The organism is Streptomyces sp. NPDC046866, from assembly GCF_040704625.1.
In the GTDB taxonomy this organism is placed as follows: Bacteria; Actinomycetota; Actinomycetes; order Streptomycetales; family Streptomycetaceae; genus Streptomyces.
Genome location: NZ_JBEYXN010000039.1, coordinates 1 through 41,085 on the forward strand (window position 1 = coordinate 1; position 41,085 = coordinate 41,085).

Genomic DNA, 41,085 nt, shown 5'->3' on the forward strand with positions numbered 1-41,085 from the left:
TGCAGGGGGGACCCTGTGGGAGAGTAGGACGCCGCCGAACAATCATTGTGGGAAAGCCCCGCACCTTCTGGTGCGGGGCTTTTCTGCGTTTACGGCCCAACCGGCCTTACCATTCGACTGTGCACCGTGACGGTCTTCTTGTCCCTGCGCGGGTCCACCACGACGTACAGCGGGATGTATCCAGAGGGCCGGGTGGAGTTTAGGTTTGCGGCATGGGATACGAGCTGGTCATCTTCGACAACGACGGCGTCCTGGTGGACAGTGAGCCGATATCCAACGCCATCCTGGCCGAGTACCTGACCGAGCTGGGGCACCCCACCACCTACGAGGAGTCCGTGCGGGACTACATGGGGGCCGCACTGCACCGGGTGCACGACACCGTGCTGGCGCGGAGTGGGCAGCGGCTGCCCGCGGACTTCGACCGGGCCTTCCAGGCGCGGGTGTTCGCCGCCTTCGAGAGGGAGTTGAATGCCGTGAGCGGCGCGCGGGAGGTGTTGGAGGGGCTGCGCGGCCGCGGTGTGCGGTACTGCGTGGCCTCTTCCGGGAGCCATGAGCGGATCCGGGTCGGGCACCGGGTGGCCGGGCTGGATTCGTTCTTCGACGACGCCACCCTCTTCAGTGCCGAGGACGTCCGGAAGGGGAAGCCCGCCCCGGATCTCTTCCACCACGCGGGCCGGGTGATGGCGGCCCCGCCGGAGCGGTGTGTCGTCATCGAGGACAGCGGCCTCGGGGTGCAGGCCGCGCTCGCCGCCGGGATGACCGTGCTCGGGTACACGGCGATGACGCCGCCCGAGCGGCTGGCCGGGGCCACGGCGCTGTTCGACGACATGAAGGAACTTCCCGGCCTGCTCGCCGAATTGGGGTTGTGATCCATCTACCCACCGGTAGATGGCGGCCCTACGCTGTGCCGCCATGACAGACGATCTGCGGCTGCGGCGCGGGCGGGGCGCACTGGGGTTCGGCTTCTTCGTGCAGGGCGTGACCTTCGCGCTGCTCGTGACGCGGATCCCCGCCATCCAGGACCGGTACGGGATATCCGACGGGCTGCTGCCCGCCTTCCTCGCGGCCGTGCCGGTACTGGCGGGGGCGGCCAGCGTCGCCACCGAGCACCTCGTCAGGCGGGTCCCGCCCGCGGTCGTCCTGCGGTGGGCGCAGCCGGTGGTGCTGCTCGCGCTGCTCGGCGTGGGCGCCGGCACGCGGATGTGGCACGTGGCCGCGGCGCTCGGGGTGTTCGGGCTGGCCGTGGGGGCGTTGGACGCCTCCATGAACATGCTCGGCGTCAGCCTGCAGCAGGCGTACGGGCGGTCCATCATGCTGGGCTTCCACGCCGCGTACAGCCTCGGCGGGATCGTCGGTGCCTCCGCCGCCTGGGCCGGGGCCCACTGGCGCCTGGAGTTGTTCGCCTCCTACCTGCCCGCCGTGGCCCTGCTGCTGCCGCTCGCCCTCGCAGGGAGTCGGTTCTACGTCTCCTCCCGCGGGGAGGAGGGTGCTCCCGCCGACGCCGCCGGCCTCGGCGCCGGCGGGTTCCGGATGCTGCTGCCGCTGTGCCTGGTGATGGCGTGTGCGTACATCGGGGACTCGACCGTCTCCAACTGGAGCGCCAAGTACCTCCAGGACGTGCTCGGCAGTTCCGAGCAGCTGGCGACCGTCCCCTACAACCTGTACATGGTGACCACGCTGATCGGGCGGGCCGTGGGCGACCTCGGGGTGCGGCGGTTCGGTGCCGTGGCCGTGGTGCGCGCGGGGGCGGTCCTGGCGGCCGGCGGGTTCGGGGTCGTGGCCGTCGCGCCCGGGGCGTGGGCCGGCATGGCCGGGTTCACGCTGCTCGGGCTCGGGCTGTGCGTGATCGTGCCGCAGACCTTCGCGGCCGCGGGCCGGCTGTTCCCGGGATCCTCCGACACGGCCGTCGCCCGGCTCAACATCTTCAACTACGTCGGCTTCCTGGTCGGTTCGCCGCTCGTCGGCGGGCTCGGCGACGCCTGGAGCTACCGGGGGGCCATGCTGGTGCCGATGGCGCTGGTCCTGGTGACCCTGGTCCATGCCCGTTCGTTCGGGGGCGACGGCGCCCGCTACCGTGTGCGGCATGAGCCGCCGCGCGTTGTTGATGTGGGACGAGGCAGTAACGGGCTATGACTTCGGACCGGGTCACCCCATGGACCCGGTGCGCCTGGCGCTGACCATGGGCCTGGTGCGCGCCTTCGGGCTGGACCGGGAGGTCGAGCTGCGGGCGGCCCCGCCGGCGGGGGACTCGACCCTGCGGCTCGTCCACCGGGAGGACTACGTGGCCGCGGTCCGCGCGGTCTCCGCGGACCCCGGGACCGCCGACGGCTCGTACGGGCTGGGGACCATGGACGATCCGGCGTTCCACGGCATGCACGAGGCGTCCGCGCTGATCGCCGGGCAGTCGGTGGCGGCGGCCGAGGCGATCTGGCGGGGCGAGGCCGAGCACGCGGTGAACTTCGCGGGCGGCCTGCACCACGCGATGCCGGGCGGGGCCTCCGGGTTCTGCGTGTACAACGACGCTGCCCTCGCGGTGGCCCGGCTGTTGGAGCTGGGCGCCGAGCGGGTCGCGTACGTGGACGTGGACGTGCACCACGGCGACGGTGTGCAGGCGGCGTTCTGGGACGACCCGAGGGTGCTGACGGTCTCGCTGCACGAGCACCCCAGCACCCTGTTCCCGCAGACCGGCTGGCCGCAGGAGACGGGCGGGCCGGCTGCCGAGGGCTCGGCGGTGAACGTGGCGCTGCCCGCCGGGACCGGAGACGAGGGCTGGCTGCGCGCGTTCCACGCCACGGTGCCCGAGCTGCTGGAGGAGTTCCGGCCGCAGGTGCTGGTGACCCAGCACGGGGCGGACACGCACTTCGAGGACCCGCTCGCGCACCTGGCGGTCTCGCTGGACGCTCAGCGGGCGGTGCAGGAGTCCTGCCACCGCCTGGCCCACACGTACGCGGACGGCAGGTGGCTGGCGCTCGGCGGCGGCGGGTACGCGGTCGTGGACGTGGTCCCGCGCTCGTGGAGCCACCTGGTGGGCATCGCCGCGCACCGGCCCGTGGACCCGGAGTCGGCGCTGCCGGCGTCCTGGCGGGACGAGGTGTACGCGCGGACGCGGCAGCTGGCGCCGGCGCGGATGACGGACGGCCGGGAGGTCTCCTGGCGGGACTGGGAGGCGGGTTACGACCCGGCCGACCGGATCGACCAGGCCGTGCTCGCGACCCGGCGGGCGGTGTTCCCGCTGCGCGGCATGCTCACGTAGCGGTTAGAGCGGGTGGGGCGAAGTCGCCCCGGAGGTGCGGGCGCGGTGCAGCATCGTTACGCCAACGGTGGGGCCGTTCCCCGTAATCGGTGATCCGGCACAAGCGTTGCGGCAGCATCGAAGGCGTGTTGAGCACCGGCGCGCTGCGTGCGCATCTGCTGGCCGCCCGCCTCGCCGGGCCGATCGCGACGACCCGGGAGGAGAGCCTGCGCAGCTACCGGCTGTTCGCGGCGCGCGACCCGCGGGTGCTGCTGGGGCTCGAGCCGGAGGGGGCATGGGACGAGCGTGGCCTGCTGGGGCTGATGGCGGACAAGTGCGGGGTCTCGGGGGATCCCGGGCAGGTCAGCGGCTCGGACGTGATCGATCCGGAGCGGACGGTGGCCGCCCTTCAGGCCTTCGCGGAGCGGCTGCGCGCGGCGGCCGGAGCGCGTTCGCCCGTGTTGTTCGGCACGGGGCACCCCCACCGTCTCCTGCAGTTCTACGCCAGTTTGGCCCGGGCCCTGTCAGCGGCCGGCTGTGTCGTCCTCACTCCGGCGCAGGGGGCAAGAGTCGACATGGCGACCCGGTTCGGGGTACGCACGCACTGCCTCGATTACGTACGGGGGGTCGCGCTGGTGCGGGAACCCGGCGCGTGGCCTGAAGGGAGTGCCACCGGCGCGCACTCCCATTCACCGCTGCCGGTTCGGATGGCGCTCGGGGCCCTCGCGGACGCCGGAGGCCCGCTGCCGGAATTGGTGGTGGGGGACCATGGCTGGGTCTGCGGCGCAGGTCAGCTTGGTGTGGAGGCGATCGGCCTCGGGGATACGGACGACCCGGCCCTGTTCGTCGGGGAGGCCGAAGGGAGAATCGCGGTCGCCGTTCCGCTTGATGATGCGGTGTCGGCGGACTACTACCGACCGCTCGCACGGTATGTACTGGACCGGGCGAGCCTGCCGGGCGCGCAGGAGTGGCCGTAGCTCCTCTTCCCCACTCGTATCACACGCCCCTAATCTGGTGAGTGAGCGTGCGACGACGAGGAGTAACCGGAGGGGAAGCCGGTGCCCGTCATGCACGGAAGGTCAAGGTGTGTCATGGCTGCTGGCGAGAGGCCTCTCAGTGAGGTTCAGTTCCTGACCGTGGCGGAGGTCGCCTCGGTGATGCGAGTGTCGAAGATGACCGTGTACCGCCTGGTGCACAACGGTCATCTGCCCGCGATCCGGGTGGGCCGGTCCTTCCGGGTCCCCGAGAACGCGGTCCACGAGTACCTCCGAGAGTCGTATGTGGGGGTGGAGTCGGCCTGAGACTGACGCCCGCGACACCTTTGGGTCACGTTCGATCCACTCGGATTACAAGCTCGGAGCTCGGGCGGGTAGGCTAGGCCGACGTAGGTCGTGTGGGCCCAGACGCCCCGCACCGATCCCCGCTGGCGCGGGGATGTTCCGAGAAGTGAGCGAGGGTAGTCGTGGGCTCTGTTATCAAGAAGCGGCGCAAGCGGATGGCTAAGAAGAAGCACCGCAAGCTGCTCAAGCGCACCCGCGTCCAGCGTCGTAACAAGAAGTAAACGGCAGCTGTACGTGTTCTCCGCAGCCCCTCCACCATTCTGGTGGAGGGGCTGCGGTGTAGCCGGACCAGGCGGGGGACGACGAGGAAGGCGCTGAGCTCGTGGGGAAGGTCGTGCTCGTGACCGGGGCAGCCCGGCAGCTGGGGGGCCGCTTCGTGCGGCGCGTGCAGCGGGACCCGGACGTCGAACGGGTGATTGCGGTGGACGCGGTGGAGCCCACGCGCCCCCTCGGATCGGCCGAGTTCGTGCGGACCGACATCAGGCAGGTCTCCATCGCCCGCGTGCTCGCCGAGCACGCCGTGGACACGGTCGTCCACCTGGCCGTCACCGGAGGCAGCGCCGGGACGGGCGGCATGGGCAGCGCCGTGAAGGAGACCAACGTCATCGGGACGATGCAGCTCCTCGGCGCCTGCCAGAAGTCGCCGACGGTCCAGCGGCTGGTGGTGAAGTCCAGTACGAGCGTGTACGGGGGCGCCCCGCGGGATCCGGCCGTCTTCACCGAGACCACCCAGCCGAAGTCCCTGCCGCCGGGCGGCTTCGGCAAGGACGCCGCCGAGGTCGAGTCGTACGTACGGGGGTTCGCGCGCCGGCGGCCCGACGTGGCCGTGTGCGTGCTGCGCTTCGCGAACATCCTGGGCCCGTACGCGGACTCCGCGCTCGCCGAGTACTTCTCGATGCCGGTCCTGCCGACGGTGATCGGCTTCGACCCGCGGCTGCAGTTCGTCCACGAGGAGGACGTCCTCGAAGTGCTGCGCCTGGCCGCGCAGGAGCCGCGCCGCGGCACCCTCAACAGCGGCACCTTCAACATCGCCGGGGACGGCGTGCTGCTGCTCTCGCAGTGCGCGCGCCGACTGGGCCGGCCGACGGTGCCGCTGGTGCTGCCCGCGGTGACGTGGGTGGGGGCGGCGCTGCGGGCGGTGGGGGTGACGGAGTTCTCACCCGAGCAGATCAGACTTCTCACGCACGGGCGGGTCGTGGAGACCACGCAGATGCGGGAAGTGCTGGGATTCAAGCCGATGTACACCACCGCGGAGACCTTCGCCGATTTCGCGCGCGGCCGGGGCGGCGGGCTGCTGCCTCCGGAGCGGGCGGCGCGGGCCGTGGACCGGGTGGCGGGGCTGTTGGACGTCGGGGTTGCCGGAGCCGAAGAGGGAGCGCAGCGATAGTGGCGGACGCCAAGGTCATTCCGTTCGACGAGGACCGGCCGCGCCGGCGGGTCCCGGGGGTGCGCAGGGTGCGGGCGGTGCCCGCGCCGGCGCCTGCTCCGGACGCGGAGGAGCAGGCCGCCGAGGCGGACCGGGAGGCGGCCGCGGACGGCGCGGACGGCGGCCGCGCCGCGGGCGCCGGCAGGCCCGCCTGGGACCGGCGGATCGCGGGCGGTCTGGCGTTCCTGCGGCGCCGCATCACCGGGGAGTACGAGGTCGACGAGTTCGGCTACGACAAGGAGCTCACGGACCAGGTCCTGATGTCCTTGCTGCGGCCGCTGTTCGACAAGTACTTCCGGGTCGAGGTCAAGGGCATCGAGAACATCCCGGCCGAGGGCGGGGCGCTGATCGTGGCGAACCACTCCGGGACGCTGCCCCTGGACGGGCTGATGATGCAGGTGGCGGTCCACGACCACCACCCGGCGCAGCGGCACCTGCGGCTGCTGGCCGCGGACCTGGTGTTCATGCTGCCGGTGGTCAACGAGCTGGCCCGCAAGGCCGGGCACACGCTGGCCTGTTCGGAGGACGCGCAGCGGCTGCTGGAGGCCGGCGAGCTGGTCGGGGTCATGCCGGAGGGCTTCAAGGGGATAGGGAAGCCGTTCGGAGACCGGTACAAGCTCCAGCGGTTCGGGCGCGGCGGCTTCGTGTCGACGGCGCTGCGGGCGGGCACGCCGATCGTGCCGTGCTCGATCGTCGGCGCGGAGGAGATCTACCCGATGGTCGGCAACGCGAAGACGCTCGCTCGGCTGCTGGGGATCCCCTACTTCCCGCTGACGCCGACGTTCCCCTGGCTCGGCCCGCTGGGGGCCGTACCGCTGCCGACGAAGTGGACGATCCAGTTCGGGGAGCCGATCGCGACGGACGGGTATCCGCCGGAGGCCGCGGAGGACCCGATGCTGATGTTCAACCTGACGGACGAGGTGCGCGAGCAGATCCAGCACACCCTCTACAAGCTGCTGGTGCAGCGCAGGTCCGTCTTCTTCTGACGGGCTTCTTCTGACGGGCCGACCGGATACGACGAGGTGCCCGGCCCCCGCGGGGGCCGGGCACCTCCTCTGCGCCCTGCCCTAGTCGGCGTCCTCCGCCTTGAGGCCGAGGCCCGGGAGGAGGCCCGGGAGCAGGGGCGGCAGGGTGATCTCCGGCTCCGGCAGGCCCGGGGAAGCCGCCGGCGCCGTGGTGTCCTGGCCCGCGGGCGGGTGCAGGAGGTCGCCGGTGCCGCCGAGGAGGCCGCCCGGGGCCTGCGAGGGCTTGCCGCCGGACGTGGACGGTGCGGCCGGGGGCTGGCTGGCCGCGGGCGCGGGCGCGCCCTGGCCCGGTGCGGACTGCTGCGTCCCGGAGGGCGCGCTCGGCTTGGCCGGCGTGCCCGATCCGCGGCTCTGCTCCGGGGCCTTGGGGAGCAGGGCCTGCAGGGGCGCCACGTCATCGTCTATGGCCTGGAACACCGACTCGACCTGTCCGCCCACGTCGGTGAGCTGGGCGGGCAGCTTCTGGCGGAGCTGTCCCCAGGCGTCGCGGTGGGAGCGGGAGAACGTGGACAGCGCCTGGATCGGGCCGAGCGAGCCGTCCTTCTCGTACGCCGCCTGGAGCAGCCGGTGGCCTTCGGCGGCGTCGTGCCGCATGCCGTCGAGGGCGCGGCGGATCGCGGTGAGCGATTCGTGGTCCAGGTGGCCGGTGCGGCCGCGCTCCATCAGCCGGCGCGCCTCGAACAGGCGGTTGGACGCCTGGTCGAGGTAGAGCTCGCCGCGGTCGGCGTCCTCGTCGGCCAGCCCGAGCTTGAGGTCCTCCATGCCCCGTTTGACGGGGTAGAGGGTGTCACCGGGCAGGGCGTCGGTGCTGGCAGCGGCCACTCCGCTGAAGGCCCCGGCGGCCACACCCACGGTGAGGCCGCCCGCTGCGATGCCCTTGGACCAGCGGGAGCGGGGCCGCAATTTCCGGAGCGGGGTCGCCCGGTGGGCGCCGCGGCCGGCCCGCTGCTCGGGCACCTGAGGGTCCGAGGCGGCACCGCCTCCGGCCCTCTCCTCCATCACCATGGCCTCCATGGCGGCCACGAGCTGGGCTCGTTGCACCACTTTGACCTCGGGGTCCAGCTCCGGGCGCGGCAGCTCGCCGAGCACGCTCGCCAGGGCCAACAACCGTTCGTGGTCGGCAGGTTCGGCAGGTGCCTCGGACTGCTCGGCCGCCGGGTCCGGTTCGGAAAGGTCGGATGGGTTCCGATCCTCCAGGGCCTGGGCGAAGGCGTTCGCCCGCCGGTGCGGAGTCACGTTCGCGATCACTGGCGGCACCTCCTCTCGTCATGACGATCGACTCCCCAAGGTGTCCGGAAGGTTGCCTTCCTTGAGCACATCCACCCTTTCGAGTGAGCGGCTTCGGGCAGGGCTTGTCCACAGGGAGCCTGCATCCCGCACAACGAGCGGCGCGGCAGTTGGGTTACGGACGAAGGATGATCGGACCACAGCGTCATCGAGGGGTCACCGGTTGTGTGGATGGTGAGCGGTCGGGAGGGGTGGGGGGAGGGGGCACCAGGGAGGCGGGAGGAGGCGGGCGGGGACGGGGGCCGCGGCGGGGGAGGTGCGCAGGGGGCGGGGTTCAGCGGGCGTCTTCCGGCAGCAGGCGGGCCAGGGTGCGGACCGCCCGGTACTGGAGGGTCTTGATGGCGCCCTCGTTCTTGCCCATCACCCGGGCCGTCTCGGCGACCGACAGCCCCTGCAGGAAGCGCAGGGTCACGCACTCCTGCTGCTGGGGGTTCAGCTTGCGCACGGCCTCCAGCAGGGCCGCGTTGGAGAGCGACTCCAGGACCGAGTCCTCGGGGGACCGTTCCACCTCGTTGGCGTCCAGCATCTCGCCCGTGGTCACCTCCAGGCGGAAGCGGCTGGACTTGAAGTGGTCGGCGACCAGGTTGCGGGCGATCGTCACGAGCCAGGCGCCGAAGTCGCGGCCCTGCCAGGTGAAGGTGGAGATGCGGCGCAGGGCGCGCAGGAAGGTCTCGCTGGTGAGGTCCTCCGCGGTCGCCTTGCCGCCGACGCGGTAGTAGATGTAGCGGTAGACCGTGTCGCTGTACTGGTCGTAGAGCCGGCCGAAGGCCTCGGCCTCGCCGGCCTGCGCCCGTTCGACCAGGTCCATCATGCGGGCCTGGTCGCTGTCCGCGGTGGGGCGGCGCGCGGCCGGTGCGCTCGTGCCGGTGGCGGTTCCGCCGCCTGCGCGACCGCGTCTGCCCACCGTCGCCCCGCCGTCGGTCAGGGCATAGCAAGGACCGGCCGGGCCGAGGCCGGCGGCGAGGGCGGGGACGGCGTACGCGGTGGGGACGAAGCCGCGCAGGTGGTCGAGGACCGTTGCGCGCAGCGTAGCCAGGCCCGAGGCGTCAACCCCGACAGGTGGGTACACGGGACTCCCAGAGGCAGAGCTTCCATCACGTGCAGTGCGAGACCGTTCACCCGTCGTGGCGACAGATGGGCGGCGGCATGCGTCTGAGGAGAATAACGCTTCGTACAGGCAGCACTACACCCAGTTGCTCAAATCACCGATTCCGACACTTCTGTTGCGCCTCGAAGGCATATTCGGTCGCAATTGGTGATCGCTTACTGATCGGTTGGCGACGCGGAATGGGCGCTTCCACGGTGGCTCGCGACCGAGTCGCGCAGGCGTGCGTGCCCTCCCGCGCCGGCGGGTAAGGCTGAGGGAATGTCCGCCGCGGGGCGGCCGCGGAACGGCGCGCAGCGCGCCGCCGGGGCCCCGGCCTGCTGCGATGCAGGCGGCGGCCCGACTGCCGTACGGCGGGAGCTACTTGCGGCGGCGGTGCAGGGCGATGGCGGCGGCCGCGCCGCCCGCGATCGCGCCGACCCCGGCGGCCGCCGGGACGCCCACCTTCACGGCCTTGCGCCCGGTCCGATAGTCGCGCAGCCGCCAGTCGTGCTCCCGGGCATGCCTGCGCAGTTTTGTGTCGGGATTGATCGCGTAGGGATGCCCGACCAGTGACAGCATCGGAATGTCGTTGTGCGAATCGGAGTACGCCGCGCAGCGCTCCAGGTCGAGGTTCTCGGCCGCCGCCAGCGCGCGCACCGCCTCGGCCTTCGCGGGGCCGTGGAGCGGCTCGCCGACGAGGCGGCCGGTGTAGACGCCGTCGACGGACTCGGCGACCGTGCCCAGCGCCCCGGTCAGGCCGAGCCGGCGCGCGATGATCGTGGCCGTCTCCACGGGCGCGGCCGTGACGAGCCAGACCTTCTGGCCGGCATCGAGGTGGGCCTGGGCCAGGGCGCGGGTGCCGGGCCAGATCCGCTCGGCCATGTACTCGTCGTAGATCTCCTCGCCGATGGCCATCAGTTCGCTGACCTTGTGGCCCTTGACGATGGACAGGGCGCTGTCGCGGGCGTCCTGCATGTGCTCGGGGTCCTCGACCCCGGCGAGCCGGAACCAGGCCTGCTGCCAGGCGAAGCGGGCGAGCTCGCGGCGGCGGAAGAACTCCCGCTTGTACAGGCCGCGGCCGAAGTGGAAGATCGCCGCGCCCTGCATGACGGTGTTGTCGAGGTCGAAGAAGGCGGCGGCGAGGTCGTCGCCGGCCACCGGGAACTCCGGCTCGGCGGGTGCGGCGGGCTCCGCCGGTGCGGCTGCCGCGGCCGGCTCGGCCGGTGCGGCCGGGGAGGTGGGCGCAGCCGGAGGCGCGGCCTGTGCCTCGAGGCGCTGCGCGGTCTTGCGGGCGGCCTCGGCCGAGGCCTCGCCTGCCAGCACGCTCCGCGCGGTCGCGGAGCGCCTACGGGGGGTGAGCCATCCCAGAGCGGCCATGACGCGAGCATAGCCACTGTGTTCGGGACTTCCCGAACCGAAGGGATGCCGGGGGCGTGAACTCTGCGGTGCCTGGGTGTTACGGGGCGGCGCGCGAGAATGGTGGGCATGAGCCCTTTGCTGCGTCGTAAGGAAAAGAAGCTGCCCGGCGAGCGGATGGTCACGCTGGTCGGCAAGCCGGGGTGCCACCTGTGCGAGGAGGCCGAGGCGGTCGTCGCGGAGGTCTGCGCCGAGCTCGGGACACCGTGGGAGAAGAAGGACATCACGCAGGACGAGGAGCTCTACCGGCGGCACTGGGAGCAGATCCCGGTGGTGCTGATCGACGGCGAGCAGCACACCTTCTGGAGGGTGAACCCGGACCGGCTGCGGCGGGCATTGGAGGGCTGACCGCCGACCGGTTACCATCATGGGCGTTTTGTGCGGTCTCGGGGGCGTATCGATGAGGAGTGTGTACCGTTTTGCCCCCGACGGGATTTGAACGGGTTCGGCGTGTTGTGCGTTCCCGTCCCCACCACCCGGGCCGCGTGACCCCCATCACTTTGCGCGGACAAAGCGGACACAATCTTTGTGCACGCGTTCACAAAGACATAGCCTGCTGTCGACGGGGCGGTCCAGGGACAAGTGGCCGCCCACAGCCCCGCTCATCCCGCAGGAGCATCGTGGCAACTGGCCGAACTCACCGACCGGCGACCCGCAGCCGAGGTATCCCCGAGGCCACCGTCGCCAGGCTTCCGCTGTACTTGCGCGCCCTGACCGCGCTCTCCGAGCGCTCGGTCCCCACGGTGTCCTCCGAGGAGCTCGCGGCGGCGGCCGGAGTGAACTCCGCCAAGCTCCGCAAGGACTTCTCCTACCTGGGCTCCTACGGCACCCGCGGCGTCGGCTACGACGTCGAGTACCTCGTCTACCAGATCTCCCGCGAGCTCGGCCTGACCCAGGACTGGCCCGTCGTCATTGTCGGCATCGGCAACCTCGGCGCGGCCCTCGCCAACTACGGCGGCTTCGCCTCCCGCGGCTTCCGCGTCGCGGCCCTCATCGACGCCGACCCGGCCATGGCCGGCAAGCCCGTCGCCGGCATGCCCGTCCAGCACACCGACGACCTCGAGAAGATCATCGAGGAGAACGGCGTCTCCATCGGCGTCATCGCCACCCCGGCCGGCGCCGCCCAGCAGGTCAGCGAGCGGCTGATCGCCGCGGGCGTCACCTCCATCCTGAACTTCGCGCCGACCGTGCTGTCCGTCCCGGACGGCGTCGACGTGCGCAAGGTCGACCTGTCGATCGAGCTGCAGATCCTGGCCTTCCACGAGCAGCGCAAGGCCGGCGAGGAGACCGGCGCGCCCGCGGGCTCCGGCGAGGCCGCCGCCCCCGAGGGCTCCGCCTCCGGCTCCGGTGCGGGCGCGGGCGCCGGCGCGGCTCCGGCCGCCGCCGTGCTGCCCCCGGCCGCCGGCCCCCGCAAGAACGGCCCCGAGGGCGACGTCCCGGCGGTGATGCCGGCATGAGCCTGCTCGTCGTAGGCCTGAGCCACCGCAGCGCGCCGGTCAGCGTGCTGGAGCGCGCCTCCCTGTCCGCGGACGCCAAGGTCAAGCTGCTGCACGACACCCTCGCCGCCGAGCCGGCGACGGAGGCGGCGGTGCTCGCCACGTGCAACCGCATCGAGCTGTACGCGGACGTGGACAAGTTCCACGCCGGCGTCGCCGAGCTCTCCACGCTGCTGGCCCAGCACAGCGGAGTGGCCCTGGAGGAGCTCACCCCCTATCTGTACGTGCACTACGAGGACCGCGCCGTCCACCACCTCTTCTCGGTGGCCTGCGGCCTGGACTCGATGGTCGTCGGCGAGGGCCAGATCCTCGGCCAGATCAAGGACACCCTGGCCCTGGGCCAGGAGCTCCACACCGCCGGCCGGCTGCTCAACGACCTGTTCCAGCAGGCCCTGCGCGTCGGCAAGCGGGCGCACTCCGAGACCGGCATCGACCGGGCCGGGCAGTCGCTCGTCACCTTCGGCCTGGAGCAGCTGACCGCCGGGCGCGAGCCGGTGGAGTCCTGGGCCGCGGGCAAGCGGGCGCTGGTGATCGGCGCCGGCTCCATGTCCTCACTGGCCGCCGCCACCCTGGCGCGCGTCGGCGTCGCCGAGGTCGTCGTGGCGAACCGGACCGCGGAGCGCGCGGACCGTTTGGTCGAGATTCTGGTTGCCTCAGGCACAGGGGTGGCCGCACGGGCCGTCCCCATGGCCGGCGTCGCGGACGAGCTGACACGAGTCGACGTCGTCGTCTCCTGTACGGGCGCCACCGGACTGGTGCTCACCGGCGACGAGATCGCCGCGGCCGTCGACGGCGCGGTCGCCGAGGAGTCGGCTGCCGCAGCCGCCGCGGCCGACCCCGCGGCCGGCCCCGCCCTCGACCTCGACCCCGAGGTGGTCGCCCGGCTCGCCGCGGTCGCCGCCGCCGGCGGGCGCCTCGCCGACCTCGGCGGCGCCCGGACCATCAGCGCCGCCGTCGCCGCCGGTGACGGCTGCCCCGTCGACGTCCCGGCCTCCGCGGCCACCGCGGCCGCGGGCCGCGCCGCGCTCACCGGAGTCGACGCCACCTCCCTCGAACTGCACGGCACCTGGGCCGACCAGGGCGAGGCCGCCGCCCACCGGCAGCCCCGCAAGGACACCGCCGCCGGCGCCCGCGGCCGCGCCGACGGCGCGCCCGTACGCCTGGCCCTGCTGGACCTGGCCATGCCGCGCGACATCGACGCCGCCGCGCACCGGATCCCCGGGGTGCGCCTCGTCGACATCGAATCGCTCGCCGAGGCCTCCGCCGACGCGCCGATGGCCGCCGACGTGGACGCCGTCCGCGGCATAGTCGCCGACGAGGTGGCCGCCTTCGGCGCCGCCCAGCGCGCCGCCCACATCACGCCGACCGTCGTCGCCCTGCGCGCGATGGCCGCCGAGGTCGTCGCCATGGAGGTCGCCCGCCTCGACGGCCGCCTGCCCGAACTCGACCAGCGGCAGCGCGCCGAGGTCACCCAGACCGTACGGCGCGTGGTGGACAAGCTGCTCCACGCGCCCACCGTGCGCGTCAAGCAGCTCGCCAGCGAGCCCGGCGGCGCCGGCTACGCCGAGGCGCTGCGCGAACTCTTCGACCTCGACCCGCAGACGGTGGCCTCCGTCAGCCGGGCCGACCAGGACCACGACCCAGGACGGGCCTCATGAATTCACGTTCCGACCAGCCCCTCCGGCTCGGCACGCGGCGCAGCAAGCTGGCGATGTCCCAGTCCGGGCACGTCGCCGAAGCGGTCCGCGCCGTCACCGGCCGGCCCGTCGAGCTCGTGGAGATCACCACCTACGGCGACGTCTCCCGCGAGAACCTCGCGCAGATCGGCGGCACCGGCGTGTTCGTCACCGCCCTGCGCGAGGCGCTGCTGCGCGGCGAGGTCGACTTCGCCGTGCACTCGCTGAAGGACCTGCCGACCGCGCAGCCCGAGGAGCTCGTGATCGCGGCCATGCCGCTGCGCGAGGACCCGCGCGACGCGCTCGTCGCCCGCGACGGCCTGACCTTCGAGCAGCTGCCCGACGGCGCCCGCATCGGCACCGGTTCGCCGCGCCGCACGGCGCAGCTGCACCACTACGCGCGCGCCCTCGGCAAGCGCATCGAGACCGTCGCCATCCGGGGGAACGTCGACACCCGGATCGGCTACGTGCGCGACGGCGAACTCGACGCCGTCGTGCTCGCCGCCGCCGGACTGAACCGGATCGGCCGCAGCGACGAGGTCACCGACCACCTGTCGGTCGACAACGTGCTGCCCGCTCCCGGCCAGGGCGCCCTGGCCGTCGAGTGCCCCGCCTCCGACGAAGACCTCGTCGCGGCGCTCGGGCAGCTCGACGACCCGCACACCCGGGCCGCCGTGACCGCCGAGCGGTCCCTGCTCGCCGCCCTGGAGGCCGGCTGCAGTGCGCCCGTGGGCGCGCTCGCCGATCTTCTGGCCGACGGCCAGACTGTCAATGAAATGCGCCTGCGCGGCGTCGTCGGAACCCTCGACGGCGCGACGCTCGTGCAGCTGTCCACCACCGGTCCCGTGCCCCAGTCGTACGACGAGGCCATGGCGCTCGGCCGCGAACTCGCGGACGAGATGCTGGCCAAGGGCGCGGCCGGTCTGATGGGGGAGCGATCGCTTTGAACCCCTCACGTCCGACCACCACCTCCGCTCTTCCGGTCGCCGCCACCGGGCACGGGCACGTCACCTTCCTCGGTGCCGGCCCCGGTGACCCGGGTCTGCTGACGCTGCGGGCCGTCGAGGCGCTCGCCGCCGCGGACGTACTGATCGCGGAGCCCGAGGTGCTCGAGGTCGTACGCACGCACGCGCGTGCGGGAGTGGACACGCCGCAGCTGACGATCGCTGACGAGGCGTCAGCGGCCGCCGGTCTTCCGGTGATCCGGGATGCGAGCAATCTTGTCATGGAGGCCGCGCGGTCCGGCAGGCGGGTCGTGCGTGCCGTCACCGGCGACCCCGGGCTCGACGGCAACGCCGCCTCCGAGATGCTCGTCTGCGCGAACGAGGGCATCCCCTTCGAGGTGGTGCCGGGTGTCGCGACCGCCGTCGGCGTGCCCGCGTACGCGGGTGTGCCGCTGCGCGGCGAGCAGGGCGCGGACGTCCGGTTCGTCGACGCGCGGACCGCTTCGGCACGGTGCTGGAGCGAGGTCGGCGCGAGCACGGGCGTCGTGGTCGTCTCCGCCACGCTGGAGACCGTGCCGGGCGCGTGCGCGGAGCTCGTCGCGGCCGGGCGCGCCGCCGACACCCCGCTGACGGTGACCGTCGCCGGTACCACGACGCGGCAGCGCACGTGGAACGCGACGCTCGGGACGATCGCCCAGGTCTTCAAGCAGGGCAAGGTCCTGCCCTCGCCCGAGGGCGCCCGCCCCGTCATAGCCGTGGTCGGCGAGCAGGGGGCCGCGGCCGGGCGGCGCGAGGAGCTGGCCTGGTTCGAGTCGAAGCCGCTGTTCGGGTGGCGGGTGCTCGTGCCGCGCACCAAGGAGCAGGCCGCCTCGCTCTCCGACCAGCTGCGCTCCTACGGCGCGGTCCCGCACGAGGTGCCGACCATCGCCGTGGAGCCGCCGCGCACGCCGCAGCAGATGGAGCGCGCGGTCAAGGGCCTGGTGACGGGCCGGTACGAGTGGATCGCCTTCACCTCCGTCAACGCGGTCAAGGCGGTGCGCGAGAAGTTCGAGGAGTACGGGCTCGACGCCCGCGCCTTCGCGGGCATCAAGGTCGCCGCGGTGGGCGAGCAGACGGCGGCGGCACTGGTGGAGTTCGGCGTGAAGCCGGACCTCGTCCCGAGCGGTGAGCAGTCCGCGGCCGGGCTGCTGGAGGACTGGCCGCCGTACGACCCGGTCTTCGACCCGATCGACCGCGTCTTCCTGCCGCGCGCCGACATCGCGACGGAGACGCTGGTCGCGGGCCTGATAGAGCTCGGCTGGGAGGTCGACGACGTCACGGCCTACCGGACCGTGCGGGCGTCGCCGCCGCCGGCGGACACGCGCGAGGCGATCAAGGGCGGCGGCTTCGACGCGGTGCTGTTCACGTCGAGCTCGACGGTCCGGAACCTGGTCGGCATCGCGGGCAAGCCGCACAATGTCACGGTGATCGCGTGCATCGGCCCGGCCACGGCCAAGACGGCGGAGGAGCACGGCCTCCGCGTGGACGTCCTGTCCCCCGAGCCGAGCGTGAGCAAGCTCGCGGAGGCCCTGGCCGAGTACGGCGCGGCCCGTCGCGAGGCCGCGAAGGAGGCCGGCGAGTCGGTCTCCCGCCCGAGCGAACGCCGCCCGGGCGCCCGCCGCCGCCGCACCACCTGATCCGGCCCCGGCCTTGCCCCCGCTTGCGAAGCGGGGCCGATCTCAGCCCCACCCCCCGCTCCCGAAGCGGGGGGTGGGTGGGCCATTTCAGCCTCGCCGCGTTTGAGGTGCGGGTCCGGGCGGAGCCCGGTGCCCGGCGGAGCAGGGTTCCTTGGGGCTCCGCCCCAGACCCCGCGCCTCAAACGCCGGCGGGGCTGGAGTTGCCGGACCCGGCTTCGCATGGTGGCGGGCCTGCGGGACGGGAGCCGAGATGTGGAGCCCCGCCGGCGAGTGAGGCGGGGTGCAGGCGGCTCCCGGTTGGGGCCCGGCCAGGGCCTAGGCTGGGGGGACTGCTGTCGAGAAGAGGCGACCAAAGATGAGCGCGTACGGATCCTTCCCCGGCTCGCGGCCCCGCCGGCTGCGCACCACCCCGGCCATGCGGCGGATGGTCGCGGAGACCCGGCTGCACCCCTCGGACCTGATCCTCCCGGCGTTCGTCCGGGAAGGGATCTCCGAGCCGCTGGCGATCTCGGCCATGCCGGGCGTGGTCCAGCACACCCGCGACACGCTCCGCAAGGCCGCCGTGGAGGCCGTCGAGGCGGGCGTGGCCGGCATCATGCTGTTCGGCGTCCCGGCCGACGAGAACAAGGACGCGCTCGGCACGGCCGGCACCGAGCCCGACGGGATCCTGCAGGTCGCCATCCGCGACGTGAAGGCGGAGGTCGGCGACGACCTCGTCATCATGTCCGACCTGTGTCTGGACGAGTACACCGACCACGGCCACTGTGGCGTGCTCGACGCGCAGGGGCGCGTCGACAACGACGCCACCCTCGAGCGGTACGCCGAGATGGCCCAGGTCCAGGCCGACGCGGGCGTCCACGTGGTCGGCCCCAGCGGCATGATGGACGGCCAGGTCGGCGTCATCCGTGACGCGCTCGACGAGACCGGGCACGAGGACGTGTCCATCCTCGCCTACACGGCGAAGTATTCGTCCGCGTTCTACGGGCCGTTCCGCGAGGCCGTCGCCTCCAGCCTCCAGGGCGACCGCAAGACGTACCAGCAGGACCCGGCGAACGCCCGTGAGTCGCTGCGCGAGCTGGCGCTCGACCTGGAGGAGGGCGCCGACATGGTGATGGTCAAGCCGGCCGGCCCCTACCTGGACATCCTCTACCGGGTCGCGCAGGCCGTGGACGTGCCGGTGGCCGCGTACCAGATCTCCGGCGAGTACGCGATGATCGAGGCGGCCGCGGAGAAGGGCTGGGTGGAGCGGGACCGGGCCATCCTGGAGACGCTGACCGGCATCCGGCGGGCCGGCGCGGACACCATCCTCACGTACTGGGCCACCGAGGTCGCCGGCTGGCTCAACCGGGCCCGCTAGCACCCCCCTTGACCGGACGCGGCCGGGGCGCGGCCGGGAGCGGCCGGTTCCGCCGGGTTCGTGCTGCTCTACGCTGACCGCATGGCGAAGCAGCAGCGTGGCGAGGCCACCGTGGAACTCCTCCTGGCCACCGCCCTGCGCGTGTACGCCGCATCCGGCCAACAGGGCTTCACCGTCAACGCCGTCACCGCTGCCAGCGGCGTGAGCCTCGGGAGCCTCTACCACCACTTCGGCAGCTTCGACGGGCTGGCGGCCGCCCTGTACACGCGGTGCATGGGGCGGCTCTTCGCGGAGCTGACGGCCGCCGTCACGCGGGCCCGCACCGCCCGTACCGGGGTGAAGGCGCTGGTGGGCGCCTACCTGAAGTTCACCCGGGAGGAGCGGGACGCCGCGCTCTTCCTGCACGCCTCGGCGTACTCCGGCTACCTCGCCGTGCACGCCGAGGAGATCCGCGCGGCCAAGGAGGAGCAACTGGCCGCGATCATCGGCTGGATGGGCGCGCGGATGGCGAAGGGCGAGATCGTCCCGCTGCCCGGGCCCCTGGTCGAGGTCATGGTCATGGGGCCGGTGACGGAGGCGGCCCGGCGCTGGCTGTCCAGCACGTACGAGCTGGACCTCGACCAGGCGGAGCGGCTCCTGCCGGACGTGATCTGGCGTGCGCTCAAGCCGGAATGATTTTGAATAATTTTCTAGAAATTCGCTCCACTGTCGGCGCCTTGGCAGGCCACAATGGCGGGAGTGCATGCGGAAGCCCCCGCCTCCCCCGGGGGAGGAGGCGGAGGCTTCCCGTGCGAACGCTCGCCTACGGCTTCGCAGGCGCCGCGGCGGCCTTGTCGGCCTGAACGGTCTTGGCGTTGGCCGTCTTGGCTGTCGCCGTCTTGTCCTCCTTGCCCTGCGGGCGGTCCGGGTCGAGCTTGAGGTCCTCGATGTCCGTGAAGTCGATGCTCGTCTGCGCTTGCGTGGACGACGGGTACGCGACGAGCGCCGAGCCCGTGCCCGCCTTCTCGGCCCGCTGCTCGTGCATCTCCGCGTTCGGCGAGCCGCTCCGCAGGACCAGTTCGTCGCCCTTCGCGGCCTCGACCCCGGTCGGCGGGCCGCCGTCGACGGCCAGCTGGGCGCTGACCGCGTCGTCGACGGTGATGTCCACCCGGTCCCGCCCGCCGCGGGCCAGGATCCCGATCCGCTCGGTCTGCCCCGTCGTCACGCGCAGGCCCAGCAGCGCCCGGAGCTTCGCGGGGCCGCGCACGCCCAGCGGCAGCGCCTCCACCCGCAGCGTGGTGAAGGTGTCCACCACGCCCCGGATCACGTCGCCCCGGTTGGTGCCCACGAGGGTCACCTCGTCGTCACCGGCGTCGGTGTTGACCGCCACATCGCCCTTGACGTGCGAGAAGGCGAGGGTCTGCGCGTAGCTCGTACGCGTCAGCCGGCCGCTGTCCACGCCCGTCGGGGTGAAGGTCAGGTGGTCGTCGCGGGCCCCGCCGCGCACGGCCACGCCGTGCCCGTTCGCATCGAGGTCCACCAGCGGAATGCCGAGGATGCCGACGTAGCCGCCCGGGACGCCCGGGTAGCCGGTCACCCGGCCCGCCGCGATGTCCACCAGCACGTCCGACGAGGCGCCCGTGAGGTGCAGGGCGTGCTTGGCGATGGTGACCTTCAGGGAGGGGGAGGGTTCGCTCACGTTGCCCGCCAGGTCCTCCAGCCGCACCGCGAAGCCGTACCTGCCGTCGCGCAGGGCCGCGCTGACGACCTCGTAGTCGCCCTCGGGGGTGGCGGTGTCCTTGCCGACCACGGCCGCGCTGCCCTTGGCCGGGGTGGCCAGCAGCCGTACGAGGGCGTTCGGCTCGACCCCGAAGCCCTGGAAGGCGGGCTTGTCGACGGTGGTGATGTCGTCGATGTCGTTGCCGCCGGAGTCGCTCGACGCCAGCAGGTCCGGCGCGGCGGTCGGCGCGGCCGGGGCGGTCGTGTCGAGCTGGACGAGCAGGCGGTGCGCGCTCTCCGGGCCCGAGCCGACGGTGTGGCCGGTGCCGGGGGCGCCCGGGTCGTCCGACGGATCCACCACGACCACCTCGGCGGTGATCAGGTTCTCGCCCTCCGTCAGGACCGGGTCCAGGTGGATCTGGTACAGGCCCGGCCGCGCCACCGGGTCCACCGGCTGGGCGAAGCCGACGCGCTGCCCGTCGCGCTCCACGGCCACCTTGAAGCCCGGCGCGTCGTCCGCGAGGGTCGCCGTGGAGTTCTGCGGGGACAGCGCGATGCCGGCGGCGCGCAGCTCGGCGTCGTCCACGCGCAGGAACAGGTCCGGTCCGGCGATGCGGGTGACGTCGTCGTTGTCGAAGCGGCCCGAGTCCGACTCCCGCTTGAGGTCAAGGCCGAACGGCTCGGGCGCCGCCCGGTTCGCCACGGCCAGGTCGTACACGGCCTGCGGCGGGGCGGTCGGCGCGGCGTCGCCCGGCCGCGTCGGGTCGGCCACGCCGCTGTCGCTGACCGCGAGGAAGTACGGCTCGTCCTGCACGACCGGGATCGCCAGCCGGCTCGTGGAGCTGCCGGCGCGGACGGTCGCGGGCGTCCCGGTCGCCACCTTGGTGCCGTACTTGTCGTACGCGCGCACGACCAGTCCGGAGACCACCTCGTTGAATGCGACCTCGGCGGTGACGTGCCCGGTGTGGCGCGGCTCGATCCGGAAGAAGTCCACGTCGGTGGCCGAGTGCAGGGTCAGCTTGGCCCGGTTGAACCGGTCGTCCGAGCCGAGGTCCGCGGCCACCGCCGTGTCGGTGGACTCGTTGGGCTCCAGGGCGTCGGGGAAGGCCCCGAGGGTGGAGAACACGTCGAAGTACGTGGTCTGCGCGCCCTGCGCCGGAGCGGTCGCGGTGGGCGGGGTGGTGTTGCCGGTCCAGGTCGCGTAGCCGATCCCGTCGACCGTCCACAGGCCGTTGTACTCGCCGATCCGCAGGGTCTGGTTCGTCGATCCGGTGGCGCAGGAGAACCGGCAGGGGGCGTTCAGGTCCGGGTCGAACGGGGCGTCGCCGACCCGGAAGTCCGGCGACCAGGTCTGGCCGCCGTCCCGGCTGGCGGACCCGTACAGCTCCAGCAGGAAGTCGTTGCTGCCGTTGGGGCCGGTGCCGTTGTTGGTGCGGCCGGAGCGGTTGTCGTACCAGGTGACGACGGCGTTGCCGTCCTGGTCGATGTGCGCGGTCGGCATCACGGCGAAGGTCTGGCCCGGCCCGTGGTCCACGCGGCCGCGGGTGAAGGTCTGGCCGTTGTCCGTGGAGCGGGCGATGACGACGTCGGCGTCGTCGCCGTTGCCGAAGCTGTTGTTCGGGTCGTCGTTGGAGACCACGTACACGTTGCCCGGGCGGGCCGGGTCCGGCAGGATCCACGGCTGCATGCTGCCCTGGAGCCAGAAGTCGGTGCCGGGGACGTCGCCGCCCGGGGTGTCCTGCACGTTGCAGGTGACCGTGGCCTGGCCGTTGGCGAACGCGGCCGTCTTCTGCTCGACGGTGCCGGCCGCGAGGTTCGCCCCGCCGGAGCCGTCGCGCAGCAGCTGGACCGAGCCCTGGTTGGCGTTGCCGTCGGCGCCCTCGTTGCAGAGGTTGGCGTGGTACGCCACGTACAGGTCGCCGTTCGGCCCGACGGCGGCGTGCGAGGGCCACACGTTGCCCTCACCGGCCGCGGAGACCCCGGCGGGCGCGGACCAGGCCATCGCGCCGCTGGTGAGGCGGGAGAACTGCACCTGCCAGGGGGACGCGAGGTGCGTCCAGACCAGGTACAGGTTGTCCCGGTAGGGGCTGGCGGGGTTGGCGTCGGCCACCAGCCACGGCTTGTCGTGGTTGGAGGTGCTGTTCCCGCTGACCTGGGTCGCGGTGTACGTCTGGGTGCCGGGGGTGGTGGTGTCGTTGATGCGGCCGACGCCCACGCCGAAGCGGGGGGCGGTGTTGAAGTTCGTCGAGAGGTGGGCGACGAACAGCCGGCCCTGCGAGTCGAAGGCGAGGGACGGGTCACCGCTGCACGGGAGGGTCGAGTTCCGCCTGATCGGGAAGCCGTCCTTGCCGTAGTTCAGGTCGATGCGGACGGTGCATCCCTGCATCACCGCGACCTGGCTCGGCCGCCGGGGGTTCACGGTGGCGTTGTGCGGCTCGTTCCCGACGTTCCCGAGCCCGCGGTCGGTACCGGCGTGGGCGGGGGTGGCGGCTCCTACGACCCCGAGGGCCGCGAGGGCCGAGACGCCAACGAAGGCCGACAGCACCAGGAGCATGCTGCTGAGGGCGGCCAGGAGGCGCCGCGGGTGGGGGTGTCGACGTTGGCTCCGGGGGCTCACCATGCGCCGCCCACCTGGTGTCTGGCTCTGCTCATCCCTCTCCTTCCGGCGCTGCCTGCGCTGTGTGCGAGAGGACTGTGGCACCGCGGCGGGGACGGCCCCGGGGCGCCGGGGATCGCGTCACGGGAATTCATCAAGATCCCCGACAGAATCACCTGGGTGGCGGAGCCGGGCATGGGGAAGGGCCGCCCCCGGGTGGGGTGGCGGCCCTGGTCAGGCGGGGTCTGGCGCGTGGTGCCTAGGCGCCGACCCAGCCGGTCAGCCGCGCCCAGCTGGCGGGCGCGAGGGTGAGGGTGGGGCCGTTGGGGACCTTGGAATCGCGGACGTGGATCCTGTCGGTGGGGCAGACGGCCGCTTCGACGCAGTTGCCGCCTTCGCTGCCGCTGTGGGACGACTTCCGCCAGGCAATGGCCACTTCCAGGCACTGGCCGCCCTCGCTGCCGCTGTAGCTGGACTTGAACCACTTCAGTGCGGTGCTCATAGCTCTCCTAGCAACCGGTCCAACAGGTCCTTCGTCTCGACGAAGTTGAGGGCCTGTGACCGCAGCATCGCATACTTCTGCGAGAGGATGCTGACCTCGTTCGGGTCACGTACGAGGATGCTGCCGCGTTGGGTCTCCGAGTACGCGAGGAGCTGGTGCTCGGGTGTTTCCAGCAAGGTGAACGGGCCATCGAGGCCCGCGTGTGCGGTGATGCCGAGTGGCAGTACCTGGATGGAGATGGCCGGGCGGTCGGCGCAGGCCCTCAGGTGCCGAAGCTGCTCCCGGTACACCGCGTCTCCGCCGATCCGGTCGCGAAGTGCCCCTTCGCAGATCACGAAGCTGAGCGTGGGCGGGATCGGGCGGCGCAAGATCTCCTGACGTTTCATGCGGCGGGCAGTCTGGAGCTCGATCTTTTCCTCGCCGATGAACGGCACGCGGCAGCTGAGCACAGCGCGCGCGTACTCCTCTGTCTGGAGCAGTCCGGGCACGGCCAAGGTGTCGAACCAGGAGAGGGCCAGCGCCTCGGCCTCCCGTTCCATGTACTCCTCTGCCCAGGCCGGGATCATGTCGACCTCCGGCAGCCGGTTGGCGGCGACGGTCAGCAGGCCCGGCAGGCCCAGGATCCGGTCGAGGCGCTCGGCGACGTCCGGCATCAGGACTCGTCTGCCCTGCTCGATCGAGGCCAGCGTCTCGATGTCCACGATGGCCTTTTCGGCGAGTGCGCGCTGTGTCAGTCCTTTGGCGGTGCGACCGGTGGCGACTTGGTCGCCGACCATCTTCATTGCTGTCGCGTTGGGCCGAGGCCGCTTCCTTGGTGGCATGAATCCGAACTCCCCACCTGAGCACGAGAGATAGCCGTACCAACCCGTACTGAGTGGAGAGTACGAGTGGGTCGACTCCCTCACGTTAATCACGCACCGCGACGATCGCGCCGTGAATCTCGATATTCAACCCGCCCTGCTGCGGGAGCGCCTCTACCCCCGAAGTCGCCAAACGGTGGCGTCAGCCAGGGAGTTCACGGCGGTGACACTGCACGCGTGGGGTGTCACATCACGCCTCGATGACATGTCGCTCTGCGTGAGCGAGCTGGCCACCAACGCCCTGCTCCACGGCGTACCGCCCGGCCGCGGCTACCTGCTGCGGCTGCTCCGTTTCGACGGGGCGGTCCGGATCGAGGTGCACGACAGCGGGGGCGGCCGGCCGCGCATCGAGAGCCGAGACGCGGACGCGCCCGGCGGCCGGGGGCTGCTACTGGTGGCGGCGGTCGCCGACCGCTGGGGCGTCGGGCTGCGCGTACCGGGAAAGGTGGTGTGGTGCGAGTTCGCCGGATGACCGCCCGAGCGCGAGGGCGATGAGCAGCCCGAAGGCGAGGGCGGCGGTGGCGGTGCGGGCGTCGTTGAAGAGCTCCCAGCGGCGCAGGACCTCCGCGTAACCGGGCGGCGGCGAGGTGGCGGCCCACTGCTTGATGCGGCCGTTGATCGGGACGTTCCCGAACCGCGTGATCAGGAACGAGGCCACCGCCAGCAGCCCGGCCGCCCCGGCCAGGCGGCGCGCCCGGCCGCGTACCGAGGCGGCCAGGGCGAGGGAGCTCAGGGCCGAGGCCGCCATGGTGGCCTGCATGGTGATGCCGTTCATCTTCATCAGCTCGGCGTGGAAGTCGAGCCGCATCTCGATCGGCACCGCGTTGAAGGTCGGGACCAGGTTGGCGGCGCCGTAGCCGAAGGCGCCGGCCAGCAGGCCGGTGGAGAAGAGGGCGAGGCCCAGGAGGGGTCGGGGGCGGGAGCGCACGGCCGTCACCGCCCGGTGAAGCGGCCGGCCGCGGCGCCGCCGAGGCGGCCTGGCGGCAGACGGCGGCCGAAGGCGAGCAGCAGGAGGTCCTGGGCGGCTCCGTACACGGGCGCCGCCCCGGCCCCGTACGACCAGTCCATGTCCTCGGCGCACAGCCGTACGCCGGTGAGGTCCACGCCGAAGAACCTCAGGCCGCGGGGCCGGATCGCGTCGAGCAGGATGCGCAGCCGGTCGGCCGGGACGCGGCGGTCGAGCCCGAGGGCGGTGGTGACGTCCAGGCCGTGGACCACGTCGTGGCCGAGGGCGGCCGGGAGCCCGCCGACCGGCGGGGTCCACGGGTGGTGGGCGTGGTCGCGGAGGAAGGCGCTGAGCTCGGCGGTGGAGTGGGCGGCGGCGTCGCGGCGGGCGACGCGGTCGGTCATGCGGTGGAGGCTGCCGCGGGCCTTGAGCAGTTCGCCCAGGGTGGCGGGGAGGGAGAGCCGGAAGCCCATCGACATGTGGGCGACGACCTCGCGGACGGTCCAGCCCGCGCACAGGCTGGGGGCGTTCCAGTCGTCGGCCGGGAGGGCGTCGAAGAGGTCGGCCAGCTCGCGGCGTTCGGCGGCTATGGCGGCCTTGATCTGCATGTGATCAAGCCTGCGGGCCGCTGATCCATATGGCCAATAGATGGTTCTGCTGCCATCTAGCATCGGCAGTTATGGAACTCCGGCAGCTGCGCTATTTCGTCACCGTGGTCGAGGAGGGCGGCTTCACGCGGGCCGCCGCACGGCTGCACCTGGCCCAGCCGGGTCTGAGCGCTCAGATACGGCAGTTGGAGAAGGAGTTGGGGCAGCCGCTGCTCGACCGTTCGCACCGGTCGGTGACCCTGACCGAGACGGGCCGGGCGGTGCTGCCGTACGCGCGGGCGGCGCTGGCCGCCGCGGACGCGGTGCGGGAAACGGCCGACGCGTACACCGGGCTGCTGCGCGGGCGGGTCTCGCTGGGGCTGGTCTCCGGGGCCACGGGGCACGCCTTCGACATCGCTTCCTTCCTGGCGGACTTCCACGAGGCGCATCCGGCGCTGGAGATCGCCCTCACCGAGGACGCGTCGGAGCGGATGCAGGCCGCGCTGCTGGCCGGGGAGCTCGACATCGCGCTCCTCGGGCCGACCGAGGAGGCGGCGCCGCCCGGGCTGAGCTTCGAGACGGTGATCGACGTGCCGCTGGCGGCCGTCGCGGCGGCGGGGGACCCGCTCTTCGACCGGGGCGGCGGTGCGGAGCGTACGGAGGTGCCGCTGGCGGAGCTGCGCGACCGGGCGCTGATCTGCCTGCCGCGGGGGACGGGGGTCCGGGCGGCGCTGGAGCGTGCCTGCGGGGAGGCCGGCTTCCGGCCGCGGGTGGCCTTCGAGGCGGCCGCGCCGCAGGTGCTGGCGCAGCTGGCGGCCCGGGGGCTGGGTGTGGCGGTGCTGCCGGCGGGGGAGGGCGGGGGCGGGAGCGCTGGGGAAGGCGCGGCCGGGGCCGGCCCGGCCTTCGACGGGCCCCTGCGCGCCCTGACCATCGTCCGGCCGGGCATCCGCGCCCGGATCGCCCTCGCCTGGCGCTCCACCGGCCCGGCGAGCCCGGCGGCGCGGGTCCTGCTGGACAGCCTGCGGGGGCGGCTGCGCGCGAGCCTGCCCCCGGCGATGGGGGATGTGCCCGAGGTAACTGGCAGGGTGCAGCCATGACTGAGCAGCTCATAGGCATCCAGAAGCCGGTGCGCCGGATCCTCGACCCGGACGAGGCGATCGCCGTGTTGGAGCGGGCGGTACCGGGGCTGGTGGAGCACCGGCGGGGTGAGCCCGCCGCGTACGACTGGACCGCGGCCGAGGCGCTCGGCGTCGCCCTGCCTGCCGATTACAAGCGTCTTTGCGAGCTGTACCCCGCCTTCGAACTCGACGACTTCCTGGGCGTCTTCCTCCCCGGGCCGCAGGAGGAGACCGACTGGGCCCGCATGGCGTGTGAGGAGCGGGAGCGGTGGGTCTCCTATGCCGATGGCGGACTGGTCCCGCCGGAGGTGGAGCCGAGGAATCTGCTCTCCTGGGGAGCGTCCATGGAGGGGGACGACTTCTTGTGGAGTACCGGGGCAGGCGGCCCGGAGGAGTGGCCGGTCACCGTCTGCTCGCGCAACGGGCCCTGGTGGCACTACGACGGCGGGATGGTGCAGTTCCTGGCCGAGCTCTGTGACGGCACCTTCGAACCGTGGGCCCTCCCGCCGGTCAGGCCCGAGGTCACCGGCTGGTGGGATGAGCGAGGGGTCCGCCACGACGTGGCGTGACGCGCCGGAGCGCGGGCGGGTGATGCCGCCCGCCGCCCTGGTCGTCACGCCGGGCCGGCGGGCGGACTGCGCTGCTCGAAGCCGGTACTGGGCCCGGGGCGGGCGCCGGGTCTGGTCTGCGCGGCTCAGGCCGCGTCGGCCGGGCGGTGCGGCTCGCGCCACATGCCCCACAGGACCGGGCCGCCGCCCGGGAGCTGCACCTCCTCGCGCACGGCGAAGCCGAAGTGCTCGTAGAAGGGCAGGTTCTCCGGCTTGGAGGACTCCAGGTACGCCGGGAGCCCCGCCGCGTCGGCCTTGGCCAGGCCCGAGCGCAGCAGGGCCGCGCCGTGGCCCTGACCCTGGGCGGCCGGGTCGGCGCCGATCAACGCCAGGTACCAGTGGGGCTCCTGGGGCGTGTGCTGGGCGGCCTCCCCGACGGCGTCCCGGAACAGCGGGGCGCGGTCGCCGAGGATGTCCATCAGCTCCTGGATGGTCTCGGCGTCGGGCACCGCCTTGGCCTGCGCCTCCGGCGGCACCCAGAACGCGGCCGAGGCCTCGGTGCGCTCGCAGACGCCGTGCAGGCCGTACTGGCGGGTGAAGAGGGTGCTGAAGTAGCGGGTGAGCGTCGCCTCGCGCGAGGCCGCGTCGGGGAAGAACCAGCGCATCATCGGGTCGTCGCCGAAGGCGCGGGCCAGGCTGCCGCTGATGAGCGGTGCATCGTCGAGCGTTGCCGTTTTCGGGGTATTTGCTATCGACATGTGGATCATTCTGTATGTCGGGGGTGCGGGGGTGAGGAGTGGGGGGGGGGCAGGTAGGGGGGGCGGGGTAACAGGGAGCGAGAAACGGGGCGTTCGGCTGTCAGGGCCGTCACGTATTCACCGGAGCCTGCGAGGGCTCTACGGGCGGCCGGCTTCGGCAGGCCACGCCGTGGTCAAGGCGGTGTGGGCCTGAGGTATGCGGTCCGGCACGGTCCCGTGCCGACTAGCGCAGGGGCCAGATGCGGGCGGTGTCGGGCCGGGGGGCGCCGGCGCGCCAGCAGCGCAGGACGGCCCAGGCGGCCAGGCTGATCAGGCGAGCCAGCGCGAGGAGCAGGGTGGGGCGGGAACGCCCTCCAGGGCCGTGCCGGTCTCGCCGCGTCGCCGGCGCTGTCGCTGTGCCCATGGGATGCACGGTAGGCGGGATGCGGGGAGGGCTCACGGGGCGGCGGACGACTTCGTCAGCTCGGTGGCAGGGCTCGGTGACGGTTCGCCGAAAAAACTTTTCGGCGAACCGTCACACACGTGCGGTGCGGCGGGTCAACCCACTGAAAGCGCACAACGGACCCGCAGAGGAGCACATCCCATGACCACCACCGCCACCGTCGTCACCGTCGTCGCCGCTGTCATGGCCGGCTTCTCGGGGGCCTCGATCTTCGCCAAGGCCAAGTACGTCGTCGAGCCCCTGGCCGAATACGGGGTCCCCCGGAAGATCTGGAACCTGCTCGGCCTGGCCAAGGCCGCCGGCGCCGTCGGCCTGCTGGTCGGCCTGGCCGTGCCGGTCATCGGCCTGCTCGCCGCGGTCGGGCTCATCGCGTACTTCGCCGGCGCGGTCATCACCGTCGTACGGGCCCGCGCGTACGCCCACACCCCGTTCCCGCTCGTGTACATGGCCCCGGTGATCGCCGCCCTGGCCCTCGGCTTCCCGGGCTGACGCCCGGGGCGCCGTCAGGCGCCGTCAGCGGCGGACGGTTGGCGAACGCCCACACCAGGAGCGGAAACACCGCGACCCGCTCCATGCCGCCCATGCCGAGCCCGAGGTAGTGGCGGGACAGGAACAGCCCGAAGGCCGCGACCGCGAGGCCGCCATCGCCGTGGTGACCGTCCTGTCTTTCCTCCTCGACGACTGACCAGTCGACGCCGGGCCCCCAGCTCGCTCGACGGCCCGCCGAGCGAGGGGCGGCGACCTTCAGGCCGCCCAGGAGAACGGCGCAGAGAAGGCGTTCTTTCCTTCGTTCTCGAATGCGAGACCGAAGGCGTTCACCCGTGACCTGGTCGCGACCCCGGCCGCGAGGGTGTCCGCAGGGAAGCCCACCCCGCTCACTCTGACGCCCTTTCCGGTCGCGTCCAGATGGGAGACGAAGTCCTCGACCTCCATGTCGATCGCTTCACCGATCCTCACCTGGTGCCGTCGGCCGTCATCGACGTATTCGATCCGGGCGGTCTCCAACCCGAGCATCTCGCCGACCATCGGGGCGAGCGCCTCCATCGGGCCGCCTCGCTGACCGGAGAAGACCGCACCGAGCGCCTCGGCTTGCTCCGGCGAGGCCGTCTCGTCCATGAACATGCCCATGCGCCAGTTGCCCTCGCTCATGAGCGGTGGGGTGTCGGCCACCACGGCGACCTTCAGGCCGCTCACGTCGACGTCATCGACCTGACCGGAAGCGATGTGGAAGGCAAGGACCACCTGACAGCGGTCGTAGTCCGCAGGAGCCGAGAAGCCGGAGGTAGCGCAGGGGCACACCATGTTGCAACTGCAGTTCTCGAAATACGTCCCCTCGATTCGCCATGCCATCGGAAGCTCCTTCCTGAGGCATACCACTCGGCTACATTTTCCGCTCCCGACCATTGCCCGGCAATGCACTCCATCAGCCCCAGACGGCCGTCGGACGCTGCGACGTGCGGAACCGGCCGGGACGCCCCCGGACACTCCCCGACCCCGCCCCACGGTGACCCCGCCCCCCGCCCCCGCCCGGCAGATCCGCCTGCCCCCACTCGCGCTCCCACCGCCCCGGGCGCACCCTGGAACCAGGGTGTTGACCCCTGGAGGTGATGCAGCATGTCCACACTGGTCGGGTGGCATGTGGAGCTCGAGTTCACCGAGGACGGCCACCGCACCACTGCGGCGGCCATGGTCAGGCTCGGTGACGGCTCCGAGATGAGAGCGCGCGGCTACGCCATGCGCCACCCCTCCGACCCGGAGCAGCTGAGGGTCGGGGAAGAGATCGCCGGCGCGCGTGCGCTGATGGATCTCGCGTCCCAGATGTTGCAGAAGGCCCACGGTGAGATCGACGAGGCGACCGGCCGCCACTCGTACCCACTGACCCACTGACGCGGCGGCGCCACGGAGGGCGAACATCGTGAGGGGCCTCCGGGCCCCTCACGAGCGTCCCGTCTCCGTCTCCGTCCCCGTCCCCGTCCCCGCCCCCGGCGAAGCCGCCGCCACCCGTTCCCGCAGCCGTTCCATCGCAGCCGCCAGCTCCCGTGCCGTGCCCACCGGAACGACGGCCGCGCTGCCCGGGACGCGCACGCCGCCCGTCAGGGCCACGCGGGTGCCGCCGCCCGGAGCCGGGGACGCCGCCATGCCGATGATCAGGAAGCGGCTCTGCAGCCAGCACCACCCCGGCCGGACCACCCCGCGCAGGCGGGCGCGGAAGCCGTACCTGCTGAGAGCCAGGGCCTCCACCCGGTCGCCGGCCACCCGCAGGACGCGCAGGCTGCGCATGTCCGGCTGGAACCGCCCGAACTCGCCCTCCAGGTCGGACATCACCGCCCAGACGGCCTCCACCGGAGCCGGAACGACCTGTTCGACCACCCGGGCCCCACGGACCCCCGCAGCCATGATCCGAAGCCGCGCCACCGGGTCCACGCCCGCGCCCGGGCCCGCCGGGACGGCGCTCCCCGCCGTCGTGTACGTCATGAGAACCACGCCTTCCGGAAGCTCGTACGGGCCCGGTGCAGCCGGGACTTGGCGGTGCCGGCCGGGACCCCGAGGAGGCAGGCCGCGGACTCCTCGTCCAGGCCCTCGACGTCCCGGAGCACCAGGACGGCCCGCTGCCCGGGCGTGAGCCGGGCCAGGACGTCGTCGATGTCGGCGGCCAGATGGGGGTCGCCGGACCCCGGCCCGGGCAGGTCGGCCAGCTCGGCCGGGCGGGCACGGGCGGCGCGCCGGGCGGTGCGCACCGCCTCCCGGACCGCGATCGCGCGCACCCACCCGTACAGGGCCTCCGGGTCGCGCAGGGAGCGCAGCGACGTGAACACCGCCAGCAGCGCCTCCTGCGTCGCGTCGGGGCCGTCCGCCAAGGCGATCGGCGTGCAGATGCGGGCGACGTACGGGCCGAGGTGGTCGAGCAGGTCGTGCAGCGCGAGGGTGTTCCCGGCGCGGGCGGCGCGGGCGAGGGCGACTCCGCGGTCGCGGTCGGCCGGGGTCAGGGCGCTCACCGGGTTCTCGCGAGGCGGGCGGCGGCCCAGCCGAAGCCGAGGCAGGCGGGGGTGTAGAGCAGCAGGTTCAGGGTGTGGAAGGGGCCGGGCGGGCTCTCGAGGAGCCGGGCCGCCCACCCCAGGCCGGCGAGGCCCCGTACGGCCAGGACCGCAGCGACCGCGCCGGTCACCAGGCGGGTGAGCCGGCCGCCCCGGCCGCACCCGTGCGCGAGGACGGCGGCGGCCCCCCGTGCGGCGGCGGCGCGGCGACGGGCGGTGGTGCCCAGGGGTGCGGTGGAGCGGAAGCGGAACGCGGCCGGCCGGGCCGTCGGTGTGGCCGTCATGGGAGCCCCTCGGGTCGTGTGCGACGTACGGACAACACCCCGAAGAGGCACCGACCCGCCGAAACGTTCGGTGTGTCCTGCGTCACGCCGCCGCGGGACGGGGTCAGCGCGGTATCCCCGGTTGCGTCCCTCTCGGATCGGGAAATGCGACGGCCCCCGGGGCGGGTGCGCCGGGAGCCGTCGGGTGGAGCCGGTGGAGCGTCAGAGGCGCTCGGGGGTGCGGATGCCGAGCAGGGACATGCCCTTGGTCAGGGTGCGGGCGGTCAGGTCGCACAGGAACAGGCGGTTCTCGACCTGGTCCGGGGTCTCGGCCTTCAGGACCGGGCACTCCGAGTAGAACGTGGTGTACAGCGACGCCAGCTGGTACAGGTACGCCGCCAGCTTGTGCGGGGCGTACTCCGCGGCCGCCTCCGCGATCAGCTCGCCGAAGCCGTCCAGGTGCAGGCCGAGGGCCCGCTCGGCCGGCGCGAGCGGAAGCTCCGGGTGGGCGGCGGGCTTCGCGTCCCCGGCCTTGCGCAGGATCGACTGGATACGGGCGTACGCGTACTGGAGGTACACGGACGTGTCACCGGTCAGCGAGACCATCTGGTCCAGGTCGAACTTGTAGTCGCGCGAGGCCGAGGTGGACAGGTCCGCGTACTTCACCGCGCCGATGCCGACCTGGACGGCCCGCTCGGAGATCTCCGCCTCGGTCAGGTCCTGGGCCTTCTCCCGGACCACGGCCGCAGCGCGGTCGATCGCCTCGTCCAGCAGGTCCACCAGCCGCACCGTCTCGCCCTCGCGGGTCTTGAACGGCTTGCCGTCCTTGCCCAGGACCGTGCCGAAGGCCAGCTGCACGGCCTTGGTGTCCTCGTTCAGCCAGCCGGCGCGGCGGGCCGTCTCGAAGACCATCTTGAAGTGCAGCGACTGGCGGGCGTCGACCACGTAGATCAGCGTGTCGGCCTTCAGGTTGCCGACGCGGTCCCGGATCGCCGACAGGTCGGTCGCGGCGTAGCCGAAGCCGCCGTCGGACTTCTGGACGATCAGCGGGGTCGGGTTGCCGTCCGGGCCCTTGTACTCGTCGAAGAACACGCACAGCGCGCCGTTGGAGCGGACGGCCACGCCCGACTCCTCCAGCAGCCGGCACGTCTCGGCCAGCATGTCGTTGTAGCCGGACTCGCCGACCACGTCCGCGTCCTGGATGTCCATGTCCAGCTTGTTGAAGACCGAGTAGAAGTAGATCTTCGACTCGTCCACGAACCGCTGCCACAGGGCCAGCGTCTCCTCGTCGCCCGCCTGGAGGTCCACCACCCGGGCCCGGGCCCGCGTCTTGAACTCCTCGTCGGAGTCGAACAGCGCCCGCGAGGCCTTGTACAGGCGGTTGAGGTTGGACATCGCCTCCTCGCCCGAGGCCTGCACGTCCTCCGCGGCGTTGGCGCCGGCCTTGTGGTCCAGCTCGTGCGGGTGCTCGATCAGGTACTGGATGAGCATGCCGAACTGGGTGCCCCAGTCGCCGATGTGGTGGCGGCGCACCACCGTCTCGCCGGTGAACTCCAGGATCTCGACCATCGCCGCGCCGATGACCGCCGACCGCAGGTGGCCGACGTGCATCTCCTTCGCCACGTTCGGCTGCGCGTAGTCGATCACCGTCGTGCCGGCGGCCGGGGAGAGCGGGACGCCCAGCCGGTCGTCGCCGGCACGCGCCGCCAGGGTCTCGATGATCGCCCGGTCGGAGACGGTGATGTTGAGGAAGCCGGGGCCGGAGACCTCGATCTCCTCGATGACCCCGCCCTTGTCCAGGCCGCCGACGACGGTCGTGGCCAGCTCGCGCGGGTTGGCCTTGGCCTTCTTCGCGAGCGCCAGGATGCCGTTGGCCTGGAAGTCGGCCCGGTCGCTTCGTCGCAGCAGCGGGTCGGCGGCACCGGCCTCCGGCAGGGCCGAGGCGAGGGCGTCCGCGACGCGCTGATGGACCGAAGAAGCGAGGGAAGGGACCGAGGCCATGAGCTGCCGTTCCTGTGAGGTAGTGCACTTGGTTGTTCCGACAAGTGCCGAGTATCCCACGCGGCCGCGTCTCATTTCCCGGGATAACCGCCGAGATGGCACCGGTCCCCGGGCAACCCCGGAGCGCCTGCTTCCGTCTGGGAGAATGGCTGAAGCCAGCATTTCGAGTAGAAGGACGTGTCGTGGCTCAGAGCAGCACCGAGACCGACTGGGTCTCCCGTTTCGCGGACGAGGTCATCGCCGAGGCGGAGCGCCGAGCACCCGGCAAACCTGTCGTCGTCGCGTCCGGACTCTCCCCTTCCGGCCCGATCCACCTGGGCAACCTCCGCGAGGTCATGACCCCGCACCTGGTCGCCGACGAGATCCGCCGCCGCGGCTTCGAGGTCCGCCACGTGATCTCGTGGGACGACTACGACCGCTACCGGAAGGTCCCCAAGGGCATCCCGGGCGTCACCGAGGAGTCCCACGCCCAGCACATCGGCCGCCCGCTGACCGCCGTGCCCGCCCCCGAGGGCTCCGAGTACCCGAACTGGGCCGAGCACTTCAAGGCCGCCATGGTCGAGGCGCTGGCCGAGCTGGGCGTCGAGTACGACCCCATCAGCCAGACCGAGCAGTACCTCGCCGGCACCTACCGCGAGCAGATCCTGCACGCGATGAAGCACCGCGCCGACATCGACGCCGTCCTCGCCCAGTACCGCACCAAGCCGAAGGCCGCGAAGAAGCAGGGCCAGAAGCCGGTCGACGAGGCCGAGCTGGAGGCAGCCGAGGGCTCGGGCGCCGCGAGCGAGGACGACGGCAGCGCGGAGGGCTCGGAGTACTTCCCGTACAAGCCGTACTGCGGGGCGTGCAACAAGGACTTCACCAAGGTCGTCTCGTACGACGACGAGACGACCGAGATGACCTACGTCTGCACCGAGGACGAGTTCACCGAGACCGTCAAGCTGTCGGAGTTCAACCGCGGCAAGCTGGTCTGGAAGGTCGACTGGCCGATGCGCTGGGCCTTCGAGGGCGTGATCTTCGAGCCGTCCGGCGTCGACCACTCCTCGCCCGGCTCCTCCTTCCAGGTCGGCGGGCAGATCGTCCACCTCTTCGGCGCCGAGCAGCCGATCGGCCCCATGTACGCCTTCGTCGGCATCAGCGGCATGGCCAAGATGTCCTCCAGCAAGGGCGGCGTCCCCACCCCGGGCGACGCGCTGAAGATCATGGAGCCGCAGCTCCTGCGCTGGCTGTACGCCCGCCGCAAGCCCAACCAGAGCTTCAAGATCGCCTTCGACCAGGAGATCCAGCGGCTCTACGACGAGTGGGACAAGCTGGAGGCCAAGGTCGCCGACGGCTCCGTGCTCCCCGCCGACGCCGCCGCGCACAGCCGCGCCGTCCGCGTCGCCTCGCACGAGCTGCCGCGCACCCCGCGCCCCCTGCCGTACCGCACCCTCGCCTCGGTCGTCGACATCACCGCCGGCCACGACGAGCAGACCCTGCGCATCCTGGCCGACCTGGACCCGACCCAGCCGCTCACCTCCCTCGACGAGGTGCGCCCCCGCCTGGACCGCGCCGAGAACTGGATCACCACCCAGGTCCCGGCCGACCAGCGCACCCTGGTCCGCGAGGAGCCCGACACCGAGCTGCTCGCCTCCCTGGACGACGAGGGCCGCCGCTCCCTGGAACTGCTCCTGGAGGGCCTGGACTCGCACTGGTCGCTGGACGGGCTCACCACCCTCGTCTACGGCGTCCCGAAGGTGATGGCCGGCCTGGAGCCCGACGCCAAGCCGACGCCCGAGCTGAAGGTCGCCCAGCGCTCCTTCTTCGCGCTGCTCTACCGCCTGCTCGTCACCCGGGAGACCGGGCCGCGCCTGCCCACGCTGCTGCTGGCGGTCGGGGCGGACCGCGTCCGCAAGCTCCTGGCCGCCTGAGGCGGCCGGGCCGGGCCGGCCGAGCCGCCCGCGCCATGCGGAAGGGCCCGCACCCCCGAGGGGTGCGGGCCCTTCCGCATGGCTGTCCTTCCGCCCTTCCGCCCCTGTGCGTGCCGCGGGCGGCGTTGCGCGCGGGGCGTTAGGCGATGTGCTCCTTCTCCAGGTCGCGCTGGTAGCGCTGCTTCAGGTCCGGCATCAGCCGCCGCAGCGTCGACGCGCTGCGCGGGTGCACGATCCCGAGGCGGTCGGAGAGGTGTATGTCCAGCTGCTCCGGGTTCGGGAAGCCGCCGTACTCGTCGATGTACGCCCGGAACACCTCGTACGCGGCCTCCGCGAACTTCACCTCGTCCACGACCTCCGGCTCGGCCGGGGCCTCGGCGCCCTCCGCCTCCGCGGACTCCTCCGCCTCCAGGATCTGCGACGGCCGGGCCCCCTGCGCCGGGACCACCGCCTCCTCCTGCGGCAGCTCCGGGCCCGCCGGCGGCATCACCGGGGTCGGCTCCAGGCCCTCGACGTACTGCGGGTTGTAGCCGCCCTCGTACGCGGCCTGCGGAGCCAGCGGCGCGGCGAACCAGGCGCTGTCGTGCGCCGCCGGCATGGCGGTCGGCTCCACCGCGAACGCCGGCGCGGTGTGCTGGCCCGGCCCCGGGAGCGCCGCGCCGGGCGTCCCGCCCGCCGCTGCGGCCAAGGCCTGGGCCCGCGCCCGGCCCAGCGCCTGCGCCTGGGCGGCGGCCTGCTCCGGGGTGAGCCCCAGCGCCTCGGCCTGCTCCGGGGTCAGGGCCGGCGCCTGTGCCTGGGCGAGCGCCTGCGCCTGGGCCTGGGCGAGCGCCTGTGCCTGCGCCCGGGCCTGCTCCGGGCTCAGGGCCTGCGCCCCGGCCCCGGGCGGGGTCTGCGCCTGGCCCCGGCCCCCCGGCAGGCCCGCACCCGCCTCCAGCGCCGCAGCGGTACCCGGCGCGGACGCCACCGCCGCCGCGTCCACCGGCGGCAGCAGCGCCGGGTCGATGCCCGCCGCCGCCAGCCCCTCCGGGGCCGTCTGCGACAGCGGCACGCCGATCCGGGCCAGCCGCAGCGGCATCAGGGCCTCCACCGGCGCCTTGCGCCGCCACGCCCGCCCGTACCGGGCCTGGAGCCGCGCCTGGTAGATCAGCCGGTCCTGCTCCATGCCGACGGCCTGCTCGTACGAGCGCAGCTCCCACAGCTTCATCCGCCGCCACAGCTTGAACGTGGGCACCGGCGACAGCAGCCACCGCGTGATCCGCACGCCCTCCATGTGCCGGTCCGCGGTGATGTCCGCGATCCGGCCCACCGCGTGCCGCGCCGCCTCCACCGTGACCACGAACAGCACCGGGATCACGGCGTGCATGCCCACGCCCAGCGGGTCCGGCCAGGCGGCCGCGCCGTTGAACGCGATCGTGGCCGCGGTCAGCAGCCACGCCGTCTGCCGCAGCAGCGGGAAGGGGATCCGGATCCAGGTCAGCAGCAGGTCCAGCGCCAGCAGCACACAGATGCCCGCGTCGATGCCGATCGGGAAGACCAGCGAAAAGGTGCCGAACCCCTTGTTCAGCGCGAGCGCGCGGACCGCGGCGTAGGAGCCCGCGAAGCCGATGCCCGCGATGACCACGGCACCCGCGACCACGACGCCGATGAGTATCCGGTGCGTTCGAGTCAGCTGCATCGCGGCCACCCGCGATCCCCTCCCCTTGTCGAGCTACGGCAGGCACAGCGTACGGGTGACTGTACGGGTGACTGAATGTCAGCCTCCAGTAAAGTCCCCGGTTCCGCCGTGTCCTACTGCTGGGAGGGGGAGGCCGACGCCTCGGGCTGCTTCTGCTGCTGGTTGGCGGCGTCGACCGAGCCGACGACCTCCTTCGCCGCGGTGATCGCGGCCTCGAGCAGCTTGGCCTGGTCAGGGGCGCCCGCGCCCTCGTAGGCGGCACCGTTGTAGTCGAGGGTGACGACCACGTTCTGGGTCCGCGCGACGATCGTCGTGTTGAAGAAGTCCACGTCCTTCTTCACGCTGTAGACGATCGAGGTGGCCGCGTCGCCGATGCCGCCCGCCGCCTCGGGCTTCACGTTCTGTGCACCCTCGGTGGCCTTCGCCTGCTCGATCTGCTTGTTGTACTGGTCCTCGGCGCGCTTGTTGGCGCCGCCCAGCGAGGCGTGCGAGTCGTAGCGGGCCAGCGAGACCGACAGCCAGCGGTACTGCGAGCCCTTCAGCCCGTCCTCGTCCAGGCCGTTCCACGAGCAGCTGGCCCGGCTGTTCAGGTCGTTCGACTTCGTCGCCGTGCCGTTCTTCTCCTTGGCCTCCGGGACGATCGTCTCGATGGTCTTGGTCTGGATCGACTTGCACGGCTCGGGGAGCGTCGCGTAGGCCGCCTTCTCCAGGGCCGGCGACGACTTCCCGTTCGGCTTGGCGGACGCCGACGCGCCGGCCTTCTTGCTGCCGTCGGAGCCCGAGCCCTTGCCCTTGTCCGAGTCGGACGAGCATCCGGCGGCGGCGAGTATCACCGGTACGACGGCTGCGGCTGCGAGCACACGGGTGAGGCGCGAGGCTGATCGGTGCATGGTTCCTTCAGTCAGTACGTTGTGGGGCGCGTTCAGTGGACGGACGCGGTGCGGACGCTGTTCGGTTGCGGGACCCGTGCAACGGTAGCCCGACCCGGCGCGCGCCTGCTGTGCGCGCCGTCACGCCGGGGCCCGCCCGGTCCCCGCCGTCAGTCGTTGAACCGCTCGACGAGCGCCTGCGCCAACTGCCGCACGCGCTCCTGCGTTTCGGTGGCGGGCGGCACGGTGCCCGGCAGCGAGGGCTGCACGCTGTACTCGACCGTGACGATGACGTTCGACGTGCGGAACACCACCCGCACCGTCCGCGCCTGCGCGGCGCTGGCACCGGCGGCACTCAGCTTGTCCTCGAGGTAGGCCTCGCTGCCGAGCCCTTCGAGGACGCGCGAGCCCAGGTCGGGCGTGGGCGCGGGGCTGCCGGTGCCGGTGCCGGGGGCGGCGCCGGTGGCGGGCGGCGGCGCGGGCTGGGTGGCGGCCGGTGCGCCGCCCGCCGGCGGGGTCGCCGCGGGGCTCGCGCCGCCGGGGGCCGGGGTCGGGCTCGCGGTGGGGCCGGGGAACGGCAGGTGCGCGTCGGTCAGCCGGCGGACGTAGACCTGGCGCGCCTTGTCGTCGTCGCTCATGGCCGTCCGGTCGTACGACACCACCCGCTCGAAGCCGACCGACAGCAGCCGCGTCTCCTCGGGGGTCTGCGCGGTCCAGCGGCAGCCCACGTGCCGGTCGGCGTCGTAGGAGGTGTCCGCCGTGCCCGCGTACAGCTGGGTGCGCTGCTCGTCGGTGAGGCCGGCCGCGGCCGGGAGCATGGCCTTCACGCGCTTGGCGTCGGCGGCCTTGCACGGCGCGGGCAGGCTGCGGTACTTGCCGGCCGGGGCGGGCGCGGGGGAGCTGTCGCCGGCCTTGGAGTCGGTGCTGGTCCCGCTGCCGTTCCCGCTGGTGCACCCGGTCAGGCCGGCCACGCCGGCCACGAGCGCGGTGAGCATCGCGATGCCCGGCAGGGCTCGCCGTACCGCCGCCTTGCGCTGCACGTCCACTGGCTCCCTTCGACCGGCCGGGGGTCGGGCGGTCAGGAAAATGCGTTGCCGCGCTCTGGACGCGGCTGGACACAATGTCTATCGCACACGTTGGTGCCGGCGCCGGTTCCCTGTCTGATGTGGGGCTGTGAGCGAGGGTTTTTGCCTATTCTGAGTTTTCTGTGGGTTTCGGGGGATTAAGACAGTATGTCGTATGTAGAGGTACCGGGGGCGCAGGTCCCTATCCGGATGTGGGCCGATCCGGCGTCGGTGGAGGAGCAGGCGATGCAGCAGCTCCGCAACACCGCGACCCTCCCGTGGATCAAGGGCCTGGCCGTGATGCCGGACGTCCACTACGGCAAGGGCGCCACGGTCGGCTCGGTGATCGCGATGAAGGACGCGATCTGCCCGGCGGCGGTCGGCGTCGACATCGGCTGCGGCATGTCGGCGGTGAAGACCTCCCTCACCGCGAACGACCTCCCCGGCGACCTGTCCAAGCTCCACTCCCGCATCGAGCAGGCGATCCCGGTGGGCATGGGCATGCACCGGGAGGCGGTGGATCCGGGGCGGCTGTACGGGTTCGGGTCGACGGGGTACGGGGACCTGTGGGAGCGGTTCGACTACCTCGCGGATGCGGTCAAATTCCGACACGAACGTGCCACGAAGCAGCTCGGAACGCTCGGATCCGGCAACCACTTCGTCGAATTCTGTCTCGATGAGTCCGGTTCGGTCTGGTTGATGCTGCACTCGGGATCCCGGGGCATCGGCAACGAGCTCGCCTCGCACCACATCGGCGTGGCCCGGGGGCTCTCCCACAACCAGGGCCTGGTCGACCGGGACCTCGCGGTCTTCCTCGCGGCGACGCCCGAGATGGAGGCGTACCGCAACGACCTCTTCTGGGCGCAGGAGTACGCCAAGTACAACCGCGCGGTGATGATGAGCCTGTTCAAGGAGGTCGTCCGGCGGGAGTTCCGCAAGGCGAAGGTCTCCTTCGCGCAGGAGATCAACTGCCACCACAACTACGTGGCCGAGGAGCGCTACGAGGGCATGGACCTGCTGGTCACCCGCAAGGGCGCGATCCGCGCCGGCAGCGGGGAGTACGGGATCATCCCGGGCTCGATGGGCACGGGCTCGTACATCGTGAAGGGGCTCGGGAACGAGAAGTCCTTCAACTCCGCCTCGCACGGAGCGGGCCGGAAGATGAGCCGCACGGCGGCGAAGAAGCGGTTCTCCGCGCGGGACCTGGCGGAGCAGACCAGGGGCGTGGAGTGCCGCAAGGACTCCGGCGTGGTCGACGAGATCCCGGGCGCGTACAAGTCCATCGAGCAGGTCATCGACCAGCAGACCGACCTGGTCGAGGTCGTGGCCAAGCTCAAGCAGGTCATCTGCGTCAAGGGCTGAGGCCCGGGGCGCGGTCTCGGGGGAGTGGAGGAGCTCCGGACCGGGTTCGGTCCGGAGCTCCTCCGCGTGGTGTCAGTTCTCCTCGCCGTCCAGGAGGAGGTCCACCGGCAGCTCCACGGCGACTCCCAGGTGTTCGGGGACGGGGACGGACGTGCCGCGCTTGTACGTCCTGCGCAGGCCGTACGTGCCGTTGCGGGGGGCGCAGCAGTAGACGACCTCGTCGTGATGGCGGTCGGCGATGATGTACACGGGCACGCCGGCCTGGGCGTAGGCGTCGACCTTGATGTGGACGTCGTCCGCCCAGTTCGACGAGGTGACCTCCACGATCAGCTGGAAGACGTCGGGCGAGTAGCAGTTCATCCGGCCCTTGTAGTCGCGGAAGTCCGCGTTGACGAGTGCGAAATCCGGGATGGCGAAGTCCGAGGGGCCGGTCGGCAGCCAGATGCCGACGCCCTGGAGGTAGCGCAGTCCGGCCTTCCTGGCCCCGGCCTCGTAAAACCTCTCGGTGAGCCAGCTCAACGTGAGGGCGTGCGACCCGTCGGCGGGTGGTGTCACAGTGAGCCTTCCCCGGAGGATCTCCACTCGGTGCCCGGGAAGCTCCTTGGAGAGACGATCGGCGGCCTCCGCGATCGTCGTCTCGTGCTGTGTGACGGCCATGGCTTCCTCCTTTTCGCGACTCATGGTTCTGGAGCGTAGCCCCGCCCGTGGGCAAACCGCTCGACACCACCCGTACGGGCGCAACCAGCGCGCCGCTGGCCGGCCCCGCGCCACAACTTCCTCCGGGAACCCTCTAGTAGTGCTTTGTTAGGTGGTGTCGTAGGTCTGCCATGGGATGGTCTGCCGACAGGTGGGGCAGGTGCCGGTCCAGGTGGCGATGAGGTGTTGGAGG

At 72.4% G+C, this 41,085-nt stretch carries 41 protein-coding genes; 22 read left to right on the forward strand and 19 right to left on the reverse strand.

Features of this window, described 5'->3' with window-relative positions:
- Positions 1-212 precede the first annotated feature (212 nt).
- The 8 genes from AB0953_RS33090 (at position 213) to AB0953_RS33125 (ending at position 6,984) form a co-directional block, all read left to right on the forward strand.
- Positions 213-869, forward strand: a complete 657-nt coding sequence (locus AB0953_RS33090; RefSeq protein WP_366863289.1) for an HAD family hydrolase — start codon at positions 213-215, stop codon at positions 867-869.
- A gap of 43 nt (positions 870-912) precedes the next feature.
- Positions 913-2,133, forward strand: a complete 1,221-nt coding sequence (locus AB0953_RS33095) for an MFS transporter (RefSeq protein ID WP_366863290.1) — start codon at positions 913-915, stop codon at positions 2,131-2,133.
- The gene (locus AB0953_RS33100) at positions 2,084-3,253 is read left to right on the forward strand and encodes an acetoin utilization protein AcuC (RefSeq protein WP_366863291.1); all 1,170 of its coding nucleotides are present in this window, start codon (positions 2,084-2,086) and stop codon (positions 3,251-3,253) included. Before AB0953_RS33095 ends, AB0953_RS33100 begins: the two co-directional genes overlap by 50 nt.
- A 125-nt stretch (positions 3,254-3,378) precedes the next feature.
- Positions 3,379-4,209, forward strand: a complete 831-nt coding sequence (locus AB0953_RS33105; RefSeq protein WP_366863328.1) for a phosphatase — start codon at positions 3,379-3,381, stop codon at positions 4,207-4,209.
- A 114-nt stretch (positions 4,210-4,323) separates the two neighbouring features.
- Positions 4,324-4,533: a helix-turn-helix domain-containing protein gene (locus AB0953_RS33110; protein WP_008738568.1), complete on the forward strand. Its 210-nt coding sequence runs from the start codon at positions 4,324-4,326 to the stop codon at positions 4,531-4,533.
- A gap of 161 nt (positions 4,534-4,694) precedes the next feature.
- Positions 4,695-4,793: an AURKAIP1/COX24 domain-containing protein gene (locus tag AB0953_RS33115; RefSeq protein WP_003948845.1), complete on the forward strand. Its 99-nt coding sequence runs from the start codon at positions 4,695-4,697 to the stop codon at positions 4,791-4,793.
- Between the two features lie 101 nt (positions 4,794-4,894).
- Positions 4,895-5,959: an NAD-dependent epimerase/dehydratase family protein gene (locus tag AB0953_RS33120; protein WP_366863292.1), complete on the forward strand. Its 1,065-nt coding sequence runs from the start codon at positions 4,895-4,897 to the stop codon at positions 5,957-5,959.
- Complete coding sequence (locus tag AB0953_RS33125; protein ID WP_366863293.1) at positions 5,959-6,984, forward strand: lysophospholipid acyltransferase family protein; 1,026 nt, start codon at positions 5,959-5,961, stop codon at positions 6,982-6,984. The genes AB0953_RS33120 and AB0953_RS33125 overlap by 1 nt, the downstream gene beginning before the upstream one ends.
- Before the next feature lie 81 nt (positions 6,985-7,065).
- On the opposite strand, the gene AB0953_RS33130 is transcribed toward AB0953_RS33125, so the two are convergent.
- From AB0953_RS33130 to AB0953_RS33140, 3 genes are all read right to left on the reverse strand, one after another.
- On the reverse strand, positions 7,066-8,271 hold the full coding sequence (locus AB0953_RS33130) for a DUF5667 domain-containing protein (RefSeq protein ID WP_366863294.1): 1,206 nt from the start codon (positions 8,269-8,271) through the stop codon (positions 7,066-7,068).
- A gap of 313 nt (positions 8,272-8,584) precedes the next feature.
- Entirely contained in the window at positions 8,585-9,379 is a 795-nt protein-coding gene (locus AB0953_RS33135; RefSeq protein ID WP_366863295.1) for an ECF subfamily RNA polymerase sigma factor, BldN family, read from the reverse strand.
- A 396-nt stretch (positions 9,380-9,775) separates the two neighbouring features.
- Positions 9,776-10,774, reverse strand: coding sequence for an HAD-IB family hydrolase (locus AB0953_RS33140; RefSeq protein ID WP_366863296.1), 999 nt, complete (start codon positions 10,772-10,774; stop codon positions 9,776-9,778).
- Between the two features lie 108 nt (positions 10,775-10,882).
- Between AB0953_RS33140 and AB0953_RS33145 the strand changes: the two genes are divergently transcribed.
- The 7 genes from AB0953_RS33145 (at position 10,883) to AB0953_RS33175 (ending at position 18,637) form a co-directional block, all read left to right on the forward strand.
- Entirely contained in the window at positions 10,883-11,161 is a 279-nt protein-coding gene (locus tag AB0953_RS33145) for a glutaredoxin family protein (RefSeq protein ID WP_366863297.1), read from the forward strand.
- 272 nt (positions 11,162-11,433) lie between these two features.
- Positions 11,434-12,270 (forward strand): redox-sensing transcriptional repressor Rex, encoded by an 837-nt coding sequence (locus tag AB0953_RS33150; RefSeq protein WP_366863298.1) that lies wholly within the window; start codon positions 11,434-11,436, stop codon positions 12,268-12,270.
- Positions 12,267-13,967, forward strand: coding sequence for a glutamyl-tRNA reductase (locus AB0953_RS33155; RefSeq protein ID WP_366863299.1), 1,701 nt, complete (start codon positions 12,267-12,269; stop codon positions 13,965-13,967). Before AB0953_RS33150 ends, AB0953_RS33155 begins: the two co-directional genes overlap by 4 nt.
- Positions 13,964-14,932, forward strand: coding sequence for a hydroxymethylbilane synthase (hemC, locus tag AB0953_RS33160; protein WP_366863300.1), 969 nt, complete (start codon positions 13,964-13,966; stop codon positions 14,930-14,932). Before AB0953_RS33155 ends, hemC begins: the two co-directional genes overlap by 4 nt.
- Positions 14,929-16,605, forward strand: coding sequence for a bifunctional uroporphyrinogen-III C-methyltransferase/uroporphyrinogen-III synthase (locus AB0953_RS33165; RefSeq protein WP_366863301.1), 1,677 nt, complete (start codon positions 14,929-14,931; stop codon positions 16,603-16,605). The genes hemC and AB0953_RS33165 overlap by 4 nt, the downstream gene beginning before the upstream one ends.
- Positions 16,606-16,960: 355 nt before the next feature.
- Complete coding sequence (gene hemB / locus AB0953_RS33170) at positions 16,961-17,962, forward strand: porphobilinogen synthase (RefSeq protein ID WP_366863302.1); 1,002 nt, start codon at positions 16,961-16,963, stop codon at positions 17,960-17,962.
- Between the two features lie 81 nt (positions 17,963-18,043).
- The gene (locus AB0953_RS33175) at positions 18,044-18,637 is read left to right on the forward strand and encodes a TetR/AcrR family transcriptional regulator (protein ID WP_366863303.1); all 594 of its coding nucleotides are present in this window, start codon (positions 18,044-18,046) and stop codon (positions 18,635-18,637) included.
- Positions 18,638-18,764: 127 nt separating this feature from the next.
- On the opposite strand, the gene AB0953_RS33180 is transcribed toward AB0953_RS33175, so the two are convergent.
- From AB0953_RS33180 to AB0953_RS33190, 3 genes are all read right to left on the reverse strand, one after another.
- On the reverse strand, positions 18,765-22,280 hold the full coding sequence (locus tag AB0953_RS33180; protein ID WP_366863304.1) for an Ig-like domain-containing protein: 3,516 nt from the start codon (positions 22,278-22,280) through the stop codon (positions 18,765-18,767).
- Between the two features lie 235 nt (positions 22,281-22,515).
- Positions 22,516-22,758, reverse strand: a complete 243-nt coding sequence (locus AB0953_RS33185; protein WP_366863305.1) for a DUF397 domain-containing protein — start codon at positions 22,756-22,758, stop codon at positions 22,516-22,518.
- Positions 22,755-23,540: a helix-turn-helix transcriptional regulator gene (locus AB0953_RS33190; RefSeq protein ID WP_366863306.1), complete on the reverse strand. Its 786-nt coding sequence runs from the start codon at positions 23,538-23,540 to the stop codon at positions 22,755-22,757. The genes AB0953_RS33185 and AB0953_RS33190 overlap by 4 nt, the downstream gene beginning before the upstream one ends.
- Positions 23,541-23,781: 241 nt before the next feature.
- Here AB0953_RS33190 and AB0953_RS33195 point away from each other — a divergent pair, with 241 nt between their 5' ends.
- The gene (locus tag AB0953_RS33195) at positions 23,782-24,090 is read left to right on the forward strand and encodes an ATP-binding protein (protein WP_366863307.1); all 309 of its coding nucleotides are present in this window, start codon (positions 23,782-23,784) and stop codon (positions 24,088-24,090) included.
- Here the strand turns inward: AB0953_RS33195 and AB0953_RS33200 are convergent.
- Positions 24,007-24,546, reverse strand: a complete 540-nt coding sequence (locus AB0953_RS33200; RefSeq protein WP_366863308.1) for a DUF1772 domain-containing protein — start codon at positions 24,544-24,546, stop codon at positions 24,007-24,009. The two genes, AB0953_RS33195 and AB0953_RS33200, sit on opposite strands and share 84 nt — an antisense overlap.
- 5 nt (positions 24,547-24,551) lie before the next feature.
- The gene (locus AB0953_RS33205; RefSeq protein WP_366863309.1) at positions 24,552-25,172 is read right to left on the reverse strand and encodes a maleylpyruvate isomerase family mycothiol-dependent enzyme; all 621 of its coding nucleotides are present in this window, start codon (positions 25,170-25,172) and stop codon (positions 24,552-24,554) included.
- Between the two features lie 71 nt (positions 25,173-25,243).
- Between AB0953_RS33205 and AB0953_RS33210 the strand changes: the two genes are divergently transcribed.
- Both AB0953_RS33210 and AB0953_RS33215 read left to right on the forward strand, forming a co-directional pair.
- Positions 25,244-26,248, forward strand: coding sequence for a LysR family transcriptional regulator (locus tag AB0953_RS33210; protein WP_366863311.1), 1,005 nt, complete (start codon positions 25,244-25,246; stop codon positions 26,246-26,248).
- A complete protein-coding gene (locus AB0953_RS33215) occupies positions 26,245-26,838 on the forward strand; it encodes a hypothetical protein (RefSeq protein WP_366863313.1) in 594 nt (197 codons plus the stop codon). The genes AB0953_RS33210 and AB0953_RS33215 overlap by 4 nt, the downstream gene beginning before the upstream one ends.
- 125 nt (positions 26,839-26,963) lie before the next feature.
- On the opposite strand, the gene AB0953_RS33220 is transcribed toward AB0953_RS33215, so the two are convergent.
- Complete coding sequence (locus tag AB0953_RS33220) at positions 26,964-27,584, reverse strand: GNAT family N-acetyltransferase (protein ID WP_366863314.1); 621 nt, start codon at positions 27,582-27,584, stop codon at positions 26,964-26,966.
- Positions 27,585-27,798: 214 nt separating this feature from the next.
- Complete coding sequence (locus AB0953_RS33225) at positions 27,799-27,978, reverse strand: hypothetical protein (protein WP_366863315.1); 180 nt, start codon at positions 27,976-27,978, stop codon at positions 27,799-27,801.
- A 180-nt stretch (positions 27,979-28,158) separates the two neighbouring features.
- On the opposite strand from AB0953_RS33225, the gene AB0953_RS33230 reads away from it, so the two are divergent.
- Positions 28,159-28,506 (forward strand): DoxX family protein, encoded by a 348-nt coding sequence (locus tag AB0953_RS33230; RefSeq protein ID WP_366863316.1) that lies wholly within the window; start codon positions 28,159-28,161, stop codon positions 28,504-28,506.
- Positions 28,507-28,761: 255 nt separating this feature from the next.
- On the opposite strand, the gene AB0953_RS33235 is transcribed toward AB0953_RS33230, so the two are convergent.
- Entirely contained in the window at positions 28,762-29,367 is a 606-nt protein-coding gene (locus AB0953_RS33235; RefSeq protein ID WP_366863317.1) for a DUF1326 domain-containing protein, read from the reverse strand.
- Between the two features lie 264 nt (positions 29,368-29,631).
- On the opposite strand from AB0953_RS33235, the gene AB0953_RS33240 reads away from it, so the two are divergent.
- A complete protein-coding gene (locus AB0953_RS33240) occupies positions 29,632-29,904 on the forward strand; it encodes a DUF1876 domain-containing protein (protein WP_366863318.1) in 273 nt (90 codons plus the stop codon).
- A gap of 48 nt (positions 29,905-29,952) precedes the next feature.
- On the opposite strand, the gene AB0953_RS33245 is transcribed toward AB0953_RS33240, so the two are convergent.
- The 4 genes from AB0953_RS33245 to argS form a co-directional block, all read right to left on the reverse strand.
- Positions 29,953-30,492 carry a hypothetical protein gene (locus tag AB0953_RS33245; RefSeq protein ID WP_366863319.1) on the reverse strand — a complete coding sequence of 180 codons (540 nt, stop codon included), beginning with the start codon at positions 30,490-30,492 and terminating at the stop codon, positions 29,953-29,955.
- A complete protein-coding gene (locus AB0953_RS33250) occupies positions 30,489-31,004 on the reverse strand; it encodes a sigma-70 family RNA polymerase sigma factor (RefSeq protein ID WP_366863329.1) in 516 nt (171 codons plus the stop codon). The genes AB0953_RS33245 and AB0953_RS33250 overlap by 4 nt, the downstream gene beginning before the upstream one ends.
- A gap of 5 nt (positions 31,005-31,009) precedes the next feature.
- Positions 31,010-31,336 (reverse strand): hypothetical protein, encoded by a 327-nt coding sequence (locus AB0953_RS33255; RefSeq protein ID WP_366863320.1) that lies wholly within the window; start codon positions 31,334-31,336, stop codon positions 31,010-31,012.
- Between the two features lie 201 nt (positions 31,337-31,537).
- A complete protein-coding gene (argS, locus tag AB0953_RS33260) occupies positions 31,538-33,316 on the reverse strand; it encodes an arginine--tRNA ligase (RefSeq protein ID WP_366863321.1) in 1,779 nt (592 codons plus the stop codon).
- 182 nt (positions 33,317-33,498) lie between these two features.
- On the opposite strand from argS, the gene lysS reads away from it, so the two are divergent.
- On the forward strand, positions 33,499-35,226 hold the full coding sequence (lysS, locus tag AB0953_RS33265) for a lysine--tRNA ligase (protein ID WP_366863322.1): 1,728 nt from the start codon (positions 33,499-33,501) through the stop codon (positions 35,224-35,226).
- 139 nt (positions 35,227-35,365) lie between these two features.
- On the opposite strand, the gene AB0953_RS33270 is transcribed toward lysS, so the two are convergent.
- From AB0953_RS33270 to AB0953_RS33280, 3 genes are all read right to left on the reverse strand, one after another.
- Positions 35,366-36,910 (reverse strand): DUF2637 domain-containing protein, encoded by a 1,545-nt coding sequence (locus AB0953_RS33270; RefSeq protein WP_366863323.1) that lies wholly within the window; start codon positions 36,908-36,910, stop codon positions 35,366-35,368.
- Between the two features lie 104 nt (positions 36,911-37,014).
- Positions 37,015-37,791 (reverse strand): DUF3558 domain-containing protein, encoded by a 777-nt coding sequence (locus AB0953_RS33275; RefSeq protein WP_366863324.1) that lies wholly within the window; start codon positions 37,789-37,791, stop codon positions 37,015-37,017.
- Between the two features lie 149 nt (positions 37,792-37,940).
- A complete protein-coding gene (locus AB0953_RS33280; protein ID WP_366863325.1) occupies positions 37,941-38,810 on the reverse strand; it encodes a DUF3558 domain-containing protein in 870 nt (289 codons plus the stop codon).
- 192 nt (positions 38,811-39,002) lie between these two features.
- Here AB0953_RS33280 and AB0953_RS33285 point away from each other — a divergent pair, with 192 nt between their 5' ends.
- Entirely contained in the window at positions 39,003-40,196 is a 1,194-nt protein-coding gene (locus tag AB0953_RS33285) for an RtcB family protein (protein WP_366863326.1), read from the forward strand.
- A 72-nt stretch (positions 40,197-40,268) separates the two neighbouring features.
- Here the strand turns inward: AB0953_RS33285 and AB0953_RS33290 are convergent, their stop codons facing one another.
- Entirely contained in the window at positions 40,269-40,853 is a 585-nt protein-coding gene (locus tag AB0953_RS33290; protein WP_366863327.1) for a Uma2 family endonuclease, read from the reverse strand.
- Between the last annotated feature and the right edge of the window lie 232 nt (positions 40,854-41,085).

What these genes read in the sequence shown, in the direction of transcription:
- AB0953_RS33210 (WP_366863311.1), top strand. Translation starts at nt 25,244, where the DNA reads ATGGAACTCCGGCAGCTGCGCTATTTCGTCACCGTGGTCGAGGAGGGC.
- hemC (WP_366863300.1), top strand. Translation starts at nt 13,964, where the DNA reads ATGAATTCACGTTCCGACCAGCCCCTCCGGCTCGGCACGCGGCGCAGC.
- AB0953_RS33215 (WP_366863313.1), top strand. Translation starts at nt 26,245, where the DNA reads ATGACTGAGCAGCTCATAGGCATCCAGAAGCCGGTGCGCCGGATCCTC.
- AB0953_RS33285 (WP_366863326.1), top strand. Translation starts at nt 39,003, where the DNA reads ATGTCGTATGTAGAGGTACCGGGGGCGCAGGTCCCTATCCGGATGTGG.
- AB0953_RS33145 (WP_366863297.1), top strand. Translation starts at nt 10,883, where the DNA reads ATGAGCCCTTTGCTGCGTCGTAAGGAAAAGAAGCTGCCCGGCGAGCGG.
- argS (WP_366863321.1), bottom strand. Translation starts at nt 33,316, where the DNA reads ATGGCCTCGGTCCCTTCCCTCGCTTCTTCGGTCCATCAGCGCGTCGCG.
- AB0953_RS33175 (WP_366863303.1), top strand. Translation starts at nt 18,044, where the DNA reads ATGGCGAAGCAGCAGCGTGGCGAGGCCACCGTGGAACTCCTCCTGGCC.
- AB0953_RS33110 (WP_008738568.1), top strand. Translation starts at nt 4,324, where the DNA reads ATGGCTGCTGGCGAGAGGCCTCTCAGTGAGGTTCAGTTCCTGACCGTG.
- AB0953_RS33100 (WP_366863291.1), top strand. Translation starts at nt 2,084, where the DNA reads ATGAGCCGCCGCGCGTTGTTGATGTGGGACGAGGCAGTAACGGGCTAT.
- hemB (WP_366863302.1), top strand. Translation starts at nt 16,961, where the DNA reads ATGAGCGCGTACGGATCCTTCCCCGGCTCGCGGCCCCGCCGGCTGCGC.
- AB0953_RS33240 (WP_366863318.1), top strand. Translation starts at nt 29,632, where the DNA reads ATGTCCACACTGGTCGGGTGGCATGTGGAGCTCGAGTTCACCGAGGAC.
- AB0953_RS33225 (WP_366863315.1), bottom strand. Translation starts at nt 27,978, where the DNA reads ATGGGCACAGCGACAGCGCCGGCGACGCGGCGAGACCGGCACGGCCCT.
- AB0953_RS33220 (WP_366863314.1), bottom strand. Translation starts at nt 27,584, where the DNA reads ATGATCCACATGTCGATAGCAAATACCCCGAAAACGGCAACGCTCGAC.
- AB0953_RS33095 (WP_366863290.1), top strand. Translation starts at nt 913, where the DNA reads ATGACAGACGATCTGCGGCTGCGGCGCGGGCGGGGCGCACTGGGGTTC.
- AB0953_RS33230 (WP_366863316.1), top strand. Translation starts at nt 28,159, where the DNA reads ATGACCACCACCGCCACCGTCGTCACCGTCGTCGCCGCTGTCATGGCC.
- AB0953_RS33185 (WP_366863305.1), bottom strand. Translation starts at nt 22,758, where the DNA reads ATGAGCACCGCACTGAAGTGGTTCAAGTCCAGCTACAGCGGCAGCGAG.
- AB0953_RS33275 (WP_366863324.1), bottom strand. Translation starts at nt 37,791, where the DNA reads ATGCACCGATCAGCCTCGCGCCTCACCCGTGTGCTCGCAGCCGCAGCC.
- AB0953_RS33090 (WP_366863289.1), top strand. Translation starts at nt 213, where the DNA reads ATGGGATACGAGCTGGTCATCTTCGACAACGACGGCGTCCTGGTGGAC.
- AB0953_RS33290 (WP_366863327.1), bottom strand. Translation starts at nt 40,853, where the DNA reads ATGGCCGTCACACAGCACGAGACGACGATCGCGGAGGCCGCCGATCGT.
- AB0953_RS33140 (WP_366863296.1), bottom strand. Translation starts at nt 10,774, where the DNA reads ATGGCCGCTCTGGGATGGCTCACCCCCCGTAGGCGCTCCGCGACCGCG.
- AB0953_RS33190 (WP_366863306.1), bottom strand. Translation starts at nt 23,540, where the DNA reads ATGAAGATGGTCGGCGACCAAGTCGCCACCGGTCGCACCGCCAAAGGA.
- AB0953_RS33245 (WP_366863319.1), bottom strand. Translation starts at nt 30,492, where the DNA reads ATGACGTACACGACGGCGGGGAGCGCCGTCCCGGCGGGCCCGGGCGCG.
- AB0953_RS33180 (WP_366863304.1), bottom strand. Translation starts at nt 22,280, where the DNA reads ATGGTGAGCCCCCGGAGCCAACGTCGACACCCCCACCCGCGGCGCCTC.
- AB0953_RS33205 (WP_366863309.1), bottom strand. Translation starts at nt 25,172, where the DNA reads ATGCAGATCAAGGCCGCCATAGCCGCCGAACGCCGCGAGCTGGCCGAC.
- AB0953_RS33155 (WP_366863299.1), top strand. Translation starts at nt 12,267, where the DNA reads ATGAGCCTGCTCGTCGTAGGCCTGAGCCACCGCAGCGCGCCGGTCAGC.
- AB0953_RS33255 (WP_366863320.1), bottom strand. Translation starts at nt 31,336, where the DNA reads ATGACGGCCACACCGACGGCCCGGCCGGCCGCGTTCCGCTTCCGCTCC.
- AB0953_RS33235 (WP_366863317.1), bottom strand. Translation starts at nt 29,367, where the DNA reads ATGGCATGGCGAATCGAGGGGACGTATTTCGAGAACTGCAGTTGCAAC.